The 57,671-nt window shown below is 65.1% G+C and carries 37 protein-coding genes and 1 pseudogene (1 of these 38 running past the window's edge); 28 read left to right on the forward strand and 10 right to left on the reverse strand.

Annotated elements, in window-relative coordinates; translation table 11 throughout:
* Window positions 1–256: 256 nt before the first annotated feature.
* The 7 genes from FFS49_RS31395 to FFS49_RS31425 all read left to right on the forward strand — a co-directional run bounded on the left by FFS49_RS31395 (window position 257) and on the right by FFS49_RS31425 (window position 22,742).
* Complete coding sequence (locus FFS49_RS31395; RefSeq protein ID WP_105817193.1) at window positions 257–2,413, forward strand: filamentous hemagglutinin N-terminal domain-containing protein; 2,157 nt, start codon at window positions 257–259, stop codon at window positions 2,411–2,413.
* Between the two features lie 8 nt (window positions 2,414–2,421).
* Window positions 2,422–4,239, forward strand: coding sequence for a ShlB/FhaC/HecB family hemolysin secretion/activation protein (locus tag FFS49_RS31400; protein WP_105817407.1), 1,818 nt, complete (start codon window positions 2,422–2,424; stop codon window positions 4,237–4,239).
* A gap of 15 nt (window positions 4,240–4,254) precedes the next feature.
* A complete protein-coding gene (locus tag FFS49_RS31405; protein ID WP_105817192.1) occupies window positions 4,255–5,175 on the forward strand; it encodes a peptidyl-prolyl cis-trans isomerase in 921 nt (306 codons plus the stop codon).
* A 147-nt stretch (window positions 5,176–5,322) separates the two neighbouring features.
* The gene (locus FFS49_RS31410) at window positions 5,323–20,760 is read left to right on the forward strand and encodes a filamentous hemagglutinin N-terminal domain-containing protein (protein ID WP_105817191.1); all 15,438 of its coding nucleotides are present in this window, start codon (window positions 5,323–5,325) and stop codon (window positions 20,758–20,760) included.
* Window positions 20,761–20,762: 2 nt separating this feature from the next.
* Complete coding sequence (locus tag FFS49_RS31415) at window positions 20,763–21,641, forward strand: hypothetical protein (protein ID WP_137910148.1); 879 nt, start codon at window positions 20,763–20,765, stop codon at window positions 21,639–21,641.
* The gene (locus FFS49_RS31420; protein ID WP_105817189.1) at window positions 21,638–22,144 is read left to right on the forward strand and encodes an endonuclease V; all 507 of its coding nucleotides are present in this window, start codon (window positions 21,638–21,640) and stop codon (window positions 22,142–22,144) included. Before FFS49_RS31415 ends, FFS49_RS31420 begins: the two co-directional genes overlap by 4 nt.
* 133 nt (window positions 22,145–22,277) lie before the next feature.
* Window positions 22,278–22,742, forward strand: a complete 465-nt coding sequence (locus tag FFS49_RS31425; protein WP_105817188.1) for a hypothetical protein — start codon at window positions 22,278–22,280, stop codon at window positions 22,740–22,742.
* Between the two features lie 194 nt (window positions 22,743–22,936).
* Here the strand turns inward: FFS49_RS31425 and FFS49_RS31430 are convergent.
* Window positions 22,937–23,197, reverse strand: a pseudogene (locus FFS49_RS31430) (argininosuccinate synthase); the annotation flags it as partial.
* A gap of 125 nt (window positions 23,198–23,322) precedes the next feature.
* Between FFS49_RS31430 and FFS49_RS31435 the strand changes: the two are divergent.
* From FFS49_RS31435 to FFS49_RS31445, 3 genes are all read left to right on the forward strand, one after another.
* Window positions 23,323–23,976, forward strand: coding sequence for an Imm5 family immunity protein (locus FFS49_RS31435; RefSeq protein WP_105817187.1), 654 nt, complete (start codon window positions 23,323–23,325; stop codon window positions 23,974–23,976).
* Window positions 23,977–24,974: 998 nt separating this feature from the next.
* Entirely contained in the window at window positions 24,975–25,886 is a 912-nt protein-coding gene (locus FFS49_RS31440) for a hypothetical protein (protein ID WP_105817406.1), read from the forward strand.
* An 89-nt stretch (window positions 25,887–25,975) separates the two neighbouring features.
* A complete protein-coding gene (locus FFS49_RS31445) occupies window positions 25,976–26,782 on the forward strand; it encodes a hypothetical protein (protein ID WP_105817186.1) in 807 nt (268 codons plus the stop codon).
* 128 nt (window positions 26,783–26,910) lie between these two features.
* Here the strand turns inward: FFS49_RS31445 and argG are convergent, their stop codons facing one another.
* The 3 genes from argG to FFS49_RS31460 all read right to left on the reverse strand — a co-directional run bounded on the left by argG (window position 26,911) and on the right by FFS49_RS31460 (window position 31,345).
* Window positions 26,911–28,248 (reverse strand): argininosuccinate synthase, encoded by a 1,338-nt coding sequence (gene argG / locus FFS49_RS31450; protein ID WP_105817185.1) that lies wholly within the window; start codon window positions 28,246–28,248, stop codon window positions 26,911–26,913.
* 330 nt (window positions 28,249–28,578) lie between these two features.
* Entirely contained in the window at window positions 28,579–29,649 is a 1,071-nt protein-coding gene (locus FFS49_RS31455) for an FUSC family protein (protein ID WP_105817184.1), read from the reverse strand.
* A 163-nt stretch (window positions 29,650–29,812) separates the two neighbouring features.
* Window positions 29,813–31,345, reverse strand: coding sequence for a sensor domain-containing diguanylate cyclase (locus FFS49_RS31460; protein WP_105817183.1), 1,533 nt, complete (start codon window positions 31,343–31,345; stop codon window positions 29,813–29,815).
* A gap of 605 nt (window positions 31,346–31,950) precedes the next feature.
* On the opposite strand from FFS49_RS31460, the gene FFS49_RS31465 reads away from it, so the two are divergent.
* The 9 genes from FFS49_RS31465 (at window position 31,951) to FFS49_RS31505 (ending at window position 42,547) form a co-directional block, all read left to right on the forward strand.
* Entirely contained in the window at window positions 31,951–33,486 is a 1,536-nt protein-coding gene (locus FFS49_RS31465) for an amino acid permease (protein ID WP_046549395.1), read from the forward strand.
* 264 nt (window positions 33,487–33,750) lie between these two features.
* Window positions 33,751–33,996, forward strand: a complete 246-nt coding sequence (locus FFS49_RS31470) for a DUF3717 domain-containing protein (RefSeq protein ID WP_039349254.1) — start codon at window positions 33,751–33,753, stop codon at window positions 33,994–33,996.
* Between the two features lie 250 nt (window positions 33,997–34,246).
* Window positions 34,247–35,164 carry a LysR family transcriptional regulator gene (locus FFS49_RS31475; RefSeq protein WP_105817182.1) on the forward strand — a complete coding sequence of 306 codons (918 nt, stop codon included), beginning with the start codon at window positions 34,247–34,249 and terminating at the stop codon, window positions 35,162–35,164.
* A 108-nt stretch (window positions 35,165–35,272) separates the two neighbouring features.
* Complete coding sequence (locus tag FFS49_RS31480; RefSeq protein WP_105817181.1) at window positions 35,273–36,118, forward strand: alpha/beta hydrolase; 846 nt, start codon at window positions 35,273–35,275, stop codon at window positions 36,116–36,118.
* Window positions 36,119–36,560: 442 nt separating this feature from the next.
* Window positions 36,561–39,455, forward strand: a complete 2,895-nt coding sequence (locus FFS49_RS31485) for a type VI secretion system Vgr family protein (protein ID WP_137910149.1) — start codon at window positions 36,561–36,563, stop codon at window positions 39,453–39,455.
* On the forward strand, window positions 39,455–40,015 hold the full coding sequence (locus tag FFS49_RS31490) for an NlpC/P60 family protein (protein WP_046549398.1): 561 nt from the start codon (window positions 39,455–39,457) through the stop codon (window positions 40,013–40,015). The genes FFS49_RS31485 and FFS49_RS31490 overlap by 1 nt, the downstream gene beginning before the upstream one ends.
* Window positions 40,012–40,914: a hypothetical protein gene (locus tag FFS49_RS31495; RefSeq protein ID WP_105817179.1), complete on the forward strand. Its 903-nt coding sequence runs from the start codon at window positions 40,012–40,014 to the stop codon at window positions 40,912–40,914. Before FFS49_RS31490 ends, FFS49_RS31495 begins: the two co-directional genes overlap by 4 nt.
* 72 nt (window positions 40,915–40,986) lie before the next feature.
* The gene (locus FFS49_RS31500; protein ID WP_124468644.1) at window positions 40,987–41,589 is read left to right on the forward strand and encodes a hypothetical protein; all 603 of its coding nucleotides are present in this window, start codon (window positions 40,987–40,989) and stop codon (window positions 41,587–41,589) included.
* The gene (locus FFS49_RS31505) at window positions 41,576–42,547 is read left to right on the forward strand and encodes a sialidase family protein (RefSeq protein WP_105817178.1); all 972 of its coding nucleotides are present in this window, start codon (window positions 41,576–41,578) and stop codon (window positions 42,545–42,547) included. The genes FFS49_RS31500 and FFS49_RS31505 overlap by 14 nt, the downstream gene beginning before the upstream one ends.
* Before the next feature lie 106 nt (window positions 42,548–42,653).
* Here the strand turns inward: FFS49_RS31505 and FFS49_RS31510 are convergent, their stop codons facing one another.
* Both FFS49_RS31510 and FFS49_RS31515 read right to left on the reverse strand, forming a co-directional pair.
* Complete coding sequence (locus FFS49_RS31510) at window positions 42,654–43,007, reverse strand: hypothetical protein (RefSeq protein WP_059665741.1); 354 nt, start codon at window positions 43,005–43,007, stop codon at window positions 42,654–42,656.
* Between the two features lie 308 nt (window positions 43,008–43,315).
* A complete protein-coding gene (locus tag FFS49_RS31515; protein WP_105817177.1) occupies window positions 43,316–43,936 on the reverse strand; it encodes a TetR/AcrR family transcriptional regulator in 621 nt (206 codons plus the stop codon).
* Between the two features lie 94 nt (window positions 43,937–44,030).
* Here FFS49_RS31515 and FFS49_RS31520 point away from each other — a divergent pair, with 94 nt between their 5' ends.
* Window positions 44,031–45,272 carry a glycosyltransferase gene (locus FFS49_RS31520; protein WP_105817176.1) on the forward strand — a complete coding sequence of 414 codons (1,242 nt, stop codon included), beginning with the start codon at window positions 44,031–44,033 and terminating at the stop codon, window positions 45,270–45,272.
* Between the two features lie 15 nt (window positions 45,273–45,287).
* Here FFS49_RS31520 and hutC read toward each other — a convergent pair whose 3' ends face one another.
* From hutC to FFS49_RS42730, 4 genes are all read right to left on the reverse strand, one after another.
* The gene (gene hutC, locus FFS49_RS31525) at window positions 45,288–45,983 is read right to left on the reverse strand and encodes a histidine utilization repressor (RefSeq protein WP_039349239.1); all 696 of its coding nucleotides are present in this window, start codon (window positions 45,981–45,983) and stop codon (window positions 45,288–45,290) included.
* A 182-nt stretch (window positions 45,984–46,165) separates the two neighbouring features.
* Entirely contained in the window at window positions 46,166–47,293 is a 1,128-nt protein-coding gene (locus FFS49_RS31530) for a porin (RefSeq protein WP_105817175.1), read from the reverse strand.
* A 179-nt stretch (window positions 47,294–47,472) separates the two neighbouring features.
* Window positions 47,473–47,787 carry a hypothetical protein gene (locus FFS49_RS31535; RefSeq protein ID WP_083417632.1) on the reverse strand — a complete coding sequence of 105 codons (315 nt, stop codon included), beginning with the start codon at window positions 47,785–47,787 and terminating at the stop codon, window positions 47,473–47,475.
* A gap of 154 nt (window positions 47,788–47,941) precedes the next feature.
* A complete protein-coding gene (locus FFS49_RS42730; protein WP_232357114.1) occupies window positions 47,942–48,364 on the reverse strand; it encodes a hypothetical protein in 423 nt (140 codons plus the stop codon).
* On the opposite strand from FFS49_RS42730, the gene kdpA reads away from it, so the two are divergent.
* The 8 genes from kdpA to FFS49_RS31580 all read left to right on the forward strand — a co-directional run.
* The gene (gene kdpA, locus FFS49_RS31545; protein ID WP_105817174.1) at window positions 48,344–50,047 is read left to right on the forward strand and encodes a potassium-transporting ATPase subunit KdpA; all 1,704 of its coding nucleotides are present in this window, start codon (window positions 48,344–48,346) and stop codon (window positions 50,045–50,047) included. The two genes, FFS49_RS42730 and kdpA, sit on opposite strands and share 21 nt — an antisense overlap.
* Before the next feature lie 10 nt (window positions 50,048–50,057).
* Window positions 50,058–50,759, forward strand: coding sequence for a potassium-transporting ATPase subunit KdpC (gene kdpC, locus FFS49_RS31550; RefSeq protein ID WP_171026865.1), 702 nt, complete (start codon window positions 50,058–50,060; stop codon window positions 50,757–50,759).
* Between the two features lie 80 nt (window positions 50,760–50,839).
* Window positions 50,840–52,864 (forward strand): potassium-transporting ATPase subunit KdpB, encoded by a 2,025-nt coding sequence (kdpB, locus tag FFS49_RS31555; protein ID WP_198108005.1) that lies wholly within the window; start codon window positions 50,840–50,842, stop codon window positions 52,862–52,864.
* A gap of 80 nt (window positions 52,865–52,944) precedes the next feature.
* Window positions 52,945–54,651: a DUF4118 domain-containing protein gene (locus FFS49_RS31560; RefSeq protein WP_105817173.1), complete on the forward strand. Its 1,707-nt coding sequence runs from the start codon at window positions 52,945–52,947 to the stop codon at window positions 54,649–54,651.
* Window positions 54,648–55,400 carry a response regulator gene (locus FFS49_RS31565; RefSeq protein WP_039344926.1) on the forward strand — a complete coding sequence of 251 codons (753 nt, stop codon included), beginning with the start codon at window positions 54,648–54,650 and terminating at the stop codon, window positions 55,398–55,400. The genes FFS49_RS31560 and FFS49_RS31565 overlap by 4 nt, the downstream gene beginning before the upstream one ends.
* 273 nt (window positions 55,401–55,673) lie before the next feature.
* Window positions 55,674–56,447, forward strand: coding sequence for an ABC transporter substrate-binding protein (locus FFS49_RS31570; RefSeq protein WP_039344924.1), 774 nt, complete (start codon window positions 55,674–55,676; stop codon window positions 56,445–56,447).
* Between the two features lie 174 nt (window positions 56,448–56,621).
* On the forward strand, window positions 56,622–57,311 hold the full coding sequence (locus tag FFS49_RS31575; protein WP_041493367.1) for an ABC transporter permease: 690 nt from the start codon (window positions 56,622–56,624) through the stop codon (window positions 57,309–57,311).
* On the forward strand, window positions 57,308–57,671 hold the 5' portion of the coding sequence (locus FFS49_RS31580) for an ABC transporter permease (RefSeq protein WP_046549412.1). Its footprint extends 350 nt past the window's final position; only the first 364 of its 714 coding nucleotides appear in the window; it begins with the start codon at window positions 57,308–57,310; the stop codon falls past the right edge of the window. The genes FFS49_RS31575 and FFS49_RS31580 overlap by 4 nt, the downstream gene beginning before the upstream one ends.

Consider the following 57,671-nt stretch of genomic DNA (forward strand, 5'->3'; position numbering starts at 1 on the left):
GGCTCGTGATTGACGAGGAGGGGGGCGGGAGGCGGCGCCGATCCGGCGCGACCGATTGAAATGTATTTGTAATATTTCGCTGGCGAACTGGAAATGAAAAATTATTAGGGAGATACCCTAAAGAAAGGTCGCGTGTGTGCCGTTAGTTCGCCTCGGTAACTCACAAAAGCATTACGGAAGCACTACATCCGTACAACTACACGACCAGATTAACCGAGGGGCGCGCGGCCGGCGAAGCCGTGCGTGTGATTCGAAGATGGAACGCATCGATTTGCATCGGTGCGCAGGCATCGGGGGCCTGCGCGTGATCTTCCTTTGCCTGGCGACGGCAGGGGGGCTGCCGCATTGCGCGGTCGCCGCCGGGATCGTGCCGGACGGCGGTACGCCGACGAGCGTGTCGGCGGGGCCGAACGGCCGGCAGCTCGTGAATCTTGCGCCGGCTGTCGCCGGCGTCTCCAGCAACACCTACTCGTCGTTCAACGTGACGACAGCCGGTGCGACGCTGAACAACGTCGGCATCAACGCGCGCACGATCGTCAACCAGGTGACGAGCACGAACCGCAGCCTGATCGAAGGCGAGATCGCCGTGGCCGGGCCGCGCGCGAACGTGGTGCTGGCGAACCCGAACGGCATCACGATCAACGGCGGATCGTTCGTCAATACGGGGCATGTCGCGCTTGCCACCGGCAACGTGAGCTTCAACGACCTGCAGATCGCACCGGGCGTGATCCAGCGCAACATCGTGCTCGATACGTCGACCGGCACGATCGTCGTCGGCCCGGGCGGTCTGGCCGGCGCACTGGTCGGCCTGGACATGATTGCGAAGACGATTCGCGTCGACGGACCGATCGACAACACGTTCTCGTCGGCGACCGCCGGCGTGCGCCTGCTGGCCGGCCGCAGCCGGGTCGAACTGAACACGGGACTGTCGCCGACCGACAACGCCAACGACTGGCTGGCGCGCGGCGCGACGACGAATCCCGATACGGCGTCGTCCTACGCGATCGATATCACCGCTGCCGGCAGCGTGACCAGCGGGCGCGTGCAGCTGATCGTGACCGACCGCGGGCCCGGCGTGCGCAGCGCCGGCCCGATGAATGCGTCGCTGGGCGATTTCACGCTGACGTCCAATGGGAACGTCGAGTTTTCGCACACGAAGCTTGGCGTCGCGAGGGATTTCGCGGTGACGGCGCAGGGCAGCGTGACGTTGACGGACACGGAGGTGAAGGTCAACGGCGGCCGCGCCGGCGTGTCGGCCGCGGACGCGATCACGCTCAACGGCAGCAGCCTGCTGGCGTCGGGCGGCATCAAGCTGAATGGCACGGGTATCGCACTGCAGCCCGACGATGCGATGGCCGGCTCGACGGTGGCGTCGTCCCAGAGCGGCGTGGTGCTGAAGAGCGGCGCGGACATCGTGAACGTCGGCTCGCTCGTGCAGGGGCAGGCCGCGATCGACGCGGATGCCGACTCGGCAGGCGCGGTGACGCTGAACGCAGCCGGCCGCATCCTGAACCAGTCGCAGCCGCAGACGCGGATCGGCATCCTGTTCGGCGTGCAGGGCGACGTATCGCTGACCGCGGGCGCGGACATCGTCAACCAGAACGCGCGGATCCTGTCGAACCGGAGCGTCTCGATCGCGGCCGGCGGCGATCTGGAGAACGTCGTCGATCACAGTACGGGCGTGCAGGACGGCGCGGTGATCGGGTTTGCGGAGCAAGGCGGCCGATTCCTGTTCTTCCGGCATCGCAGCGACGGCTTCACGGTCGACTACGGCGCGCTCGCGGACGCTTCCAAGCTTGCGTACATCACTGCCGACGCGGGAAATGTGTCCGTGCGTGCCGCGAACGTCAGGAACATCGGCGGATCGATTCTCTCGAACGGCGGCGCGATCGACATCACCGCGCGCGACAGCCTGCTGACACAGGCGATCTTCACCGGCCAGGCTTCGTTGCGGCGTTCGTGCTTCGTCTTCTGCCGCTCGAGTGCATCGTCGAGCGTGCAGGCTTTCGGCGGCGCCATCGAGGCCAACACGGACATCCTGTTGAAGGCCGGCACGCAGATTACCAATACGGGCGGTATCGTGCGCGCGCTCGGCGGGTTGACGCTCGATGCGCCCAGGACCCTCGCACAGGGCGTGACGGGCTATACGGTGATCAACCGCGATCACGATTTGAAGGCATGGTTCGGCAATCGCTGGGCGGCCATCTATCGGAGCGATACCGGCGGCCTGTTCAGCGGCGGAACCGGCAAGGTGCGCCTGACGGGCGAGGCGGATATCGACGGCGGCGCGTACGGTGCGCCCGAAGGCGTGCTGGCGGCCGGCGGCGTGGTGACGATTCGGCCGCCGCACCGGGATCTCGTGACGATCGGCAACCGCAATCATCTGGGCCTCGTGTCGTGGTTCGGTCTGTGACGGGCGGCATGTCGTCGGCAATGGTCCGGGTGCTCGCGCTGGTGATCGGCGCGACGCCGTTGTGCGTGCGCGCGCAGCTCGCCGGCGGATTGCCGCCTGGCGCACCGCCGGGTCTCGGCGCGATACCGCCGGGGCTCGCGGTGCCGCGCGCCGAGCAGGACCCTGCGCAGCGCCTGCTCCAGGAACAGCGCGACCGGCAGCGCCGCGACGAAATCGCGCAGCCGCCGGCGCAGATCGCATTGCCCGAACAGCCGGCCATGCCCGACTTGCCGCCGGGCGCCGATGTCGAAACGCTGCCGGACGTGGCGCCGATGTTCCTGATCGAGCGCGTCGAATTCACGGGCGACACGATTCTGGGGCAGCCCGCGCTCGACCGTATCGCGGCGCCGTTTGTCGGCAAGCAGCTCGGGCGCAACCGGATCAACCTGTTGCTGCGCCGGCTGACCGAAGCCTTCATCTCGCGCGGCTACATCACGACGCGCGCCTATCTGGGCCCGCAGAACCTCGCGTCCGGCACGCTGAAGATCAATCTCGTACCCGGCCGCGTGGCCGCGCTGACGCTGAACGGCAAGCCGCTGCGTCCGCGCGACCCGGACGAGAAATGGTACGAGGTGCGCGGCGGCGGCCTGCTGACCGAAGCCGGCACGGCGTGGGCGTTCGCGAGCGCGCCGGGCGATCCGCTGCGCCTGCCCGATCTCGAGCAGGGCGTCGACCAGATCAACCGGTTGCGGCGCAACCAGGCCGAGATCCGCATCCTGCCGGGCGAAGCGCCGGGGGATTCGGTCGTCGCGATTTCGAACCGCTCTGGCGACCGTCTTCATTACGACTTCGGCGTCGACAACTACGGCAGCTCGCAGACCGGCAAGACGCGCTATCGCGCGGGCGTCGAGGCCGACAACGTGATCGGGCTGCAGGAATCGCTGTCGTTCAACTACGTGGGAACGACCGAAACGAACGCGCTCGTGTTTTCCGCGGCGGTGCCGTACGGGTATCAGACCTTCAGCTACACGGTGTCGATGTCCGAGTACCAGCAGGCGATCGGCGACGTCGCGCTGCTCGAAGGCCGCACGTTCAGCCAGATGCTCGGCTGGAACGATGTGCTCGTGCGCTCGTCGAGCGGGCGCATGAGCGTCGACGTGACGCTCAACAAGCTGCGCACCGAGCGCGATGTGAACGGCCTGCCGCTGTCGCCGCAGAGCCTCACGGTGCTGCGTGTCGCGCTGAATGGGCTCGTGCGCTTCGCGGCGCGCGGCCAGGGCGCCGCGGCGACCTGGGACGTCGGCGTGTCGCAGGGGCTGCCGTGGCTCGCGGCCAACCATGATGCATCGGACATCGGCATCGACGACGCGCACAGCCAGTTCACCAAGCTCGACGCGACCGGCACGCTGCAGTTTGCGCTCGGCAGTCTCGCAGGAAGCGCGTGGGCCTATCGCGGCACGCTGCGGGCGCAATACAGCCGCGTGGCGCTGTTCGGCAACGAGCAGATCTTCCTGGGCGGCATGAGTTCGGTCCGCGGGTTCACCGAAGGCGGGATCGCGGGCGACAGCGGCATCTTCGTGCGCAACGAGGCCGCGTGGCAGAACGTGCCTGCCTGGCGCGACGCGCGAATCGAACCGTATGTGTTTCTCGATGGCGGCAAGGCCCACCTGAATGCGCAGGGCGGCTGGCCGACGCTCGTCGGCGCCGGCGTGGGCACGCGCGCGCAATGGCGCCTGCGGAGCGGAACGGTCTCGGCCGAAGTGCTGGTCGGGCAGGCGCTCGCGCAGCCGGCGGCGCTCGGCAGGAAGGCCACCGTGCTGCTGGCAACACTCAACTGGTCGGACTGAATGAAGGAGAACCTCATGAATCGTCTGTCGAACGGTCGCGCGATCGCGACGCAATGGAATCTGCGGGCGCGCCTGCGCCGGACCGGCGTTGCGCTCGCCGCCGCCATGCTTTGCGGTACGGTCGCGCCGCAAGCGCATGCACTGAACAAGGCGGCGAAGAAGCCGGCGGATACGGTCGCCGCGATGCCCGCCGATGCCGTCGCGAGCGTGAACGGCGTGCCCGTCACGCAAACGCAAGTCGACGAAGCGGTGCGCGCGTCGAAGGCGGCCGATACGCCGGCGCTGCGGGCGGCGATGAAGAATCAACTGATCGCGCGAGAACTGTTCCGGCAGGCGGCGCTGAAGCAGCACTACGACACCCGCCCGCAAGTCGTTGCCGCGGTCGAGCAGGCGAAGACGCTTGCGATGACGCAGGCGTACCTGCACGACCAGGTCAAGCCGGCACCGGTCCCGGAGACGGACATCCGGGCACGCTACGACGCGATCGTCGCGGGGCTCGGCGAGAACGAATACAAGCCGAGCGCGATTGCGGTCAACGACGCGGACACCGCGAAGCAGATCATCGCGCGCCTCAGGAAAGGCGAGGACTTCGGCACGCTGGCGCAGCAGTTCAGCAAGGGGCCGGCTGCCGCGCAAGGCGGTGCGCTGAACTGGATCTCGTTCAAGACGCCGATCGAGGCGGGCAATACGCAGAACTGGCCGCAGCCGCTCGCCGAGGCGCTCGTGAAGCTGCCGCAGGGCGGCCTGACGCGCGAGCCCGTCCAGGTCGGCGATGCGTACTGGATTCTGCGTGTCGACGACAAGCGCGTGACGCAGGTGCCGACGTTCGACCAGGCGAAGGACATGCTGCGGCAGCAGCTCGAGCAGGTCGCGATGGAGAAGGCCACGGCGCAGGTCGTCGTGGACCTGATCCGCAACGCGCGCATTCAGCAGTAAACGGCAAGCAGTTGTGCCGGGCCGACACCCGGCGATTACACACGCGATACCGGGCGGGGAAATCCCGGCATCGCGCGATGCCACGGTCGGCCGGCCGATGGCGCGAGACGCACGGCGCAAGCCCAATAAGAACGAAGCAAAAAATAGATGAATACGTCCAAGCGTAAGGTCCTGCAGCAGCTCGCCGCCGCCGGTGCGGCGCGAATCGGCGCGCGCGCGCGGTCCGCGGCAGATGCGCCGCGTTTCCTGGCGGTCGCACCGGTCGTTCACCCGTATCGCTGGTGGCAGCGGGCGACCTGCGCGATCGTCGCGCTGGCGATGTTCATCGGACCGATCACGGTGACGGTCGAGCAGGGGCGCGGCGCGGCCGGCGTGCTGGGTGCCGGCAATCGCCGTATGGATGACGAAACGTGGCAGCGCGTGCTCGACCTGGCATCGCTGCGCGTGCGGCTGTCGATGCGGATTGCCGCTGCCGCGCCGATCGTCGACCCGACTGCGCCCATCTCATTCCAGCCCGCGATCACGCAATCGACGGGCGCGGGCGGCGGCGTGCCGGTCGTCAATATCACCGCGCCCAACGCGGCCGGCATTTCGCTGAACCAGTATCAACAGTTCAATATCGACCCGGTCGGCCTGATCCTCAACAACAGCCTGATGTCGGGGACGTCGCTGACGGGCGGCAACGTGCAGGCGAATGCGAACCTGAACGGTCGCACGGCGAGCGTGATCGTCAACCAGGTGACGTCGACGGGCAATGCCTACGCGAGCATGCTGAACGGCCCGCTCGAAGTGTTCGGCGCGCCGGCGACTGTCGTCATCGCGAACCCGAACGGCATCACGACGCGCGGCACGGGATTCACCAATACCATCGGCGTCACGCTGTCGACCGGCGCGCCGCAGTTCCTGGGCAGCGTGGGCGGCACGGCGACCGACTTCGCGAACGCGAAGGCGATCGGCTACAACGTGACCGGCGGCCACCTGCAGATCGAGGGCAATGCCGGCGTCAACGGGCCGGGCGCGGGGATCGAGGGGACGGTCGGCACGATCGACCTGATCGGCGAGACGATCGGCATCAACGCGCCGCTGTATGCGGGCACGCGCATCAACGCGATTGCCGGGCGGCAGTTCGTGGCGCCGACGGCCGCGGATGCGTACGGCACCACGTACGGCACCGCGTCGAATGGCGCGGCGAATTCCGCCGCGGCGATCAACGCAGCGAACGGCGGCGCGAATCGCTCGCTCGCGATCGACGCGACCGCATTCGGTGCGATGACCGCCGGCCAGATCCAGGTGATCAGCACCGCGGCGGGGATGGGCGTGCGGGCCGACGCGCAACTGGCCGCGAACGCAGGCGACCTGACGATGTCGTCGAACGGCGACGTGTCGGTCGCTGGCTCGGCCGCGCAGCGGCAGGCCACCGTGCAAAGTTCGGGCAACGTATCGATGACGGGCGCGCATCTGGGTGTCGGCGGGTATGCGATCAGCGCGAGCGGAGATGTGACGTCGACCGGGGCGATCCAGTCGGGCGGGAAGCTCGCGATCACCGCCGGCGGCAACGTGAACGTCGCGAACGCGCAAGCCAACGGCGACGTGTCGATTGCAGGCGGCCCGAACGTGACGCTGGGCGATGTGCAGACGGGCGGTGCGCTGGCGGTTGCGGCGCAGGGCGGCACGGGCGGCGACGTCACGCTGAACGGCACGGCGCTGGCCGTGGCCGGCACGTCGCTGCGCGCGTCGCGCGACATCCGCGTCAACGGCCGGCTGGATAGCAGCACGATCGATGCAAGCGCGCAACGCAGCATCGCATTGGCCGGGCCCGTCAATGCATCCGGCGACCTGACGCTCACAGCGCGGGACGGCGACCTCGCCACGACCGCGCGCGTCGCCAGCGGCGGGAATCTGTCCGCCAGCGCAGGGCACGATGTCGCGGCGAGCGGTGCGCTGCTGGCGAATGGCGACGTGAGCGTGCGGGCCGGAAACAGCGCGAGTGTGGGGGATATCCATGCGGGCGGCGCGATCGAGCTGAGCGCGCAAGGCGCGGCCGGGGGCGGCGACCTGGCGTTCAACGGCAATACGCAGGCGACCGGCGCCACGCGCATCGCATCGGCGCGCGACATCACGGTGAACGGCACGTTGACGGGCGGTTCGACGCTGGCGCTCGACGCACGTCGCGACGTGACGGTCGATGCGGAAGGCACCGTGCAGTCGGCGGGCGACCTCGCGCTGACGGCGCGCACCGGCAGCGTGACATCGAACGGCACGTTGACGGGCGCATCGAACCTGTCGGTGCAGGGCGCGCAGGACGTCGCGCTGCTCGGCACGACCGGCGCCGCGGGCGACGCGGCGGTAAGCGCCGGCCGCGACGTGACGGTGGGCGGCACGTTGTCCGGGCGCGGCGGCGCGCGGATCGACGCAGGGCGCGACATCGTCCTGGGCGGCAGCACGGGTTTCGTGAAGGACGTGCAGGCGCAGGCGGGCCGCAACCTGTCGATGACGGGTTCACTTGCCGCGACGAACGTGACGTTGGGCAGCGGCCAGTCGATGACGCTGCACGACGTGCAGTCGTCCGCGGCGTTGCAGGCGAACGCGCAAAACGGCGCGCTGACGATCGACGGCACCGTGACGTCGTTGTCGACCACCCAACTCGGATCGGGCGGCGACACGGCGGTGACCGGCACGCTGCAAAGCAAGAGCCGCCTCGATGTCGTGAGTGGCGGCAACGTCGCGATCGCGGGGCAGGTCAATACGTTGTCGACCGGAACCTTCCGCGCAGGAAACCGGTTCAGCGTCGACGGCACGCTGCAGACCACCGGATCGCTCGATATCGCAAACGGCGGGGACGCCTCGATCGCCGGCACGGTGAACGCGCTGTCGGATGCCGTGCTCGCGTCGAGCGGCGGCGCCACGGTCAACGGCTTGCTGCAGAGCGCGGGCCCGTTGGCGCTGACGGGCGGCGCGAACACGTCGATCGGCGGGACGGTGCTGTCGACGGATGACGTGACCCTCACGAATGCCGCGGGCTCGCTGACGAGCACCGGCACGATCCAGGCGGGCCGCGATCTGTTGATCGACGCCGCACACGCAGTCGATCTCGGCAAACAGCAGACGATCGCGCAACGCGACCTGACGGTGCGCGCGGGCGGTGACCTGACCGCGAACGGCGCGGTGGTCAGCCAACGCAACGGCATGCTGAACGCCGGCGGCACGCTGGGCGGTGCGGCATCGATCGCGTTCGGTCAGGCGGCGACGCTGCAGTCGGGCGGCGACACGCGCCTGACGGGCTCGTTGCGCGGCGACACGGTGCAGACGCAGGCGGGCGGCTCGGCGTTGCTGCACGACGTGCAGGCCGTGTCGTCGATGTCGCTTGCCGCGACGCAGGATCTCGCGACGACGGGCAACCTGATCGGCAACGCAACGACGACATTGCAGGCCGGGCGCGATCTCGGCGTCAGCGGCGCGGTTCAGTCGTCGCAGACGCTGACGCTGGCAGCCGGTCGCGATGTCGCAACCACGGGCGCACTGCGGACCGACCAGGATCTGCACGTTCATGCGGGCAACAACGCGGCGATCGGCGACATGCAGGTCGGCACCGTGCTTGACGTGAAGTCGCAAGGCACGGCGGGCGGCGGCGACGTGACGCTCAACGGCAACGCGGTCGTCGCAGGCGTGACGAACGTGCAGGCGGCGCGCGACATCGTCGTGAACGGTTCGCTCACCGGCGCCACGCAGGTGGCGCTGTCGGCGCAGCGAGACATCGGCGTCAACGGCAGTGGCGCCGTCCGTGCGATCGGCGATCTTGCGCTCACCGCGACGACCGGCAGCATCGCGTCGGCCGGCACATTGAACGGCGCAGGCGCGCTGACCGCGAATGCGGCGCAGGACGTCGCGCTGACCGGCACGACCGTGTTCACCGGCGACACCACCGTGACGGCGGGGCATGACGTGACGGTCGGCGGAACTCTGGCAGGTCGTGGCGGTGCACGCGTCGACGCGGGGCGCGACATCGCGCTGGGTGGTAGTGCAGGATTCCTGAAGGATGTGCAGGCGCAGGCGGGACGCAACCTGTCGATGACGGGTTCGCTCGCCGGCACGAACGTGACGCTGGGCAGCGGCCAGTCGATGACGCTGCATGACGTGCAGTCGTCGAGTGCGTTGCAGGCCAATGCACAAAACGGGACGCTGACCGTCGACGGCACGGTCACGTCGTTGTCGACCGCGCAGCTCAAATCGGGCAGCGATACGACCGTGACCGGCACGCTGCAAAGCGCGGGCCATCTCGATCTGACGAGCGGCGGCAATCTCGGGATCGGCGGCACCGTCAGCGCGTTGTCCGATGCGGCCGTCACGTCGAGCGGCGCGGCGAGCGTGAACGGACTGTTGCAAAGCGCGGGCCCGTTGACGCTGACGAGCGGCGCGAACACGTCGATCGGCGGCGCGGTGCTGTCGACGGGTGACGTCACCCTCAAGAACGCGGCGGGCGCGCTGACGAGCACCGGCACGATCCAGGCGGGCCGCGATCTGCTGATCGACGCCGCGCACGCGGTCGATCTCGGCACGCAGCAAACCACGGCGCAACGCGACCTGACGGTACGCGCGGGCGGCGACCTCATCGCGAACGGCACGGTGATCGGCCAGCGCAACGGCGTGCTGAACGCCGGCGGCGCGATGGGCGGCGCGGCAGCGATCGCATTCGGGCAGGCGGCGACGCTTCAATCGGGCGGCGATACGCGCCTGACGGGTTCGCTGCGCGGCGACACGGTGCAGATACAGGCAGGCGGGGCGGCGTCGCTGCACGACGTGACGGCCGCAGCGACGATGTCGCTCACGGCCGCGCAGGATCTCGCGACGACGGGTACCGTGGTGGCCGGCTCGACGGCGGCGCTTCAGGCCGGCGGGAACCTGGGCATCGGCGGCGTGATGCAGGCGGTCGGCGATATCGCGCTGACCGCGACGAGCGGAAGCGTGTCGACCAGCGGACCGATCGCCGGCAACGGCGCGATCGACATGCAGGCGGGTACCGACATCCTGCTGAACGGAACGGTCGGTGCGGCGCGCGGCATGTCGCTGAATGCGGCTCGTGACGTTTCGACGACGCAGGCCTTGAACGTGCTGGCGAACGACCTGCGGATCACGGCCGGCAACAACGCCGGCGTGGCCGATGTGCAGGCGGGCGGGGCGTTGTCCGTCACCGCCCGGAACGGCGACGCGGCGTTCAACGGTACGGCTGCGGCGCTCGGCGAAACCACCGTGACCGCGGGGCGCGACGTGGTCGTGCGCGGCACGCTCGCCGGTGGCGGCGACGGCACGAGCGCGACGCATGCGCCGACGTCCGTGCAGGCCGGGCGCGACGTCCAGGTGACGGGCATGCTCGCGGGCGGCGCAACGCTCGGCGTCAACGCCGCGCGCGACGTGACGATCGGCAACGCCGGTCAGGTCCAGGCGGCCGGCGACATGACGCTCGCGGCCGGCGCAGGCAACGTGACGTCGCAGGGCACGCTCGCGGCCGAACGCAATGTCGTGCTGACGGCGGCCACGGACGTGTCGCTGACCGGCAAGACCAGCATCGGCGGCGATGCTGCGTTGACGGCCGGGCACGACCTGACGCTTGACGGATCGGTCGTGGGCAAGGGCGGCGCGACGCTGAACGCGGGCCACGATGTGGCGATCGGCGGTAGCACCGTCTTTGCGAACGACGTCACGGCCAAGGCCGACAACGACCTCGCGGTCACCGGCGCGCTGCAGGGGCAGGCGGTGTCGCTGAGCGCCGCGCGCTCGATCGCGCTGAAGGACGTGCAATCGAATGCGGCGCTGACCGTCAACGCGAAGGGCGGCGCACTGACGATCGACGGCACCGTCAACTCGCTCGCAGGCGGCACGCTGAACGCAGCCGGCGACCTGACGGTCAACGGCGCATTGCAGGCGGCCGGATCGCTGAATGCGGCGAGCGGCGGCACTCTCGCGATCAACGGGGCCGTCAATGCCCTTGCCGATGCGACCTTGCATTCGGGCGCGGACCTGAACGTGAACGGCACGCTCCACGCGGGCGGCCCGCTGGCGGCATCGAGCAATGGCGCGCTGTCGGTCGGCGGCAAGCTCGACGCGGCTACCGATGCGGCGTTGAGCGCGGCGCGCGGCCTCGTGGTCGACGGCACCGTCAACGCCGGCCGCCAGCTCGACATGACGAGCGGCGGCCCGGCGACGCTGCGCGGTGTGGTCAACGCGGCAGGGGCGGGCGTGCTGCGCTCGGACGGTGACATCACGGTCAACGGCACGCTGCAGGCGGCGGGGCCGCTCGACGTGATCGGCGGCGGCAACACGACGGTCGCCGGCGCGCTGGTGTCGTCGGGCGACATGACGCTGCGCAATGCCGCGGGCACGCTGACGAGCACCGGCACCCTGCAATCGGGCGGCAACCTGTCGGCCGACGCGGCCGGCACGATCGATCTCGGCCAGGGGCGCACGACGGCACTTGGCGATCTGACCGCGAACGCGGGCCGGGATCTGCGCGCGGACGGCACGGTGATCGCACAGGGCCGCGGTACGCTGACGGCCGGCGGCGCGATCGGCGGGGCGGGGGCGCTGGCGTTCGGCGGCGCGGCGACCCTGCAGTCGGGTGGCGACACGCTGCTCACCGGTTCGCTGCGCGGCGACAAGGTCGACGTGAACGCGGGCGGCCACGCGACGCTGCACGACGTGACGGCGGGCGCATCGATGACGCTCGCATCGGCCGGCAACCTGCGCACGACCGGCGCGGTGACCGGCAACGCGGACGTGCTGCTGCGCGCGGGCGGCGACATCGATCACGGCGGGGTGTTGCAGGCCATCGGCAACGCGACGTTCGACGCGCGCGGCGGGCATGTCGCGTCGACGGGCTCGATCGCGACGAACGGCGCGCTCGCGGTAAAGGCAGGCACGGATATCGCGCTCGGCGGCAAGACGGCCTCGGCGCTGGACATCGCCCTGACCGCCGGCCGCGACATCGCGCTCGGCGGCTCGCTGACGAGCGGCGGCGCGTTCGATGCGACGGCCGGCGGGAATGCGGGCATCGCCGGCACGGTGCTGGCGATCGGTGACACGCATGTCGGCGCGGCCAACGATATCGACGTGACCGGCAAGCTCGAGGGCCACGGGGCCGGCACGCTCGGCGCAGGCCGAGACCTGACCGGCGCGGGCACGATTGCGTTCGCGCAGGCCGCGACGCTCGATGCGGGCCGCGATGTCGTGCAGGGCGGGCTGGTGCAGGGGCACACGGTTGCAGTCACGGCGGCAGGCAACGCCAGCGTGACGAACGTGCAGGCGGACGACACGTTGTCGTTGCGCGCGAACGGCACGCGCACGGACACCGGGCCCGGCAACCTGACGATCAACGGCACGGCCGCCGCCGGCGGGCGCATCGACGCGGTCGCGGCGCAGGATGTGTCGGTGCCCGGCAAGCTGCAAGGAGCAACCTCGGTCGGCATCGACGCGGGGCGCAACGCCGTGATCGGCGGTGCGGTCCAGTCGGGCGGCGCGATGACGATCGCCGCACATGCCGGCGATCTGGCCGCAACCGGCGGGATAAACAGCGGCGCGACGCTCGACGTGACGACCGGACGCGATCTGTTGCTCGGCGCGACGACGAGCGCGGTCGGCGACATGGCGCTCACTGCCGGGCGCGATCTGAACGCCGGCAGCGGGCTGCTGATCGGCGACGCGAACGGCACGCTGCGCGCGGCGCGCGATATCGTCGGCGCTGGCAAGCAGTCGTTCCTGCAAGGCGCGTTCGACGCCGCCGCGCAGCGCAATGCGACGGTGGACGGTCTCGTCCAGGCGAAGGGCGTGCGTGTGCAGGGCGGCAACGACGCATCGGTCAACGATGTCGTCTCGGCGACCACCCTCGACCTGAAGGCGCTCGGCAACGCCGGCGGCGGCGATGCCGTGGTGCGCGGCACCGCGCAGGCGGCCGGCGCCGCGAGCGTGACCGCCGCGCACGACGTGCGGGTGACGGGCACGCTGGCGAACGGTGCGGCGCAAACCTTGAGTGCGGGCAACGATGTCGTCGTGAGCGGCACGTCGCAGTCTGCCGGCGACATGAAGGTGGCCGCATCGGGCGGCAACGTGCAATTGAACGGCATGACGACGTCCGGCGGCGCGCTCGATGTGCGCGCCGGCGTCGATGCGCAATTGAACGGCACGATCGCCGCGGCCGGCACGACGACGGTCCAGGCCGGCCGCGATATCGGCATCGGCGGCAGTCTGGCAGGCCAGGCGGGCGGTGCGCTGACGGCGGCACGGGACATCACCGGCGCGGGATCGGTGGCGTTCGGGCAGGCCGCGACGCTCGCCGCGTCGCACGACATCGCGTTGTCGGGGGCGCTGCAGGGCGCGAGCGTGTCGGTGACGGGCGGCAACAATGTCGGCCTCGCCGGCGTGCAGGCAGTGTCGGGCGACCTGTCGGTCGCCGCGAACGGCAATGCGGGCGGCGGCGACGTGACGCTCGGCGGCGCGGTGACCGCGCTGGGCGCGTTCTCGCTGCAGGCGGCGCGCGACGTCAACGTGAATCACGCGATCAATGCGGGCGCGGCGACGGACATCAAGGCCGCACGCAACGTCGCCCTCGCCGACGTGAACACGGCCGGCGACCTGAGCGTCACAGCGTCGAACGGTAGCGCCGGCGCGGCGAACGTGACCGCGCGCGGCAACCTGAACGTGACGGCCGGGCAGGCGATCACGCTGTCGGGTCAAACCGTGTCTGGCGGCAATGCGACGCTGGCGTCCGGCGGCGACATGACGCTGGTCGGCAGCATCGCCGCGCAGCAGGCCGGCACGCTGACGGCGGGCGGCTCGATCGACGCGGCGTCGATCGCGTTCGGCAAGCAGGCCACGGTCAGCGCGGCGAACGGCATCGCCGTGAAGGGTGGCGTCGCGACCGACGGCGACCTGGCGATGACGGCGGGCAACGACCTCGCGATCGGCAGTGCGCAGGCGGGCGGGGCGATCGACTTGCGCGCGCAGGGGCACAACGGTGCCGGCGACGTGGTCGTGAACGGCGGCATGACGTCCGGCAAGGCGACGACGATCGCCGCCGTGCGCGACGTGGTGATCGCCGGTGGCGTCGGCAGCGGCGCAAGCCTGACGGCCGGCGCGGGACGGAGCCTCGGCATCGCCGGCGCAATTCGTTCGAACGCCGATACGTCGCTAAGCGCGACGCACGGCAATCTCGTCGTGGGCGGCGACTTCGTTTCCGTCGGCAATTTCGGTGCGCGTGCCGGCGGCACGCTGGCGCTGCTGACGGGCGGGCTCGCCAACGGCGACACCACGTTGACTTCCGGCGGCGCGATGACGCTCGGCGGCGCACTGTTCGGCCTCGGCGGCGCGAATCTTGACGCGGGCGGCGCGATCACGGGCGGCAGCGCACTGACGTTCGGCAAGGATATCGGCGTCACGTCCGGCGCGGGCGTCACGCTGGGCGCGATCCAGGGGGCAGGGAAGTTCACGGCGACGTCGACCGGCGACCTGTCGCTCGGTGCGACAACCGCGGTCGGCGGTGTGTCCGCGACGTCGCAGGCGGGCAGCGTCGCCGTCAACGGCGCGCTGCAGTCCGGCGGGAACGTGCAGATCCAGGCGGCGAACAATGCGCAGGTGACGGGCGCGGTGTCGTCGATGGGCACGGTGAACGTCAACGGCGTCAACGGCAACGTGACGCTCGCGGGCGTGTCGTCGAACGGCGACACGACGCTGCATGCCGGGCAGAACCTCACGCTCGGCGGCTCGAGCGTCGTGGCCGGTCAACTGGGGGTGTCGGGCGGCAACGTGACGCTCAACGGGACGGTGACCGGTTCGAAGAACGTGACCGTTTCCGCGCAGGGGACGGTGGACGCAGGCAACGCGACGATCGTCGCGTCGCAGAACCTGCAGATGAACGGCGCGAACGTCACGCTCGGCGATGCGACGGTGGGCGGCGCGCTGACCGCACAGGCATCGAACCAGCTCACGCTGGCCGGCGGGCACGCGGTGAACGTGGTCGGCAATGCGGCGCTGACGTCGCAGAACGGGCTGTATAACGCAGCGCATGTGCTGGCCGGGTCGCTCAACGTGTCCGCGCCGAACCTGACGAACGCGGCGGGTGCGTCGCTTGCGTCGATCGGCGCGACGACGATCAACGCGTCGAACTTCACGAACGCGGGGCTGGTGAACGGCACGACGACCAACGTGACCGTGGGCGGCGGGCTGACGAACGTCGGCGGGTCGCTGATGGCGGTGGATGCGCTCGGCATCAACGCGGGTTCGCTGAACAACCAGAGCGGGATCATCTTTGCGGGGAATCCGAGCGTCGGAACGGGGGCGACCGGCGATGTGTCGCTGACGGTCAATGGCGGCAACGGTGCGTTCTACAACGCGGGCGGGCAGTTGCTCGCGCAACGGAACATGGGCATCAACGTCGCCAACATGACGTTCGATCCGCTGCAGGGGACGATCAGCCAGGGCGGGAATCTGTCGATCACCGCCGGCTACGTGAACATCGGCGGCACCTGGAACTACGGCGGGCAGAGCGTGGCGCTGACCGGCCTGAACGGCATCGCGAACTACGGCACGATGACCGGCACCGCGGCGCTGACGCTGTCGTCCGGCGGCGGGACATTCGAGAACCACGGGCAGGTCAGCGGTCGTGATGTGACCTTCAACGGCACGCTGAACAACGCGGCCGGCGCGGTGATGCATGCCGACAATGTGTTGACGCTGAACGGCAATACGACGAACCGCGGGACGGTCGAGGCGGGGAGCGTACTCAACGTCAGCGGCTGGGACTACGACAACCAGGGGGCGACGACGCAGTCGAGGGGGGATGCGAATTTCAATCTAGGCGGTTCGCTGTTCAATACGGGCGGTTCGATATTCGCCGGCCGGAACATCGGCGTCTCTGCTACGCAGGTGATCAACGACCAGACTGCTCCGCAGGGAGCAGTCACGACCACCACGCAAGTCAGCGACCCCGCGCTCCTGATGTCAGGGTCGGTCGGCACGGTGACGGTTGGCTACGAGAATGTCAAAAATGGAGACCATGGTTACGTTCAGGCTGCGTATAAAACGCTGCCTGCGACGCTCGGTGGCCTGTTGGCGCCGACTGGCTCGACCACGAACAGCAGTTTGATGACGGCTTCCGCTCCGGTCGCGACATCCGGCACCGTGACGTTCTATCAATACTACGTACAGACCGGCACCAATGACCATGGTGTTTCGCAGTCTTCAAACTACTGGTTCGTTGGAACCGGGCCTGGGGCCGGTGCACTCAAATCGGCGACATTCACATTGCCGACGGTCTATCAAACGACGACTACCCAGCAAGCCGGAACGTCGGGCGTGATTTCCGCCGGCGGTTCGATCTCGCTGACTGCCGGTAACTTGTCCAATAAGGGCGGCCAGATCGCAGCGCAAGGCGACATCGCACTCAACGTCCAGTCGCTGAGCAACGGCGCGGTTGCACCGACCATGACGGTCAACAACTCGACTTATGTCGATCAGGCCCAGTACGCGAACTTTCTGGCGCAGCTTGCGGCGCTCGGAACGATCGGGGTCCAGGGCACCGGCAACCCGACCGGCGCGTTCAATTGCGACGGCGGTAACTATTGCCAGGTGGGTTCGCCTTACCTGCCGACGACGTTCCAGATCAACAAGGGCACGGCCGCGCCTGCTGCTACCGGCACGGTGACCTTCACGACGCCGACGGGCATGATCGCGGCGGGCAGCAATCTGACGATCGGCGGCGGCAATCTGATCAACCAGGGTCTGCTGTATGCCGGCAACAACGTCGGCATTGCGTCCGGAACGCTGACTAACCAGGGCGGCAACCAACAGAACTACGCGAGCCAGGTCGGTTGCGCGTCGGGCGTGCCGAACTCCGCATGCGGCAACGCAGGCCAGCCGCGCGGCAACAATCCGACCACGACGACGTTCAGCTATGCGCAGAACAACGCGACGATCTACGCCGGTCACGATCTCGTCATCGCTGCCGGCCAGATCAACAACACGTACGGCAACCTGCTGGCGGGCCACGACATCGTCATCGGCGGCGTCGGCTCGACCGCGGGCTCGACCACGCCGGCGCAGAGCCTGAACAACACGTCGGGCAACATCGTCGCGGGCAACGACATCAAGCTGAACGTCTCGGGCGCGATCACCAACAACCTCCCGCCGCCGGTTCCGGTCCACGAGAATTACGGCAAACAGGAGAAGTATTCCGGCTGCATGACCGCCGGTGGTTACAAAGAGAGCTACTGCGAAGGGTACGTCGACCAGCAGTCGGGCAGTTCGTCGGTGATCAGCGCGGGCAACAACCTGCAGGTGAGCGCGGGCAGCCTGACGAACATCGGCAGCCTGATCGCGGCCGGCAACAACGCGACGATTTCCGTCGCGGGGCCGGTCGTCAACGAGGCGCAGGTGCTGAACGCGTACTGGCACTCGCACTGGGTGCAGGAAACCGGGATGTTCAGCAGCGACAAGCGCCACGACATCTGGGCATGCGGCACGCCGGAGCAGTGCAAGACGCTGTACGGGAGCGCTTATACGGGCACCGGCGGTACGATCGATCCGCCGATGCCGGTCGGCAACATCGCGGCGACGATCCAGGCGCCGAACCTGTCGATCTCGTCGGGCGGGCAGATCCAGAACGTCGGCAACGTGCTCGGCACGTCGGTGTCGTTGAGCGGGCAGAAGCTGATCAACGGCATCACGACGCCGAATACGTACACGCCGCAGGTCGGCGCGCCGCAGCGCGTGATCACGCTGAGCCCGGTGACGCTGCCGGGGTTGAACCTGTCGATTCCGCGCGCGGTCGGGATGGGTACGCTGCCGACACCGGTCGCCGGCAAGGCGTCGTATGTCAACGAGTCGCTCGGCGGGAGCGGGCTGCTGGGGGCGCAGGATCTGCTGAACAACCTGCCGCCGAATCTCCAGCCGTCGTCGACGTTGTTCTATTTCAATCCGCAGGAAGAGAACCTGCTGCTGCAGCAGGCCGCACTCCAGCAGACGGGCAAGTCGAGCTTCGTCGACGGTTTGTCGTACGACAGCAAGCACAACAAGTCGGTGACGGAGCAGGAAAAGGAGTACCTGTACGGAAACGCACTCGACTATTCGAAGTCGCATGGGCTGCAGCTTGGCGCGGCGCTGACGCAGGAGCAGATCAACACGCTCGACAAGCCGATGCTGTGGTACGTCGAGCAGACGGTGCCGGACCCGACGTGTCACGCGACGGGCACGGCATCGTGCCCGACGATCACCGCGTTGATGCCGCAGGTTTATCTGTCGCCGAACACGACGGCGATGTCGGCCGGCGGGAACATTGCCGGCACGGACGTCGCGCTGAAGTTCAACCAGGACGGCAACGGCAGCATCCTCAATACGGGGAGCATCACGGCGTCGGGGACGCTGAGCGTCGACACGCACACGCTGACGAACCAGGCGAATCAGGTCAACGTCGGCGAGATCTGGCAGAAGGTTGATGGCGGGTATCTGAACACGACGGGCACGGTGGTGCAGCCGGGCGGGTTCATGAGCGCGGCGAACATGGAGCTGAATGTTCAGGCGCTGAACCAGATCGGTGGGGCGCTGCAGAAGCTCACGGCCGACGGAACCATCGATCAGGCCGGGACCCAGCAAGCGCTTGCGGCGCTTCAACAGCAACTCGGCGGCAATTTCACGCAGACGGCAGTGAGCGACAACCTTCATCAGGATTTCGTGAAGGAAGGCGGCTCGTTCGGGATGACGCAGATCTTCTCGATGGTCGTTGCTGTTGCTGCCGCGATCATGATGCAGCCAGAGATATCTGCTGCGATCGCATCGATGTCGGGCGCTGCCGAAGCGGCAACCACGGCCGCGTTCATGGCGGCTCAGCAGGGGTTGACGGGTGCCGCCATCACTGCGGCGGCAAGTGCCGCAGGCGGTTCGCTGGCCGTTGGCGGGTTGGCCAACACGATGATTGCAGTCGGGTTGAGTTCGTTTGCATCGAGCGCGCTCGGCCAGGTCGTCGCCAGCGGAAAGGTCGATTTCGGCGCGAGTTTGAAGAATGGCCTGATCGGCGCGGTAACTGCCGGGCTGACGAACGGCATCACGTTTGACAGTGGTTCGTTCGGGTTCAGCGCGAATGCGGCGGTCGAAGGAAGTGCGCCGTCTCTTTCAGCGCTAGCCGGTGTGCAGACGACGGGTAATGCGTTGGTGCCGCAGGCTGGTGCGGCGGCTGGATCACTGCCGACCGCAGCGTTGGCGATGTCTGCCAATGCGGCGATTCAGGCCGGCACGCAGACGCTGATCGGCGGGGGGAGTTTCCTTGACAGTTTGCGAGACAGCTTCGTCAGGGATGCGGCGGCGGCTGGTGCATACGCGATCGGTAATGCAAAGGTTGCCGGCGACTTTGGTGACGGACTTTCAGAAACACTGGTTCATATGGCCTCGCATGCCGCGCTCGGCTGCGCTGCAGGCGCCGCGACCGGTGAGGGGTGTGGAGGAGGGGCAATTGGCGGGGCTGTTAGCGCGGTTGCTACGTCAACCCTGGTTGATCAGGCAGGCGGCGCCGCGACCTTGACAAGTGGCCAGCGTGCGGCGATCGCCGGCGTATCGACGTTGCTGGGCGGTTTGACAGCCGGGCTTGCCGGGGAGAATGCGCAGGGCGGGGCTGCGGCGGCGCAGAATGAAGCGCTGAACAACGGGTTGGCGGATCACGGTATGCCCGCGAATCCGCTGCGTAAGGCACTCGATATAGCGTGCGGCGGCGGTACCAAGCCATGCGACCCCAAGTTACTGCAAACGTTGATGCAGGCGCAGGGCGCTAATGCCGATCAAGCGTCGGCGATGATGAATGCCGCCGCCCCTTATGTCGGAGGTGCGCTCGGTGGTGTGCTGGGTGGTGTGCTGTTCGGTCCGGGAATCGCCGCTGGATGTGTAGCAAATGCCGTCCTTTGTGCAAACGAACTGACTATACTCGCGGCGGAGGTCTATGCCGGTCTGAATGGTATGCCTGTAGGGACGGGGGCCTCAGTCCTGACGGGTGTGTCGTCGCCAGCCGCAATGGGATCTGCTGTCAGTGTCGAGGCGCGAGCGCTAGGCGAGGCTCGGTTGCTCATCGCGGAGGGAAGCAAAAATCCTGCAGTCTCGGTAGGGGGGGCTGCCGCGCTTGGCATTCAAACTCCCCCGTTCAGCAACATTCTTGCAAAGGTGCCGACGTTTCCGGGAGTCAAGATGTCTGCAGATGGCGATACGTTTGTGATTGTCGATCAGGGTAAATTTATGGATGCGATTGCTGGCGAGTATGGCAGGTCCGGTCAGAAGCTTAATGGCCAGACAGTTCGGCAGATCGAGGGCTATATTGCGAGTCACGACTCGTTTCCGACCATGGCAGGGATACCTGGCTTGCACGCGGAGGTTCAGTCATTGAACTACATCTACAACGCAGTGCCGAATCCGGCCACGCTGAACCTGGCCGATATCAGTATTGCGACCATAAAGCTGGGGCGGAGCAGTGCGGCCGGAACTCAAGGAGGCGCGTTCACGGCATGTCAGAATTGTAGTGGGATCATTCCACCCAAGGTTAATGTCATTACCGGGAGGCAATAGAGTTGAACCGGGTAAATATCGAGTTGATGGAGCGGAAAGATGGGCGATATTTTCTTTCCGGAAAGAGGTTTTCTGGAATTGCCTTTGAAATTGGGCAAGATCAAAGGGTGCGCGCGATAGAACTGGTGGATGGTGTCGAAGTGGGGAGCTACCGTCCAATTTGCGCGAGCCCAGATGATGGATTCGATCAGGTTGATCTGACTGGAATGTTGTCTGACTATGAGGTACCGTTGTACCAGGGGCGACCATTCAGCGGAATCGGATATGAATTCGATGACGGTGCCTGTACGCGGGAAGTCTTTCTGCGGAACGGCATAGTGTATTCAGAGGCTTGGTGGACCGAGGCCGGAAGGATGGTTTATTTCGATGTTCCTAATGATGAATTTGGCGAGGTTTATGAGTGGTATTCATCTGGTGGGTTGAAGAGTGTAGATATAACGACCAATCTCGAGTTTTATGGGGGGGTGCGCTTTTCTGAGGGTGGGCGACTCGTGTTCTTGAGTGCGTGCAACGGTTTTCTTGAGGCTATTCCGCGAATAGCAAGGAAGGCTCGATTTTTTCCCGTTGCTACAGTTCGCGATGTCGAAAAGCTCGAGATATCAGATGATCTGACTCTCTTTGGAGGAGATGTTGGAGATGATTTCTTTGGATATTTGAGCGATTGCGGGATGTTGAGGGATGTTGCAGTGCTCAAATTGGTCAATGTGGGTGTGAAATTGTTGAGCTTGGCGGATCTTCCGAATTTGAGAGAATTGCACGTCGACGGATTCGAGTTAACGGGAATCAAGCATGGAAGTGGCGAGTACCTTGATATTGAGTCATTTGTCAAGGGAGGCAACTCCTCTGTTAAGGTTTTTGTGGGCGGGCGTCAGGTAACGTGATTTTAATCGTCGACGTGTCCTACTCCGATGACAGCGCGCTTGCCGCAGGAATGGTGATCGAATCCTGGGAAAGCAACGTAGTGGTCGAGAGACTGACGGTCAAAGTCGATAGTCGGGCGAGCTACATTCCCGGGAAATTCTATTTGCGTGAATTACCGTGCATCGTCGAGTTGCTGAAGCACGTCGAACATCCGCTTGAATGTATCGTCGTCGATGGCTATGTGACGCTTGGCGCCGACGAATGTCCAGGCCTCGGTATGCGGTTGTGGCAACACCTTGATGGCAAGGTTCCGGTAGTGGGCGTCGCAAAGACCAAATTCCTGGGAACGCCAAAAAACGCAGAAATTCTGCGCGGAGGCAGTTTGAAGCCGCTGTTTGTTACTGCTGCCGGTATCGATTTGGAGTTGGCAAAGAGCAATATTGTGAAAATGATCGGGAAATTCAGAATTCCGGATCTGATCAAAGCCACTGACAGACTCTCTCGAAATTTGGACGACTCGTGATGGCGAGGCTTGACAGTGCCGACCTGTTGCGCCGAGCACCGTCATGTATGGCGTCCTCGATGGTGGGCGCGAGCACGTAGGCAAGCGCAAGGTAGAACTACCTCATCCCAGATAAATTATAAAATGAAAAATAATGAATAATTCCAAACCATTCGACTTCGCGTCGTTTTTGTCTGTTAATCAGCATGGTAGCTTTTCCGGGCTTGACTATGTTCATGTTGTCTATAAGGATCGCGGCCTGGTTTATGATTTCCTTTTCCATTTTGGGAAATTATTTCTACCGAATTTCAAGGTCGTGGACGGGGCGATATTTGTCTCGGAATTGTTCCGTGACGAAGAGTACAAAAGGCTGCTGAGTGACGGAAAGGCTTCTCACGAAATTCAATTCTGGATAAATCTGCTTGAAATAACGGGGATGTTTGATGACATTGATACCGACCAGGCTGCCGAGCTCGCAAAATTGATCGCCGATGGCTGGAATGCGAAACTGCAGAGGGAGTTTGGCGATGTGTCAGTGCCGGCGCGGGTCTTATGTGACGATGAACTCGGGGAAGTATTTGTAACGATCGGATATCTAGACAAAAGGGCAGGCAAGTGATTGCCTGCACGTACGGCGGCCGAGAAATTCAGCGGCGAGTGTCTGCAAGAACTTGCAGGTTGAACGCCGGCGACCAACATCGACGTTGCTTGACGACGTGAAGGAAGCCAGCCGGGCGCTTCACTGAGGAACGGAGATGGTGCAACATAGCCGGGCGGCAGAACCCGGCGCTCGGTCGCAATCCACAGCGCGCGTTACTTCTCGTCGCCCTTGATCCGCGGCAGCGCCGACGCTTCACCTGGCGTCAGCAGCCCGACCTGCGAATACACGCGCGGCTTGTCGTGCATATCGGTGATGTCGAGGTTGCGCATCGTCAGCTGGCCGATCCGGTCGCGCGGCGAGAACGTCGACGTGACCTTCTCCATCGGCAGGCGTTCCGGCTGATACGTGAGGTTCGGCGACTTCGTGTTCGGAATCGAGGAGTTGTTGCAGCAGCGTCGTTGGGTCTTCACTTGCGACCGGAGGTGATGAGCCACAGGCCACTCCGAACCGTGCATTGATGTGAAATGGATATGTGAGTATTTTCCGTCGAACCGGCTAGGAAAATCATTCAAATTGTCCTTATTACGAATCCGCGTAGATGACGAATAATCCGAACGAATTGACAACTGCTCTGTCGTTATCGCTTGCAGCAATCACTCCGGACGGAGAGCTTCCGGCTAGCGCACGACGGGACCTGCTTCGATTGATCGAAGGGTTGTCGGCTGCCGAACATGCTGATGCAGGATACTTGCGGCGTGCGCGGCTTGCGATGTTGTGCGCCGAAGAGGCGATCGATCGGCTGAGTCCATACGTGAACGTGCTGACGGCGGCGCGGACGATTCTGACGAATGGCGCTGCTGCGCTGGTCGGAGAATATGAGCTCGCCGGTCTGGAAAGAGATAACGGCGAGTACCACACCAAGGTCATCGACCTGTTTGAATACGGCGAAGCGGCGTTTGTCCCGGTTTACGCCGGCATGACTGTTTTTGCGGCGATCAATACGATCTTGTATGACACGAATTTCGACCTGGTCGGCGAAAACGAAAAAAGCGTGCGTCCGGACGATTGGGATGTCGGTTATTACGGCTCGCTGGCGATTTCGGGCAGTGCGGTTTGGGAGGCCAAGGGAGGTGCTGCAAGCCGCCGGTCGTATTGGCAATGGTATCTGAAAGAAGCGGTGCCTCGAGCGTGGGACGTCTTCGCGCCGTTGCAGGTCAAGCCGGTGCAGGTGTCGCCGGAGCGAAGTGTCTGACCGCAAATGAAATCAGCCGTTCATGGGCATGCCCGGAATTGCGCAGCCAATGAGCGGAAGGAGCGACTTCTGTTCTTTGCGCACCTGAAGGCGACAGGCTGGCGACGTTTGTGAGGGCAGGTGCGCTGGATATGGTGAAAATGCCACGTCATACGGCGCGAGATTTGATTGCAAGCGAGGGATTTCTGGCAATCAGTCTGTAGAACGCCAATACGCTTGCGTATGGGCTATCTGGAATACACCGATGACTCGTGGGGGAAACCGCCCGATCTTCGTGAGCCGAGACAGCCTCCAGGTTGGCCCGTGCCGACCGGACGCGGTCGCGAGCGGACACCGATCGCTAGATTGCTTCGCACTGGATCGACCCGGAAGCGCATATGAAAGTGATTTGTAATAATACGAATGAATTTAGAAAGAAAATTCATCGATCTGTCACCCTAAAGAACCCGGGCCAGCTGCCGTTACTTCGCAATAGAACGTAATAAAAGCATTGCCGTAGCAACTACACGACCAACAACCGAGGATCGCGCGGGCTGAGCAGCCGCGCGGATGACAATCGAATGGCCCTTCGTTTTCCGATCTGGTGCGCAGGCATTGGCCGACTGCGCACTGTCTGCATGTGCTTGCCGCCGCAAGCCTCTCGCCGTGCGCTGCCGGCGATTTCAGCGCGTCGCATTGCCCGCGAATCATCAAGATCGCACGCACGATCGTCAATTGCGTAACGAATCCGAAAAGGCATCGTCGTCGAAGGCGTGACGTCGATTCCGCGACGGCATCCAGTCAGGATCGTCGGCTGTTGTCATGCCTGACGCATCGTCGAGGCGACCACGCACAAATCCTCAGTTGCACTGAAGTTTTGAAAATAAACGTTTTGGGGGGGCGTTAAAAAACAGAGAACCAAACGGCTTTGTGATGAATGCAATAAAAAATGATTCGAATTTTAATTAATAAAGATGCATCGTAAATCGGGGATTGAATTGAAGAAGAGCTCTCTTTATCTGCTCGCAGCAGCCGCGATCTCGGTATTCGTCGTCGCGGGTTGCGGCGGCGGCGACGGCTCGTCGAACGCAAGCAGCGGCACGCCCGCCAACACCGGCGGCGCCAATAACGCAGCCAGCGCACCGACCGTCGCGTCCACGCCGCTCGCGGCTGCCCCCGCAAGCGCACCCGTCGCATCGTCGCAGCCGGTGACGGTCGGCGAGGCACTGCCCAGCCTGACGACCCCGCAAGCCGGTTCGACGGCCGCAACGGCAACCGGCCCGGTCGGGATCTGGTCGGCATCCGGCAGCCTCGGCTACTCGACCATCGCCTTGGTCGACCCGCGCAACAACCTGAGCACGCTCAATCTGCTCGGATCGTTCGTGATGTCCGACGATTTCACGACCCTGACCGTCAACGGTTCGACGTGGTCGCTCGCGCCGGGTATCAACTTCGCAGGAACGAGCGGCATCGTCACGAAGATCGATTCGGGCTCGGGCGCATACAGCCCGCAGCAGACGTTGTCCGGCACGATCAGCCGCAACGGTACGGCGTCGAATTTCACGTGGACCTACAACGCCGCGAACGCACTTGCGGTCACGCAGGACAGCGTGGTGGGCACGTGGGCGACGACCAATGCGTCGTTCGCGATTGCATCGGGCGGTACGCTGACCGGCACGCTGAGCGGTTGCAACCTGAGCGGCACGCTGCTGCTTTCTACGCCCGGCTCGAACCAGAACATGTACGACATGACGGTGACGGCCTCCGCATCGACGGGCTGCAAGCTGCCGGCCGGGGTTCCGCTGTCGGGCAGCGCCGCGATCATGTTCGTGCCGATCACGGGAACCAATGGCTTCAAGCGCTCGATCCTCTACGTGCTGCGCGCGGCTGACTACAGCTTCGTCGCGTACGGTCAGGTGATCAAACAATAAACGCACGGCCGCACCGCCCGCGGCGCGTCGACGCGCCGCGGGCGGCGGCCCGGTGAACACGTTCCGTCAACAACGAAAGCCCTGATCCAATGAAGAACTCCTCCAAAGCCATCCTGGTCGGTTGCGGCCTGCTCGTGACGCTGCTGTCCGGCTGCACCACGTTGCCGAATACCGACATGAAACCCGAGGCGCGTCAGAAGCTGCATTCGATCGCGATGCTCGACGTCATCGAGCCGAAGCGTGTCGCGGTCCTCAATCTCGGCGGCGCGGCAGGCGGGTTCGGCCTGATCGGCGCGCTCGCGCAAGCGGCCGTCAACGCGAGCCATACGAGCACGTACACGGATCACGTGGCGGCCAGCAAGATCGTGTTCGCACCGGACATCGCGGACGGTGTCACGGGCCGCCTCACCGGCAACGGCTATCAGGTCGTGAAGCTGGACGGCCAGAAGGTGAAGCTTGCCGATGACGGAAAGTCGGACGACTACTCCGCGATCCAGACCGACGCGGATGCGATCATGAACGTGTGGTTCACGTCGTTCGGCTATATCTCGCCGCCCAACCAGCCCGACTACATCCCGTGGGTCGTCATCCGCGCGCGCATTGTCGACGCGAAGACGAAGCAGGACATCTATTACAAGACGTTCGCGTGCGGCTACGACATCAAGGCGAACAGTGTGCACATCGACAGCGATTTCGCTTACACGTACGGCAGCTTCAGCAATCTCGAGAAGAATTTCGACAAGTCGGTGGAGGGGATCAAGTCGTGCGAGAAGTCGGTCGCGGACATGATCGGTCAGGATCTGGCACGTACGCCGGCGCCGGCCAATGCTGCTGCTTCCACGACGATGATGACGCCCGCAGCCACTGCGACGGCCACGGCGTCGAAAAAACTTTGACGCGCCTGCAGGATCGTCGCGGTACGCGCCGCGAATCCGGCAGTGCTTGAGAGAAAAAGCGGGAAGGGGAGTACTGCACGCAGCCGGGCGGTTGTCACGCCGCCCGGCTGCTCGCGAAAGCGACTGGCTTACTTGTCGCTATCGCCCTTGATCTGCGGCAGCGCAGACGATTCACCCGGCGTCAGCAGCCCGACTTGCGAATACACGCGCAGCTTGTCGCGCGTATCGGTGATGTCGAGGTTGCGCATCGTCAGCTGGCCGATCCGGTCGCGCGGCGAGAACGTCGACGCCACCTTCTCCATCGACAGGCGTTCCGGCTGGTACGTGAGGTTCGGCGACTTCGTGCTCAGGATCGAGTAGTCGTTGCCGCGGCGCAGTTCGATCTTCACTTCGCCGGTGATCGCGCGTGCGACCCAGCGTTGCGCGGTTTCGCGCAGCATGATCGCCTGCGGGTCGAACCAGCGGCCCTGATACAGCAGGCGGCCGAGGCGGCGGCCGTTCTCGCGGTACTGCTCGATCGTGTCTTCGTTGTGGATGCCGGTGACGAGACGCTCGTACGCGATGTACAGCAGCGCGAGGCCCGGGGCTTCGTAGATGCCGCGGCTCTTCGCTTCGATGATGCGGTTTTCGATCTGGTCGCTCATGCCGAGGCCGTGGCGGCCGCCGATGCGGTTCGCTTCCAGCAGCAGCTCAACCTGATCCTTGAACTCGACACCGTTCAGCGCGACCGGCTGGCCGGCTTCGAAGCGCACCGTCACTTCTTCGGCGGCGATCTTCACGTCGTCGCGCCAGAACGCGACGCCCATGATCGGGTTCACGATCTTGATGCCGCTTTCGAGGCTTTCCAGATCCTTCGCTTCGTGCGTCGCGCCGAGCAGGTTCGAATCGGTCGAGTAGGCCTTCTCGGCCGACATCTTGTACGCGAAACCGGCCTGGTTCATGAATTCGGACATTTCGGCGCGGCCGCCGAGCTCGTCGATGAACGTCTGGTCGAGCCACGGCTTGTAGATCTTCAGATCCGGGTTCACGAGCAGGCCGTAGCGGTAGAAGCGCTCGATGTCGTTGCCCTTGTACGTGCTGCCGTCGCCCCAGATGTTGACGCCGTCTTCCTTCATCGCGGCGACGAGCATCGTGCCCGTCACGGCACGGCCGATCGGCGTGGTGTTGAAGTACGTGACGCCGGCCGTCGTGATGTGGAACGCGCCGCTTTGCAGCGCCGCGATGCCTTCGGCGACGAGCTGCGCGCGGCAGTCGATCAGGCGGGCGCCGGCTGCGCCGTATTCGATCGCGCGTTTCGGGATCGCGTCGTAATCGTCTTCGTCGGGCTGGCCGAGGTTCGCCGTGTATGCGTACGGGACGGCGCCCTTGAGTTTCATCCAGTGCAGTGCAGCGCTGGTGTCCAGGCCGCCGGAGAAGGCGATACCGACCTTCTGGCCGGTCGGGAGGCTTTCGAGAATCGTGCTCATAGGAATTACCGTGGATTGAAGCCGGTGGGATCGTATTTCGCGGAATATGCGAGTATCGGCTGTCCGGGAGGTTGGGGCAAGGGGTGAATTTTGCGCGGAACCGTCGTCGGGCCTGTTGCGGCGGGCCTGGCGGGCGGTTAACCGGGTGGAGAACGCCCCGCCTGCCGGCGCGAAATCGCAGTAAAAGAGGGCGCCGACATGCGCGGCCGCGAGCCATGTTTCCGGGGCCGGATCGACTGAGGGGCGGGGTGGCCCGCCGTCAGGACGCCGATGTGCCGCGCCGAAAGGCATATGAAAGCATCGTGCGCGAAACCCGGATTCCCGCGACCGTCAGATGTTCCACGACTGCGCGGTATCGAGCAGCTTCTCGCGCAACTGGTCGACTTCCCCGGCCAGCTTGGCCGTGATCGACACGTAGCCGGACAACTGCGGCGGCGGCGCGTCATGCGGCGGGTCGACCGGCTGGCGGCGCGGCGAGAGCCGGCTCGGCGTACCGAACTTGAGCGCGCGGCTCGCGCCGACCAGCGTGTCGCGGATGCGCCGGTTCACCGCCTTCATTTCGATCCGCATGTATTCGCGGGCGGCCAGGTCGTCGCGGGCCGGTACCGCGCTCGACAGGATCTCCAGATAACCGATGCACAGGCGCAGGCCGCGCTGGATCGCCTCGAGCTGCGTGACCGGGATATCGCATTCCTTCGACACCGACGGCATCAGCGAGCGCAGTTGCACGAGCAGCGCGCTCAGCGCGGCCATTTCCTTCAGGTGCGCGTCGTCGCTGACCTGGCGGTCGCCCGCGAGCCGCGCATGCACGGCCGCGCACGCGCGCAGCGCGTCGGCGAGCTTGTAGCGCCACGAATAGGTCGCGTAGAGCGGCAACGCGAACGAGAACGCCAGCGCGATCGCGATGCCGACCAGCACGTTCACCGCGCGCCACAGGCCGTCGACGATCTCGTTGTCGCCGTGCCCGGCGACGATCACCATCGTGATCGCCGACAACAGCGCGATGTAGCCGGCCTTGCCGATCGCGTGATACGCGCAGATACCGCACCCGACGGCCATCAGCAGGTAGATCGCGAACGGCGCGTGCAGGAACGAATAGAGCAGGATCAGCCCGAGCCCGGCGAGCGCGCCGATCGACGTGCCGAGCGCGCGCTCGGCCGCCTTCTTGCGGATGTTGCCGTGGTGCTGGAGCCCGCCGACGACGATCAGCACGGTGATCGTCGACCACTCGCCGTGCGGCACGTTCAGGCCGGTGGACAGCGCGATCGACACGAGAATCGCGAGCGAGACGCGCGCCGCATGGATCAGCTTCGCGTGCCGGTAGCGGCGATACGGGTCGAGCAGCGGGCGGAGCGCGTTGCGCAGGAGTGGCGGAAGCCGGGTAGGGAGTGGGGTGGTCATGGTGGAGCTGGAGTGGCCGGAACGCGCACGGCGGCCTGCGCGGGCCGGCGCCGCGCCGCGTGCGCAGCAGGTGTAACGCTAGCCGAACACGGGAGGGCTGTCCACGGCGCGGTCATCCGGCCCGGCCGGCCGCCACGAGGCTGCACGTCACGTCACGGCGACGTCATGCGCCGGCGGCGCTCGGGTGCGCCTCCAGCACGCGGTTGCGGCCGCCGGACTTCGCGCGGTACAGCGCCTCGTCGGCCCGCCGCAGCAGCGTCGCGGCGTTCACGCGGCCGTCGGTGGCGGTCGCCGCGCCGATGCTCGCCGTGACACGCCCGTACGGGCTTTGCACGTGCTCGATGTCGAGCGCCGCGATCGCGCGCCGGATGCCCTCGGCGACGGTCAACGCGCCTTGCGCATCGGTGTCGGGCAGCGTGACGACGAATTCCTCGCCGCCGTAGCGCGCGACGTGATCGCTGTCGCGGCGCAGGCACTGCGATGCGGTTTGCGCGACGCGCCGGAGCACGTCGTCGCCGGCCGGGTGGCCGTAGTAATCGTTGAACGCCTTGAAGTGATCCACGTCGACGAACAGCACCGACAGCGGGCGGCCGCTGCGCGACGCACGCTGCGTCTCCTTCGCGAGCACCGTGTCGAACGTGCCGCGGTTGTCGAGGCCCGTCAGCGCATCGGTGTGCGCGAGCCGGTACAGCTTCGATTCGGCGACCTGCCGGCGCTTCAGCTCGCGCGACAGCGCCAGCGACCCCCACGCGATGAACCCGGTGAACAGGCACATCAGCACGACGGTCCAGATCGCGCGGTGGTGCCACGGCGCGTAGATGTCGATCTCGGCGGGCGCGACGTCGACGATCAGCGGCAACGCGGCGAGATGCTTGTAAACATAGATGCGCCGGATGCCGTCGATCGCGCCGACCCCGGTCAGCACGCCGTCGCGGGCGCGCTGCGATTCGATGAACAGCGGCGAGTTGTGCAGGTCGAGGCCGACCACGTGCGGGTCGTACGGCAGGCGCGACACGAGCGCGCCGTTGTCCTCGACGATCGCCGCGCTGCCGTGCTTGCCGACCGCAAGGCCGTCGAGCAGCGCGCGGAAGTAGTCGATGCTGAGCGTGCCGACGACGATGCCGGCGAACGTGCCGTCGGGCCGGTTGATCCGGCGGCTGAGCGCGATCGTCAGTGCGCCGCCGCGCAGCCGCGCCGCATACGGCTTGCTGATGTAGAGGCCCTGCGCGAGCCCGTCGCGATGCACGGCGAAGTAGTCGCGGTCGCCGAAATTGCCTTGCCGCGCGGGCGATGCGCTCGAATCGATCACGATGTTGCCGTGCGCGTCCATCACGAAGATCGACCCGAGAAATTCGCCGGTGGCCGCGCGGTCGAACAGCAGCCGGTGGCGCTGGCGCGGCGGCAAGGCCATCAGTTCGGGGTCGGCAATGCCGTCGACGACGTTCTGCAGCGACAAATCGTAGAGCTCGATATTGCGCGCGATATCGCGTTCGATCAGCAGCATCAGGTTGCGCGCATTTTCTACCGCATGGTCATATGCATCGCGCCGCGCCTCGATTAAAAGCGACGTGGAAAGCCCCCAGCTGAACATCAGCAGTACGATCCCCGCAACGAGCACGCCGCGGGGCGACAGAATGCGTGCCACGATCGACGCGGTATAGCGGCGCAGCGTGGCGGGCAGCGTGAATGAATTCATCCTCGAGGGGCTGGCGGGCGGCGGATTTTCGCGTCGTCGGCGATTCCGTACGCTGATTATTTCGAATCGGGCCGCATTATCTCGCGAATTCCGGACATTCGCGTGTTGCATGCAAAACATGCATGCAGATACGGCGATTCCGATCTGTTACGCATCGTTACTGCTTTACTCCGGATGATTTGATTTGAATCAATCGCCGCGACCGGTTCTATTGTCTGAATAATATCGCGATTACCCGGCGATTAAGTCTGTCGGCGCGGTATCGGGCGGATGGCGACAGGAAAACGGCGAAACGACGGGTGGGCAGGAGAACCGGATGACTGCCCGCGTCGCGTGCTCTTTACGCGGGCACGCGGCCCCGGCTCGCTCCGGCGCGGCCAACTCCTTGATTCTGCTGAATCTCCGCGGCGGCAGCGCCGCGCGGCGCCAGGCGGCGCTACCTGAGCGGCCCCCGTGACGAATCAGGTAGAATCCGCGCTTCGCCGCAGGCGCCCGCCGCGCAACGCGTATCGGGGCCGCATCGAATGCATCGCAGGACGCGCACCGCGCTCCGATTTCGCATGCGCCGGCTACGGATGCCGGCCCGCTCAACGTTCGTCTCGTTTATGTCCGCACTTCCGAAATCCGACCCATCCGGTTCGCCAGCGAACCCACCCAAGCTTCATCGCGCGCTGAAGGCGCGCCACCTGACGATGATCGCCATCGGCGGCTCGATCGGCACGGGCCTGTTCGTCGCGTCCGGCGCGTCGATCTCGCAGGCCGGCCCCGGCGGCGCGATGGTCGCGTACATGGCGATCGGCCTGATGGTCTACTTCCTGATGACGAGCCTCGGCGAAATGGCCGCGTTCATGCCGGTGTCCGGCTCGTTCGCGACCTACGGCGCGAAATACGTGGACGAAGGCTTCGGCTTCGCGCTCGGCTGGAACTACTGGTACAACTGGGCCGTGACGATCGCGGTGGAGCTGGTCGCCGCGCAGCTCGTGATGCATTACTGGTTTCCGGACGTGCCGGGCGTGTGGTGGAGCGCGGCGTTCCTCGGCGTGATGTTCCTGCTCAACGCGCTGACCGTGCGCGGCTTCGGCGAAGCCGAATACTGGTTCGCGCTGATCAAGGTCGTCACCGTGGTTGCGTTCATCGGCGTGGGCCTGCTGATGATCTTCGGCATTCTGAAGGGCGCGCCGAGCAACGGCTGGGGCAACCTGACGATCGGCGACGCGCCGTTCGCGGGCGGCCTGCCGGCGTTGATGGGCGTCGCGATGATCGCCGGCTTCTCGTTCCAGGGCACCGAGCTGATCGGCGTCGCGGCCGGCGAATCGGAAAACCCGCGCACGACGATCCCGCGCGCGGTGCGCCAGGTGTTCTGGCGGATCCTGCTGTTCTACGTATTCGCGATCTTCGTGATCGGCGTGCTGATTCCCTATACCGACCCGAACCTGCTGAAAACGGACGTGACCGACATCGGCGTGAGCCCGTTCACGCTCGTGTTCCGCCACGCGGGCCTCGCGTTCGCGGCCGGCGTGATGAACGCGGTGATCCTGACGGCCGTGCTGTCGGCCGGCAACTCGGGCATGTACGCGTCCACGCGGATGCTCTACAACCTCGCGACCGAAGGCCGTGCGCCGAAGATCTTCGCGAAGCTGTCGCGCGGCGGCGTGCCGCGCAACGCGCTGTACGCGACGACGGCCGTCGGCGCCCTGTGCTTCTTCACGTCGCTGTACGGCGACAAGACCGTGTACCTGTGGCTGCTGAACACGTCCGGGATGACCGGTTTCATCGCGTGGCTCGGCATCGCGGTCAGCCACTACCGGTTCCGCAAGGGCTACGTGAAGCAGGGGTACGCGCTCGACCAGCTGCCGTACCAGTCGAAGTGGTTCCCGTTCGGCCCGCTGTTCGCGTTCGTGCTGTGCCTCGTGATCGCGCTCGGCCAGGACTATCAGGCGTTCCTCGCGAACCGGATCGACTGGGCGGGCGTGGCCGCGACCTATGTCGGCATTCCGCTGTTCCTGGTCGTGTGGCTCGGCTTCCGGTTCCTGAAGAAGAGCCGCTTCGTGCGCTACGAAGACATGGAGATCGCGCCGTGGATCGCCGCGAGCCGCGGCGCGCAGCGCCAGCCGGTGGCGAACCGCGAAACCGCGGGCTGACGCGGGCGCGGCGCGTGGCCGCGTGACGTACGACGAAACGGGAAGCCTCGCGCTTCCCGTTTTTTTTGCCCGGCTTTTGCCTGCACGGGGTCAAAGCCGGTTATATTGCCCGACCCTACCGGGCCACGGCCCGGCCGGCGCGAGGCGCGCAGCGCGGATCGGCATCCGGCGCGCGCGACATGCGGCGGCCGGCGCGATGCCCGGCGTTTTCATCGTTCCATCCGGGCCGATACGGCCCGCGGAGCGCGCAACCGAGAGGAATCCATGAGCGCATCACCCGCCGAGCGGAAGGCCGGACCCGTTTCCATCGTGCGACTCGAAGCCGCGATCAACGCGTGGCGCGAAGTGTACCCGCCGGCGCCGGACGGCGAGGACGGCTACGCGCTCGACGCCGGCAGCAATTGCCTCGCCGAGCTGTACGGCACGATGATCTGCTACCAATTGCCGGACGTGCCGCTCGACTCGCTGAGCGACGCGCAGCGCGACGCGCTGTACGCGACCGAGGGGTGATGCTCGGCCCACACGGTGCCGCGGCGCGGTATCGGTGAACGAACGGGAAGCGTTGCCGCTTCCCGTTTTGCTTTGCGCGGCGCCGACCGCCGCTGCGAGCGCAATGCGGTTCGCGCCGGGATCGGTGCCGGCTGAGGTATCGTGACGGGATCGGGAAGCAGGTGACCGACAGGGCCGGTGTGGACGACCGGCGCTCGCGCGGTGCGCGGTGCCGAATGAACATCCGTCGCCTGCCCGGGAGGATTCGAACATGGAGTTGAGACATCTCCGCTACTTCGTCGCGGTCGCCGAAGAGCGGAATTTCACGCGGGCGGCCGAACGGCTGCATATCGCGCAGCCGCCGCTGAGCCGGCAGATCCAGCAGCTCGAGGAAGCGCTCGGCGTGCCGCTGTTCGAGCGCAATGCGCGGCCGCTGAAGCTGACCGATGCCGGCCGCTTCTTCTATTCGCACGCGGTGCAGCTGCTCGCGCAGACGACCGAACTCGAATCGATGACGAAGCGGGTCGGCAAGATCGAGCGCAGCATGTCGGTCGGTTTCGTCGGCTCGACGCTGTACGGGATGCTGCCGAAGATCATCCGGCGCTTTCGCAGCGAGTATCCGGCGGTCGAGCTGAGCCTGCACGAGATGTCGACGATGGACCAGATCAAGGCGCTGAAGGAAGGGCGCATCGACGTCGGGTTCGGGCGCATCCGCCACGAGGATCCGAGCGTGCGGCGCGTCGTGCTGCGCGAGGAGCGGATGATCGTCGCGCTGCCGGTCGGCCATCTGCTCGACAGCGCGAAGCCCGTGCTGTCGCTGCACGATCTCGTGAACGACACGCTGATCATCTTTCCGAAGGCGCCGCGCCCGAGCTATGCGGACCAGGTGCTCGCGGCGTTTCACGATCGCGCGTTGCAGCCGCGCAAGATCTACGAGACGCGCGAACTGCAGATCGCGCTCGGCCTCGTCGCGATGGGCGAGGGCGTGTCGGTCGTGCCGCACAGCGTGTACGGGCTGAAGCGCGACGACATCAGCTACAAGCCGCTCGACGATCCGAACCTCGTGTCGCCGATCATCATGAGCATGCGGATGCTCGACGAATCGGAGGATATCCGCGCGATGCAGGCGCTGATCTACCGGCTGTACGACGAGGCGCAGATGGAGTATCTGCCGCCGCAGCCCGAATGAACGCGCGGGCGGTGGGGGGGGCTTGACGCTATGTGCGCGTGACGGCCACCATCGCAGGATCCGATCCGGCCGCCGAGGGGCGGCCGCTTTCATGCAGACGACACACACATGACCGATATCCCGATCGAGGAGACTACCGTCGAGACGCCGCAAGGGCGCCTCTTTGCGAAACGCTGGCGCGGTGGCTTGGCGCAACACGCGGCGGGGGCGTCGAAGGCGAATGTACCTGAGCCGGTCGCACCTGAGCCGGCCGCACCGATCGTGCTGCTGCACGATTCGCTCGGCTGCGTCGACCTGTGGCGCGACTTCCCCGCGCAACTCGCGCGCGCCACGCAGCGCGACGTGATCGCCTACGATCGCCTCGGCTTCGGCCGTTCCGATCGCCATCCGGGGGCACTCGGCACGACGTTCGTGCGCGACGAGGCCGATCATGCGTTCGCGGCACTGCTCGAACAACTCGATGTCGACGCGTTCGTCGCGCTCGGGCACAGCGTCGGCGGCGGGATGGCGGTCGGGTGTGCGGCCGCGCATCCGGCGCGTTGCCGTGCGCTCGTGACGATCGCCGCGCAGGCGTTCGTCGAGGATCGTACGCTGGCCGGCATCCGCGACGCAGGGCAGCAGTTCGACGAACCGGGCCAGCTCGACCGGCTCGCGCGCTATCACGGCGACAAGGCCGAATGGGTGCTGCGCGCGTGGGTCGACACGTGGCTGTCGCCGGCGTTTCGCGACTGGAATCTCGACGACGACTTGCCGCGCGTGCAATGCGCGACGCTCGCGATTCACGGCGAAGACGACGAATACGGGTCCGACGTGCATCCGAAGCGGATCGCCGCGCGCGTCGCGGGGCCGTCGTCGTATCTGCTGCTCGGCCAGTGCGGGCACATGCCGCACCGCGAGCGAACGGACGACGTGCTCGACACGGTGAAGGATTTCCTGACGCGGCATGGGGTGTGAGCGCAGGATGGCGTGCGATGAGCTGGTGATCCGCCGTCCTCGCCTGAAAACAGAGGAATCGTTCGCGCCTGCGCAGCGTATATTGGCCCGCGCGAGACCGACGAGGGGGACTGCATGAGACGACAACCATCGGGTTGAAACAAGAAATGGCGACCTCACGGACGCCGAGTTGAGTATGTGACCGCGCTGTGTCGGTATTTTTTCTGAATCGATATTGAGCGGATGGTGTTTTTACCTTGCTGTGAGCAGTTAGGGCTAAATCTCCAATGAAAATGGGCCGGAGATGTCGCTCGAACGTTTCTTTAAGAATCAACATGTAGTAAATTCCCAGTCTTTCCGGGGTGGTTCTGCGGCGGCACGTGACGTCGGGGAACCATTTGTTCGCAGCAAAGTGCGGGCATGGGCGCGGGCGTATCCAATAAGAATGTCGAACGAGTGACGCATGAACATGATCGAACTGGCACAGGCCATTCGCGGCGGCCTGATTCAGCAAGACCGGCTGCTGAAATCTGAAATTCCGAGTCTACCCAGCAATACGTTATTACCCCGCAGGGCGGTTACCCATGTCGAATTAGGCCGGGATTTCGCCGTCGAGCTTGACATGGTATCAACGGCTGGCGACATCGAACTGAAGACGCTTATCGCACAACAGATGACGTTGTGGATTCAGCAAGAGGACAAATCTTATCTGCCGATCAACGGCTATATCCACACGGGCCGCCGATTGGGCGCCGATGGCGGCTTGACTGCCTATCAGGTTAGTTTTGCGTCGTGGATGCATTTCCTGAAGTTCCGCAGCGATATGCGGCATTGGCAGGACAAACCGGTCGACGAGATCGTCACGGATGTGTTCAACGCGCATCCTCAGGCGCAAGGGCAATTCCAGTTCATGTTGTCCAAGCCGCTGCCATCGCGCTCATATTGCCGGCAAAGCGAAACGGACTGGAATTTCGTGCATCGGCTGCTGGAGTCCGAGGGGTTGTACGGCTTCTGGCGACAGGCGAACGACGGCAAGTCGCATACGTTCGTGATCGTCGACGATATCCACAATCTGGACAAGATGTCGCCGGAGACCGTGCGGTTCTACCGCTCAGGCGCGAATAGCGAAGCCAACGCGTTCACCCAGTGGTCCGGATCGCGCACGCTGCAAAGCGTGACCTACACGACCCGAACATTCGACTACAAGGCCCCCGCGTCGTCGTTCAGCCCGAAAGGCACGTCGTTGCCGTCGCGGCTGGATCAAGGGGACTTGCCCAGCCAGCTCGAGATCTATTCGTACACGGGCGCGTACACCTATTCGGATCAGGATCGTGGCGATCATTTGACCCAAATCCATCTTGAAGAATGGGAATCGCGCGCAAAGCGCTTCCATGGCGCGGGCGGTGTCCGTGGCATTGATGCCGGGCTTCGTTTCCGTCTGGAGAATCACCCCGAGCACGACAGCGATTCGGAGAGCCACCGGGAATTCGTTGCGATCAAGGTTTCCCGGTATATCGAGAATAATCTGCCGCTTTCCGGACAAGAAAAGAACTTTCCGCATAGCCTGAAGGGGCGGGTCGATGAAGCCATGGCCGGCTACTCGGGCGACGCGTCGCTCACGATTCGCCATTCCGACGGCAGCGAAGGTTTCTTCCTGGTACAGGTCGAAGCGCAGCGTGTCACGGTCCCGTACCGCAGTCCGTTTGAGCACACGAAGCCGGTGATGCATCTGGAGACGGCGATGGTGGTTGGACCAAAGGGCGAAGAGGTTTATACGGATGCGCTCAACCGGATCAAGATCCAGTTCATTTGGGATCGTCTCAACCCTGGCGACGAGAAGGCCTCTTGCTGGGTGCGCGTTGCGCAATCGGATACGGGCGGAGGTTACGGCGGTATTCACGTTCCGCGTGTCGGCGAAGAGGTCATCGTAGGGCATGTCGGGGGGGACTGTGATCGCCCAATTGTCTTGCATCGCGTATTCAATGGCGCCGTCCGGCCTCAGTGGCACAGCAACGGCATTCTGTCGGGTTACCGGACTAAGGAATACGCCGGGGCCGGCTTTAACGAACTAGCGTTGGACGACGCTACTGGACAAAACCGCGTTCGGCTGATGAGCAGCACCGGCAACAGCCTGTTGCATCTCGGGTACCTGGTTGAGCAGAGCGGCAATATGCGCGGCTCGTATCTCGGCAGCGGCTTTGACTTGAAGACGGACCATTACGGTGCTGTGCGAGCGAATCGTGGGCTTTACGTGAGCACGCACTCGAAGGAAATGAGCAGCCAGGCATTGGATGCAGGCGAATCGCGAGGACAACTCGTGAACGCCGAGAGTTTGATGGAGACTTTATCGGATGCCAGTGTCCAGGCTCGCGCGGAAGGCACGAAAGAGGGGTATGGTGCGCTCAAGGCCTTCAGTGCTGCGATGGAGCAGAATACCGCCGGCACTTCGGCGGGCGGTCGAACTGCGGGTGGCGGAATGGGCAATGCAAATGGATTCTCGAAGCCGATATTGCTGATGGCGAGCCCGGCGGGCATTGCGTTGTCCACTCAACAGTCAACGCAAGTTGCAGCAGATCAGCACGTTAACCTCGTCAGCGGCGAGAGTACGCACGTTGTGGCCGGCAAATCCCTGCTTGCGACCATCGGTGAAAAGCTCAGTATCTTTGTTCAGAACGCTGGCATGAAGCTGTTTGCGGCCCACGGGAAGGTGGAACTCCAGGCGCAGGGAAATGCCATGGCACTCGCTGCCCTCAAGGACGTCACGATCACAAGCAGCAATGGAAGAGTAGTGCTGTCAGCTGAAAAGGAGATCTGGGTCGGAGCGGGCGGCTCATACATCAAGATCAGCGGTAGCGGGATCGAAAACGGCACGCCCGGGCAGATCCTGGAGAAGTGTGCGTCGTGGGAAAAGACTGGCGCAGCAAGCGCAACGGTGCCCCTGCCCGTCATGCCGATAACAAAGCAGGAATCCGGCGACCAACACTTTGTGCTTCGATCGCATGACGGCAAGCCCGTCCCGAATCAGAAATACCGAATGTCGATCGGCGATGACGTAATCGAAGGCACGACCGATGCGAGCGGAAAAACGCAAGTCGTGGAAGGCTACGTCGGACAGCCCGTCCACTTTGAAATCGTGGATGACGTCTACGACGAGCATTTCGTCGTGCGAGATGCTTTTGGCGAGCCGATCGCGAACATGCCCTATCAGATACGTGCGGAGGACGGTCGCCTCATCGAGGGCATGACCGATGACGAAGGCAAAACTTCATTGTTTACCAGCGAGAAGATCGTAAAAGTGGATTTGCTCTACAGGCCCGGCAATCATGATGACTATCCCGCAGATACCGGAGTGAACTAATGGATCCAGTTACATTGAGCTCATCCGCGACGAGTGATACGACTATCACAGCGGGCAAGGATTGCACGGCTGGCAGATTCATCACCGAAGATGAAGGTTGGAAGGTCGTGAACGTGGCGGCCACATGGGAAGGTACGCCATATCGCATGGTTGGCGCTGCGTCGGAAAAGTCCGTTCTCGGAGACTGTTCGGGGTCGACGAACAAGATTTATGTGGAGGCCGGGTTTCCCTATCCATATCAGACGACTGCGTCATTTGCGGCTTTTGCGCGAACCACGAATCGCTTTCGTAAAATTGATCCGGCGAAACAGAAGTTGCAGGCGGGAGACGTGTTGCTCTGGGATGGCCATATGGCAATCTATGCGCCGTTTACGCCCGACAGCCCGAAATATGACGGAAACCTGTACAAGCGCGGGCAGAAAAAGTACAACAACATGTACACTGCGTTCAATGGCCGGACTCACCACCCATACGGGCCGTACAACATCGAGGTATTTCGGAGCGATCCGTACACGGTGTATCGATACTACATCCTACCGTCTGCCGACGATTGCAAATGATGAAGAGTGCGAAGCGATTTTTGATCGGGGCGGTTATGACGATGGCGGCCACATGCACACAGGCCTTCGAGTTCGAAGATGCGGTGCCGCTGACGATCGGCGGGATACAGGGCAACGCCCGGCCATCTGACGTCGAGGTGTCGCTGGATGGGAAAACAGTCACCGTTTCCGCGCGATTGAGTAATGAAACGCATGCTTTGGTGAAGAGGGGGTATTACGCATACACACCACTGTTTCACCGTCTTGGCGCTGGCGAGGAGAATTATGACAAAAGCTTTTCCGATTTGAAGGTGACCTTCGACGGAAAAGCGATTCCGCTCGTCACCGGGCGGCGCGCGTTTTTTCTCGGCAAGGACGTGACCGGTGAGGTAAGGGCGGCAGGCCTGGATCCGCTTCCGAGTGAAGAGAGCGATCTCGCGAAAGTTGCTCGAATCAAACCTCAGTTGGGAATGAAACTGAGCGATGGCCGCGATTGGGAAGGTTTCGTGTCGTACTCCTGGGTCGTTCCGGTGCCGGCTGATTCGACGGGCGTATTGACCATCCGCTATCAGGCGCTGCCGCAGTTCAGTCTCGATGAGGTGACGAGCGCGCGTTTTTCCCGTCTCGTCGAGCAGCACTGCGGCGACGTCGCGCAAGTGACACAAAGGCTGCAAGCGATGGATGCGGGATCCGGACAGATTCTGGTTCAGCGATACGTGGTGCCCGTTTCCTTCATGAACAGGGCACCGGTCAAAGTGAGCCTGTCGCAGCCAAGCCCCGACTGGATGGGCGGACGACCGTTGTTGTCGCTCACGTGCGGCTTGACCCCGCGCGACGGTGCGTCGCTTCCTGCAACAGGCCGGATCGACGATTCGGATGCGAATTTATCGATTCTGGTTATTTCGAGTCCGGCCCGCTAACTATCGCTGCAAATCAAAAAATCGTACGACGAACGGCTTACAGTTCTGCAAGTGCATCAGGAGAAACAGGCAATGGCCCAGGCACAAGGAAAGGTCACCCCTAAAAATGATTCGGCAGGCGTTGAGGTCAATATTTGTCAACCCCAATGGATCGATGAGCAAGAAACGTTCAAGATCGCCAACAGTCCTCCGCGTACGGCAAATCTGACGTTCTCTGGGGCAGATCTTAATTACCTGGCCCGTGTGTTGTATGCGGAGTCGAGCGGAGCAGGGATACTGCCCGATGAAAGCGATCGCCGGATCGAGAAAGAGGCTCTGTTGAACGTCTTCTATTTCAGATTGAATCGAAAGGGATATCCAAGAAACGATTACATTGCCAAGACGTTTTCCATGGTTTGCAATGCTGCTGGTCAATTTGACTCGTTGCAGCCGAAGCCGAGGCCGAAATTCATTAATTCTGGAAATCCGAAGTATAAGGCGTTGGGAAAGAGCGAGTGTTCTGACTTGCAGGAATCGATCGACGCAGTGAAGGCTTTCATTGCAGGTGGGCCGAACTCGAAATATATATACGATAACTTCAGATCCCGCTCGTCGCGTCATAGTGGCACGATTATCGGCAACTCAAAGTTTTGGCTTTCGGAATTGGGTAAGGAAGAATCCGATGCAGTGCGCTAAATGGATCAAGACTACGCTCGCTGCAGCCTTGTTTGCATTCGGGGGCGCGGCAAGCGTCGCTGATGCGGCGAATTCAGGCGCAGACAATCCGGTACACAAGCTGGAGATCGGTCGGCTGACGATTTTCCAGAAGTACTCGGAGTACCTGCGGTTCGTCTTGGCTGATGACAGGCAAATCGCCGTGACCGATACGGCGGGTTTCTATTGGCCATTGGTGAGCGCCGACACGCAGGGGCGCTTCTACATCGGCAACAGGGTCGTCGATAGCGCCAATGGTCGTGTGGTAAAAACCGACGCAGATCGACGAGCCATCGTCCTCGGCGCTCATTACACCGTGTCTGCTGACGATGTTCGTCATTCGGTGAAGGTCCGGCGTGGTGGGCACGAGTGCGAAGTCGATGTCAGGAAACTGGGCCTTGATCCGGCAGACGGAAGTGCCAGCGAGTTTCTGCGCGGTGTCGTCCGCTTCGTTGATGCGGACGGGCCGCTGGTCGGCCTGGTAACGTTGGGCGGCAATCAGGCCGGCGATACCCGTTATCTGGCCGTCAGTATTTCGCCCGAGACATGCGCCGTAAAATCGACCGATCTCGGCAACCCGGATTATCTGTTTGAACTCGGCTGGACACCGAACGGACATTGGTGGATAACGGGCACGACCGAGGGAACGTTGATCCGCTCCGATGATGGCATCACGTGGGCCACGACCCAATTGCCCGATACGATTTCCCAGGTTGTCAGTGCGTACGTTGCCGATCCGAACCATGTCTGGCTCGCAGCCAATTATGCGCATATGGCGGACAAGGACAATCCCGAGATCGTGTATTCGGAGGATGGTGGCAAGACATGGACGCCGCTCACGTGGCAGAGCGGCTTGATGTCCCGTATCCCGCCATACTGGCTGGAAGGGCAAATGCGTTCTAGAAGCAAGCCTGTCATGAACGAGTCCAAGACTCGCTGACACAAGTCATCGAGCGACGATGCGGGCGGACGGTCGACGTGCTCGCCGCGGTCTGCGAGCTCCTGCACCGCTCGGGCGCCTGAGCCCCCGAGCGGGCAACGGGCATTCAGAACGCGAGCTGGATCGCGAGATCGATCGCCAGCAGCGCGATCGAGAGACCGATGCCGAGAATCACGTTCGGCAGCCGGTGCTCGAAGTCGCGATTGTCGCGGCGCATCGCGGCGCCGAGCAGGAAGATCGCCTCGACGACGATCTGCAGCCCGACGAACAGCAGCATCAGCAGATACTCGTAACCCATCTGCTTGAACGCGGCGAATTGCATCCCGTGATCGCGGATCCATTGGCCGACGCGCAGCAGTTCGTACACGAACAGCAACGCGGGAAACAGGTAGCTGATGAAATAGGTCGGCGCGGTGGCGTGCCGTAGCTCGAGGTGGAAATGCTGATGCGTGGTGGCCATCACGAATCCCTCCTTGCAACGCATGATTGCGGTCGCGACGGCGGCGCGACAACGTGCAAACGAAGGGATTACCCGAAGCGTCGTGCGCGGCCGTACGACATCAGCATACTGCTGCGCGGGAAATTTGGCATGCGATGCGTGCGTTCGTCGTAAAAATGCATCTGCGCCGCGCGATGCCTTTATCGCACCGTATTCGCCGGATGCGCGGCGCCGGCCGCCTCAGTGGCGCTCGCGCCTTGCGGCCGTGCCCGGGCGCTTGCACCCGGCGAGCGCCCGACCGGCCACCGGCCATCGCTTGCCGGCGCCGCTCAGCCTTTCGCTTGAGCGCCTTCGACGAACAGCTTCGCCACCGCCTGGAACTCCCGTTTCAGCGATAACCCCGACACGGTCAGCCAGCGCAGCATCGCCGCGAGATACAGGTGATGGAACCACGTCGCGAGCTGGTCGGCCCGCAGCGTGGCGTTCAGTTCGCCGGATTGCTGCCCGGCCGCGATCAGTTGCTGCCACACGAGCGCGATATCGCTGCCATTCTCTCCGCCGCTTGCCGATTCGACCGCGCCGATGCTCAGGAAGCGATGGCGCAGATACGCGAGCAGGTAAGCGGGATGCTGCTCGCACCACGCAGCCGACGCATCGAGCACGCAGCCGATGCGCGACGCGAAGGTCTTGCGCCGCGCGACGTCATGCTGCAGATGCGCGAGATCGCGTGCGAGCTCACCCTCCAGCCAGTGCGCGAGCACGGCTTCCTTCGTTGCAAAGTGGTTGTACAGCGTGCGCTTCGCGACATCGGCTTGCGCGGCGATCTGTTCCATCGTGACGGCTTCATAGCCGTGCGCGTCGAACAGGCGTGCACCGGTGGCGGCGAGATGCGCGAGCATCTGGATGCGTTTGCGTGCGCGGCGGCCCGGATCGTCGGTCGGCATCGTCATGGCGGGGGGTTGACTGAAAGTGTACGAGTTGCATTAGTATACGACGTGCATTTTTTTGGATCCACCCATTGCCGTTGGGCACGAGGAGCCACGCATGAAACTCGTCATCGCCACCTACGGCACCGAAGGCGACACGCGCCCGCTCGCTGCGCTTGGCCGTGCGCTGATCGACGCCGGCCACGAGGTCCGGCTGCTGGCCGATGCGGCGACGCTCGGGTCGGCCGCGATGCTTGGCGTACCGTCGGCGTCGTTGTCCGGCGATATCCGGCGGGCAATTGCGCCGGACGGCGCATTGGCCGATGCGGTGCGCGGGCGCGGCGGCTTCAACGACACGTCGAAGGCGCTCGCGGCGATTGCCAATGCGAACACGGCAGCATGGATGCGCGAAATCGCGGATGCGTCGGAAGGCTGCGACGCGATCCTCGTGTCGGGGCTCGCGTCGTTCGTCGGTTTGTCGGTCGCCGAGTATCGCGGCGTGCCGGCGATCGGCGCCGGCATGATCCCGATCACGCCCACTGCTGAATTCGCGTCGCCGTTCCTGCCGCCGGGGAAGGTGCCGCGCTGGCTGAACCGTGCGAGCCACCGGTTCGTGAACGCGCTGTTGTGGCAGGCGTTCAAGAAGGCGACGAATGCGGCGCGCTCGAGCGTGTGCGGGTTGTCGCCGCGCAAGCATGTGTGGACCGATCATCCGATGCTGTACGGCGTGTCGCCGGCGCTGCTGTCCGACCCGGGCGACTGGCCGTCGAATGTGCAGGCATGCGGCCAGTGGCGGATCGATGCGAGCGCCTGGGCGCCACCGTCCGAACTCCAGGTATTTCTCGAAGCGGGCGATCGCCCCGTCTACATCGGCTTCGGCAGCATGGCCGGTTTCGACCGTGCCGCGATGGTCGCCGCGCTCACTCAAGCGCTCGCCGGCCGGCGCGCGTTGTTCTATCCGGGCTGGAGCGGTATCGATGCGTCGATGTTGCCGAAGAACGTTCACGTGATCGGCGATACGCCGCATGACCGGCTGTTCCCGCGCGTATCGATGGCGATCCATCACGGCGGATCGGGCACCACGCATTCGGCGGCTCGCGCCGGCATTCCGTCGGTCGGCGTGCCGTTTGCGGGCGATCAGTTCTTCTGGGCGGACCGGCTGCAACGGCTCGGCGTCGCGGATGCGCCGGTAGCGGGGCGACGCGTGGACGCCGCTGCACTTGCACGGGCCATCGCCTTTGCCGAACGGGCCGAAACGCAGGCGCGCGCGATCGAACTCGGCGCGCGCATCGCGCAAGAGGAAGGGTTGAAGCGGGCCGTCAGCGCGATCGAGCGATGGGGGCGACCGGGCGCGCGGTAAGCCCGCGCATCCACGTCAGAAATGCCCGGTGAACCGGTAGCGGCTGCCCGGGTGCCACAGGTTGGCGACCGACGCGACCATCCCCTGCGACCACGTGCGCCGATGCAGCAGCAGGCACGGCTCGCGGTCGTCCATCGTCAGGTGGCGGCGCGTTTCGGTGTCGGGCATCGCGGCCTCGATCCGGTATTCGACGCGCTGCAGCGGCGCGACGCGCGTCAGGTACTGGTTCGGCGTCGTGGTCGTGAAGTCCTGTAACGCATACTCGGGCGCGCAGGCCGGATTGACCCAGCGTTCCTCGAGCTGCACGGGCGTGTCGTTCTCGAAGTGCAGCACGCGCGAATGGAAGATCGGGCTGCCCGTGTCGATCTGCAGCTCGTCGGCGAGCTTCGCATCGGCGACGGCCGCGCCCACCTGCAGCACCTGTGCGCGGTAGCCGTGGCCGCGCGCGGCGACTTCGTCCGAGATGCTGCGGATCGCGACGAGCGTCGATTCGTACTTCGGTGACGCGACGTACGTGCCGGAGCCGCGCGTGCGCGTGAGCACCTGTTCGGCCGTCAGCTCGCGCAGCGCGCGGTTGACGGTCATCCGCGCGACGTTGAATTCGCGCGCGAGCTCGTTCTCCGACGGCACCTGGTCGCCTTCCGCCCATTCGCCGGCATGAATGCGCGCGAGGATGAAGTCCTTGATTTCCTGATAGATCGGTGTGGTCATGGGATCACGATTCCAGAGTCGGCAGCGGCCCGCCGCCGAATGCCGATCCGGCGCGCGCCCGGCGCCGAGTGTACCGGTTTCGCAGGCGCGCGGGCCCGGATTCCCCGAATGATCCCTGTTCGGCCGGCGCGCGTCCATGCGGGATTGCACAGAGCGGCCGGCCGTGGGCGGCTGGCGATCGGTCAGAACCGATGCCGGATGCCGACCGTTGCGACCACCTGCGTGTTGGTCGACGAGGCCGCGAGCCCCGTGACGTTCGCAAAGCCGAGCGTCGCACCCGCCGGCACGCCGAACTGGTGCTGGTAGACGGTTTCCGCGTACACGTCGGTGCGCTTGCTCAGCGCGTAGTCGGCCATCAGCGTCACCTGATGCCATTTCGGCCGATGGCTGCCGGTTGCATCGTCGTAGCGGCCGTCGGTGAACGTATAGGCGCCTGCGAACGAGACGGCCGGCGTCAGCGCATAGCGCGCATTGACCTCGAAGTTGTCGAAGCGCAGCGCATTCAGCGCGCCGGGCAGCGACGACGCGGCCGTTTCGTCGAACATCGAATGTGTCCACAGCGCGCCGACCGTCAGCCGGTCGAACGCGTAGCTGCCGCCCGCGCCCATCACCCGCTGGCGCACGGCCGGGAAGTTCGGGCCGTCGTTGGTCGACAGCGCACCGCCGGCCGTCAGCCCGCCGCGGTTGAGCTGCAGGTACGCGGCGCCGAGGCTGACCGGCCCGTTCGCGTACGACACGCCCGCGCTGTACGCGCGGTTGTTCGCGAAGCCGCCGGCCGCGTTGCTGAACCCGTACAGGCCGCCGAACTGCCAGCCGGCAAGCGTCGGGCTCGTGTATTTCACCGCGTTGTCGATGTAGAACGAATCGTCGAGGTTGTCGTTGTCGAACGGATGCGACGCGAGGTTGTTGCCGTCGCCGTTGTTCGCCATCGCGAGCGGGCCGAGATAATCGACCACGGCATCGTACTGGCGGCCGAGCGTCAGCGCGCCGTACCGGTCGCTCTGCAGGCCGACGTACGCGCGGCGGCCGAACATCGTGTTCTTGTAGGACTGCGTGCCGTTGTTCAGGTTGAAGCCGTTCTCGAGGCGGAACAGCGCATGCAGGCCGCCGCCGAGATCCTCGTTGCCGCTCAGGCCGAAGACCGTATTCGACAGCAGGCCGCTGCCTTGCTGCCATGCGCTTTTACCCGACTGGTTGTTCGTATAGGCGATACCCGCATCGAGCATCCCGTAGAGCGTGACGCTGCTTTGCGCATGCGCGGCGGCGCTGAGGAATGCGAGGGAGAGGGTACCGGCGACTGCTTTTTTCATCGTGAGTGCTTCCTGGAAAGGCCCGTGGCGACGGGAACGACGATCCGGCGCGCGCACCGGTGGCGTACGGGCGCGGCTCGTGACGAACCGCACGCGTTCGCACCGCAGACGCGCGTTCGAATCGATGAAAGGGGAGCGGGCGCGTGACACGTGTCACGCGCGGCCGCATCGGATGCCGGCTAGTGCTGCAGCAGGCGGATCGCGCCGAATTCGGCGGCCGGCAACAGGCGGAGGATCGACAGGATCGCGGGCGATGCCTGCGACCGTGCGACTTCGAGCTCGATACACGCGCGCCCGGTGCGGTTGTCGATCGCGGCCGTGTAGAAGTTGAGCGCGGCCCCGACCGCCTGGTGCAGCAGGCGCCGCACGACGGCGAGGTTGTCCGATTCGACGCGGATCGACAGCAGCACGAGCTCGTCGGCAGGGTGCCGGCGCCGTGCACGAACGGGCGGGAGATCGCGTGAAGCGGCGGATTCGGTTCTGGTCGGTTTCATGCTGGCATCCCCGGGTCGCATCGTGCTCCGCACTGCGGAGATCTCGTCTTGGACATGCCGCCCATTCTAGGAATTGCAGTGAAGATACGGTGTATAGACTCGTATTGGCCCTGAAAAGAACGCATAAAAATGCCATCGCCACCGGCTTTCGTCTTTACAGCTTTTTTATTCCGCGTAAGGAAATTGAACACCGCTTTGATACGCGGATTTCTACACTGTCGCATCCCATTCGCCAACTGAGCATGGGGGCGTCACACGGGCCCGCGCCGACACCGCAAGGCCCGATGCGCCGACGATCGCGCGGCGTTGCCGCGCATACAGAGAAAAGGGGAAAGCCATGTTGTGGATCACCGGCGCGTTGTCGCTCGCGCTCTTTATCTATCTGTTTCATGCGTTGATCAAACCCGAGCGGTATTGATCGGCGCGATTCAACAGGAATTCGAAAATATCGGTGGATGTCATGAGCGATCTGCTTTTCATTCTGTTCACGCTCGCGTTCTTTGCCTTGACGGCGGGTTTCATCACCGGCCTTGACCGGATCTGAGCGAGCGTCGACATGTTCAACAATCTCATTCAATTCGCGATCGTTCTCGCGATCATGCTGGCGCTGGTGCCTGTCGTCGGGAAATGGCTCGCGCACGCCTTTACGAGCCCGCGCCACGCGTGGGTCGAACGCCGTACCTATGCGCTGCTCGGCGTGAACCCCGACGAAGCGATGTCGTGGCAGCGCTACGGGATGGTGCTGCTGCTCAGCAATGCCGGGATGATGCTGCTCGGCTACCTGCTGCTGCGCATCCAGGACACGCTGCCGTTCGATGCGCTGCGGCGCGCGTCGCAAAGCCCCGACCTCGCGTTCAACACCGCCGCGTCGTTCATCACGAACACGAACTGGCAGGCGTATGCGGGCGAAAGCAGCCTGTCGAACTTCTCGCAGATGGCCGTCATCACGTTCCTGATGGTGGCCAGCGCGGCGACCGGCGTCGCGGCCGCGGGCGGCTTCATCCGCGGGCTGAGCCGCAAGAGCGCGGCGGACATCGGCAACTACTGGGTCGACTTCACGCGCGTGACCTATCGCGTGCTGCTGCCGCTCAGCTTCGTGATGGCGCTCGTGTACGTGTGGCAGGGCATGCCGCAGACGCTCGCGTCCGACGCATGGGCGACCACGCTCGAAGGCGCGCGCCAGCAGATCGTGATGGGGCCCGTGGCCAGCCTCGAATCGATCAAGCACATCGGCACGAACGGCGGCGGCTTCTTCAGCATGAACGCCGCGCATCCGTTCGAAAACCCGACGCCGCTCACCAACACGCTGCACATGCTGTCGATGCTGCTGATTCCGTCCGCGCTCACCTATGCGCTCGGCACGATGATCGGCCGGCGCCGCCAGGGCTGGGTGATCCTCGCCGCGTTCGTCGTGATGTTCGTCGGCTTCCTGGCCGTGATCCATTCGGCCGAGCAGCACGGCAATCCGCTCGTGGCCGGGCTCGGCGTCGACCAGCAACCGAGCGCCACGCAGCCGGGCGGCAACATGGAAGGCAAGGAGATGCGCTTCGGCATCGCGCAGACGAGCCTGTTCGCCACCGTCACGACGGCCGCGACCACCGGGTCGGTCGACGCGATGCATGACTCGCTGACACCGCTCGGCGGGCTCGTGCCGATCGCGCAGATGATGCTGAACAACGTGTTCGGCGGCGACGGCGTCGGGCTGATCAACCTGTTCACGTTCGCGATCCTCACGGTGTTCCTGGTCGGGATGATGATCGGGCGCACGCCGGAATTCCTCGGCAAGAAGATCGAGGCGCGCGAGATGAAGCTCGTGATGCTCGCGGTGCTCGCGCATCCGTTCAGCATCCTCGGCTTCACCGCGGTCGCGTCGATGCTGCATTCGACGATGGACAGCCTCGCGAACCTTGGCCCGCACGGCTTCAGCGAAGTGCTGTACGCGTACACGTCGGGCACGGCCAACAACGGCTCCGCGTTCGCGGGCCTGAACGCGAACACGCCGTTCTTCAACACGACGATCGGCTTCGCGATGCTGATCGGCCGCTACCTGACGCTGCTGCCGATGCTCGCGGTCGCGGGCAGCCTCGCCGCGAAGAAGCGCGTGCCGGAAAGCGCGGGCACGCTGTCGACGTCGACGGCCCTGTTCGCCGGCCTGCTGGTCTTCGTGATCCTGGTCGTCGGTGGCCTCACGTTCCTGCCGGCGCTCGCGCTCGGCCCGGTCGTCGAGCACCTGATGATGTCGGGCGGCCAACTGTTCTGAGGAAAACAACATGATGCAAGGCAATCGCCAGGCAGCGGCCGCCGCCGCGCCGGCACCCGGTTCTTCGTTCGGCGCGGCGACGCGCGGCCTCGTGCGGCCCGTGATCGCGTCGTCGGTGCTGTTCATGCTCGTCACGGGTGTCGCGTATCCGCTGCTCACCACGGGCGTCGCGAACGTGCTGTTCCCGTCGCAGGCGCGCGGCAGTCTCGTGCAGCGCAACGGCACGACGGTCGGCTCGGCCGTGATCGGGCAGAACTTCACGCGTGCCGGCTACTTCCACGGGCGGCCGAGCGCGACGGTCGGCACCGATCCGGCCGATCCGTCGAAGACGGTCGACCAGCCGTATAACGCAGCCGGCAGCGGCGCGAGCAACCAGGGCGCCACCAGCAAGAAGCTGCTTGCCGACATCGCACAGCGGGTGCGCGCCTACCGGCAAGAGAACGCGCTCGCCGCCGGCACGCCGGTGCCGGCGGATGCGGTAACCGCATCGGCGTCGGGGCTCGATCCCGAGATCTCGGTCGCGAACGCGCGGCTGCAGGCGGCGCGGGTTGCGCACGCGCGCGGCGTCGATGCCGCGCAGGTTGCGGCGCTCGTCGACCGGATCGCCCTGCCGCGCCAGCTCGGCGTGCTCGGCGAACCGCGCGTGCGCGTGCTCGACCTGAACCTCGCGCTGGACCGCGCATTCGGTCACGCGGCCGGCGCGAAGCAATAGCAGGAACCACGGAGTCACTCATGTCCCATATCGAAACCCCGATCAATCCAGTGGCGATGCCGGCCGGCGGCGTGCCGCCGATGCGCTGGACGGCCGTGCTGCGCGAGGCATTCCGCAAGCTCGCGCCGCGCGTGCAGTTGAAGAACCCCGTGATGTTCGTCGTGTATCTCGGCAGCATCGTCACGACCGTGCTGTGGCTGCAGGCGCTGACCGGCACCGGCGACGCGCCGGCCGGCTTCATCTTCGCGGTCGCGTGCTGGCTGTGGTTCACCGTGCTGTTCGCGAATGCCGCCGAAGCGCTCGCCGAAGGGCGCGGCAAGGCGCAGGCCGACGCGCTGCGTGCGGCGCGCAAGCGCGTGTATGCGAAGGTGCTCGACGAGCCGAAGCAATTCGGCAGCACCAGCCATCGCGTGCCGAGCGACGAGCTTGCGGCCGGCAGCATCGTGCTAGTCGAAGCCGGCGACACGATTCCGGCCGACGGCGAAGTGATCGACGGCGTCGCGTCGGTCGACGAATCGGCGATCACCGGCGAATCCGCGCCGGTGATCCGCGAGTCGGGCGGCGATTTCTCGTCGGTGACGGGCGGCACGCGCGTGCTGTCCGACTGGATCATCGTGAAGATCACCGCGCAACCGGGCGAGGCATTTCTCGACCGGATGATCGCGATGGTCGAAGGCGCGAAACGCGGCAAGACGCCGAACGAGGTCGCACTGACGATCCTGCTCGTCGCGCTGACGATCATCTTCCTGCTCGTGTGCGTGACGCTGCTGCCGTTCTCGCAGTTCAGCGTGTTGCTGAACGCATCGGGCACGGCGGTGAGCCTGACCGTGCTGATCGCGTTGCTCGTGTGCCTGATCCCGACGACGATCGGTGCGCTGCTGTCGGCGATCGGCATCGCGGGGATGAGCCGCATGATGCGCGCGAACGTGCTCGCGACGTCAGGCCGCGCGATCGAGGCGGCCGGCGACGTCGATGTGCTGCTGCTCGACAAGACCGGCACGATCACGCTCGGCAACCGCGAAGCCGTGCAGTTCCGCCCCGCGCCGGGCGTGGACGAGCGCGCGCTGGCCGAGGCCGCGCAACTGTCGTCGCTCGCCGACGAGACACCGGAAGGGCGCTCGATCGTCGCGCTCGCGAAGCAGCGCTTCTCGCTGGACGTGGTCGCCACCGCCGGCAGCATCACCGTGCCGTTCAGCGCACGCACGCGGATGAGCGGCCTCGACATCGGCGAGCGGCAGGTGCGCAAGGGCGCGGCCTCCGCAATCCGCGCGCACGTCGATGCGCTCGGCGGTATGTTTCCTCAAGCGGTCGAGACGGCCGTCAACGACATCGCGCGACGCGGCGGCACGCCGCTCGTCGTGGCCGACGGCTCGCGCGTGCTCGGTGCGATCGAGCTGAAGGACATCGTCAAGCACGGGATCGCCGCGCGTTTCGCCGAGCTGCGCAAGGTCGGCGTGAAGACCGTGATGATCACCGGCGACAACCGGCTCACCGCGGCCGCGATCGCGGCGGAAGCCGGCGTCGACGACTACCTCGCCGAAGCGACACCCGAGGACAAGCTGCGGCTGATCCGCGAGCACCAGGCGAAGGGCCATCTCGTCGCGATGACCGGCGACGGCACCAACGACGCGCCCGCGCTCGCGCAGGCCGACGTGGCCGTCGCGATGCACAGCGGCACGCAGGCGGCGAAGGAGGCGGCCAACATGGTCGACCTCGACAGCAACCCGACCAAGCTGATGCAGGTGGTCGAGGTCGGCAAGCAGATGATCATGACGCGCGGCGCGCTGACCACCTTCAGCGTGGCCAACGATCTCGCGAAGTATTTCGCGATCATCCCGGCCGCGTTCGTCGCGACCTATCCGGCGCTCGGCGCGCTGAACGTGATGGGGCTGCACAGCCCGACGTCGGCGATCCTGTCGGCGGTGATCTTCAACGCGCTGATCATCGTTGCGTTGATCCCGCTCGCGCTGAAGGGCGTGAAGTATCGCGCGGAGCCGGCCGAGAAGCTGCTGGGGCGCAACCTGCTGATCTACGGCGTGGGCGGCATCATCGCGCCGTTCATCGGCATCAAGCTGATCGACATGCTGTTGACGCCGTTTATCTGACCGAACGCGCCGTCGCGGCCCCGCTCATGCCTTCATGGCGTGCGCGGGGCCGTTCGGCGTTTCAATTGCCGGAAGCGATCATGGATGTGAATGTGAACGTGAGCGAAGCGAATCGACGGACAACGGGGCAGCGTGACACCGCTGCCCGCCTCAGCGGTGACGGCGTGGGTCGCGACCGCTGGCGCGGCATGCTGCGCGCATGCGCGGCACTGGCCGACCGCATCGCGGGCGCCGGGCCCGACACGCAGCCGGCGCTGGCCGTGCGCGAAGCGCGACCGCGCACGCACGTATGGATGTCGCAGTACGCGGTGCCGCTGCTGCTCGCCACGCTCGTGTGCGCGCTGGCGACACTCGCGGCGAGCGCGCTGCTGCGCGTGTTCGACCTGTCGAACGTCGTGATGCTGTTCCTGATGACCGTCGTGCTGATCGCGCTGCGGCTCGGCCGGCTCGCCGGCGCGTGGGCCGCGTTCGTGTGCGTCGGCTGCTTCGACTTCTTCTTCGTCGAGCCGAGGCTGTCGTTCGCGGTGTCCGATACGCAGTACGTGTTCACGTTCGCGTTGATGCTCGCTGTCGCGCTCGCGATCGGCCAGCTTGCGGCGAGATTGCGTGCGGAGGCGCGGGCCGCAAGTGCGAACGAGAAGCGCTCGGCGGCGCTGGCACGGGTCGCGCATGACCTGTCGGCGGCGATCGAGACCGAGCAGATCGCATCGATCTGCACCGGCACGATCGCGCCGCTGCTCGGCGTGCGCGTCGCGCTCGTGCTGCCGGATGCAAATGACCATCTGATGCCGGCGCAGCACGCCCGGTTTGTCGAAGCATCGATCGCCCGCTGGGTCTACGAGCATGCGCGTGGCGCCGGGTGCGGGCTGCCGCCGTTCGAGCGCGCGGCCGCGCAGTACCTGCCGCTGAAGGCGCCGATGCGCGTGCGCGGCGTGCTCGTGCTGTTCGGCGACGCGCAGCCGGTGCCCACCGACCCCGACGATCGCCGCCTGATCGACGCATTGTGCTCGTCGATCGCGATGGCGCTCGAACGCGTGCACTACGTCGGTGTCGCGCAGCATACGCTGGTCCGCATCGAAGGCGAGCGGCTGCGCAACGCGCTGCTCGCCGCGGTGTCGCACGACCTGAAGACGCCGCTGACCGCGATCCGCGGGCTCGCCGAGACACTCGAGCGGCCCGAGCGGCTGGCCGACGGGCAGCCGGCCGCACTCGCGCACGGCATCCGCAACCAGGCCGAGGCGCTGCACGGGCTCGTCGTGAACCTGCTCGACCTCGCGCGCATGCAGAGCGAGGGCGTGCGGCTGAATCGCGAATGGCACATGCTCGACGAGATCGTCGGCAGCGCGCTCGCGCATTCGGCCGGCGTGCTGGCCGGCCGCGACGTGAGCGCCGACTTGCCGGCCGACCTGCCGCTGATCGACGTCGACGCGCTGCTGATCGAGCGCGTGCTGATGAACCTGCTCGACAACGCGGCGAAGTATGCGGGCACGGACGCGGCCGTGGCGGTGCGTGCGCGCGTGTTCGGCGAAACGCTGTACGTATTCGTCGAGGACGACGGGCCCGGCTTCATTGCGCGCAACACCGAGCCGCTGTTCGAGCCGTTCGAGCGAGAGCGCAAGGAATCGTCGATCAGCGGCGTCGGGCTCGGGCTCGCGCTGTGCCGCAGCATCGTCAACGCGCACGGCGGCTCGATCCGCGCGGTGCCGCTCGATCCGCACGGCGCGCGGTTCGAGATTCGCCTGCCACTGGGCGCGCCGCCCGATATCGAACACGAGAGCCGGACATGATCAGATCGCGCGTACTTATCGTCGAGGACGAGTCGGACATCCGCCGCTTCGTGCGGATGGCGCTGGAACAGGAAGGGCTCGACACCTGCGAGGCGTCGACGGCCCGCGAGGCGCGGATGTATGCGTCGAGCAGCAAGCCCGATCTCGTGATCGTCGATCTCGGGCTGCCGGACGACGACGGCAAGACCTTCATCCGCGAGTTGCGCGAATGGTCGACGGTGCCGGTGATCGTGCTGTCGGCGCGGCAGCAGGAAGTGGAGAAGGTCGCGGCGCTCGATGCGGGCGCGGACGACTACCTGCCGAAGCCGTTCGGCGTGCCCGAACTGCTCGCACGGGCACGCGCGCAGTTGCGGCGCGCGGCGTTCGTGTCGGCCGACGGGCAATCGTCGTCGATCGTGCGGTTCGGCGACGTGACCGTCGATCTCGGTCGCCACGAGGTTGCGCGCGGCGGCGAGCCGGTCCATCTGACGCGCCTCGAATTCCGGCTGCTCGCCGCGCTGATCCGCGCGCGCGGCGGCGTGATTGCCGCGCGGCAATTGCTGGCGGAAGTCTGGGGCATCCACGATGCAGACCGCGCGCACTACGTGCGCGTGTACATGACGAACCTGCGGCAGAAGCTCGAACCGGTGCCGGCGCGGCCGCGGCACCTGCTGACGGAGCTGCAGTTCGGCTACCGGCTGGTCGGCCTGGAAACGGTCGGCATGGCGGACGGGCCGCGCGGCGCGGTATCGGCAGGTCTAGACAACTGAAATCGCGCGTCCGGCCGTGCGCCGGCGCGCGAAGAAAGCTGTTGTTTAGCTCGATGTAATTCGCAATTAATTGAAATATAAGGAAATTTGCGACCCACGATCCTATTGAACCGACAATTAGAGATAAACACGGATTGCTGGCGCACCTTCTGAAAAGGCAAAGTTGTATGTACAACTTGGGGTGTCGCCGGAAGGGGCGGACTCCGGGTTGGAAGGGTTCACGGCGGCGCCGCCCGACGGGACCCAGCCCAGTTCGCCTCTGACAGGAACGCCATGAAGAAACTCGCGCTCAGTATTGCCCTTGCCTGCATCGCGGTCGGTGCCCACGCCAAGGATTGGTCGACGATCCGGTTCGGCGTCGACGCCAGCTATCCGCCGTTCGAATCGAAGGACGCAAGCGGCAAGGTCGTCGGCTTCGACGTCGATCTCGGCAACGAGATCTGCGCCCGCCTGAAGGCGAAATGCGTGTGGATCGAGAACGACTTCGACGGGATGATTCCCGCGCTGAAGGCGAAGAAGTTCGACGGCGTGCTGTCGTCGATGTCGATGACGCCGGCGCGTGCCGAGCAGATCGCGTTCTCCGACAAGCTGTTCAACACGCCGACGCGCCTCGTCGCGAAGAAGGGCACGAACCTGCAGCCGACGGCCGAATCGCTGAAGGGCAAGTCGGTCGGTGTCGAGCAGGGCACCATCCAGGAAACCTACGCGAAGGCCTACTGGGCGCCGAAGGGCGTGCAGGTCGTGCCTTACCAGAACCAGGACGGCGTGTACCAGGACCTGATGTCGGGCCGCCTCGACGCGGCGCTGCAGGACGCGGTGCAGGCCGACATCGGCTTCCTGAAGACGCCGCGCGGCGCGAACTTCGAATTCGCCGGCAAGGACATCGACGATCCGAAGACGCTCGGCAACGGCGCCGGCATCGGGCTGCGCAAGGACGACGCCGACCTGAAGGCGAAGATCGACCACGCGATCGCCGACATCATCAAGGACGGCACGTACAAGAAGCTCGAGAAGAAGTACTTCGCGTTCGACGTCTACGGCGGTTGATTCTCCCTGCGGCGCGCATCGGTTGCGGTGCGCGCCGCGCCTGTCGTGGGTGCAACCCGCTTCGCGCGATGCGTCCGACTTGATGAGCAGGCTGCATCAGGTAGTGCGCAGATATCGTTTGATGCGCGGGTAATGGCTATTGACAATCCAGCCACATCGTTCTGGATCCCTCATATGATCTTCCAAGGATTTGGCCCGCTGTTGTGGGCCGGCACGGTGGAAACCGTGAAGCTCGCGGTGCTGTCGCTCGCGGCGTCGCTCGTGCTGGGCCTCATCGGCGCAAGCGCGAAACTGTCGACGAACCGCATGCTCAAGTCGATCGGCACCTTCTACACGACGCTGATCCGCGCGGTGCCGGACCTCGTGCTGATGCTGCTGCTGTTTTACGGGATCCAGATCCTGCTGAACAACGTCACCGACATGCTCGGCTGGGACCAGATCGACATCGACCCGTTCGTGGCCGGCGTCATCACGCTCGGCTTCATCTACGGCGCGTACTTCACCGAGACGTTCCGCGGCGCGTTCCTCGCGGTGCCGCGCGGCCAGCTCGAAGCGGGCTTCGCGTACGGGATGAGCGGCTGGCGCGTGTTCCGCCGCATCCTGTTCCCGCAGATGATGCGCTTCGCGCTGCCCGGCATCGGCAACAACTGGCAGGTGCTCGTGAAGGCCACCGCGCTCGTGTCGATCATCGGCCTTGCCGACGTGGTGAAAGCGTCGCAGGACGCGGGCAAGAGCACCCTCGATTTCTTCTTCTTCACGCTGGCTGCAGGCGCGATCTACCTCGCGATCACGACGGTGTCCAACGTCGTGCTGCATCACCTGGAGAAGCGTTATTCCGTCGGCGTCCGGAGGCTCGCACTGTGATCGAACTCGTCAGCCAGTACTGGCAAAGCTATCTCTACACCGACGGCTACCGCTTCAGCGGCCTCGCGATCACGCTGTGGCTGCTGGTGGTGTCGATCGCGTTCGGCTTCGCGCTCGCCGTGCCGCTCGCGATCGCGCGCGCTTCGTCGAACCGCTGGATCTCCGGCCCGGTGTGGCTCTATACGTACGTGTTTCGCGGCACGCCGCTCTACGTGCAGCTGTTGATGTGCTACACCGGCATCTACAGCCTGCAGGTCGTGCACAACCACGTGCTGCTCGACACGTTCTTCCGCAACGCGATGAACTGTACGCTGCTCGCGTTCGTGCTGAACGAATGCGCGTATGCCACCGAGATCTTCG

The sequence above is a fragment of the Burkholderia sp. 4NA327C6 genome, assembly GCF_005502655.1.
Lineage (GTDB): Bacteria > Pseudomonadota > Gammaproteobacteria > Burkholderiales > Burkholderiaceae > Burkholderia > Burkholderia contaminans.

Excerpts from the sequence above, each read along its gene's own strand:
- FFS49_RS31395 (WP_105817193.1), top strand. The coding sequence starts at position 257 with ATGGAACGCATCGATTTGCATCGGTGCGCAGGCATCGGGGGCCTGCGC.
- FFS49_RS31400 (WP_105817407.1), top strand. The coding sequence starts at position 2,422 with ATGTCGTCGGCAATGGTCCGGGTGCTCGCGCTGGTGATCGGCGCGACG.
- FFS49_RS31405 (WP_105817192.1), top strand. The coding sequence starts at position 4,255 with ATGAATCGTCTGTCGAACGGTCGCGCGATCGCGACGCAATGGAATCTG.
- FFS49_RS31410 (WP_105817191.1), top strand. The coding sequence starts at position 5,323 with ATGAATACGTCCAAGCGTAAGGTCCTGCAGCAGCTCGCCGCCGCCGGT.
- FFS49_RS31425 (WP_105817188.1), top strand. The coding sequence starts at position 22,278 with ATGAATAATTCCAAACCATTCGACTTCGCGTCGTTTTTGTCTGTTAAT.
- FFS49_RS31435 (WP_105817187.1), top strand. The coding sequence starts at position 23,323 with ATGACGAATAATCCGAACGAATTGACAACTGCTCTGTCGTTATCGCTT.
- FFS49_RS31445 (WP_105817186.1), top strand. The coding sequence starts at position 25,976 with ATGAAGAACTCCTCCAAAGCCATCCTGGTCGGTTGCGGCCTGCTCGTG.
- argG (WP_105817185.1), bottom strand. The coding sequence starts at position 28,248 with ATGAGCACGATTCTCGAAAGCCTCCCGACCGGCCAGAAGGTCGGTATC.
- FFS49_RS31455 (WP_105817184.1), bottom strand. The coding sequence starts at position 29,649 with ATGACCACCCCACTCCCTACCCGGCTTCCGCCACTCCTGCGCAACGCG.
- FFS49_RS31460 (WP_105817183.1), bottom strand. The coding sequence starts at position 31,345 with ATGAATTCATTCACGCTGCCCGCCACGCTGCGCCGCTATACCGCGTCG.
- FFS49_RS31465 (WP_046549395.1), top strand. The coding sequence starts at position 31,951 with ATGTCCGCACTTCCGAAATCCGACCCATCCGGTTCGCCAGCGAACCCA.
- FFS49_RS31470 (WP_039349254.1), top strand. The coding sequence starts at position 33,751 with ATGAGCGCATCACCCGCCGAGCGGAAGGCCGGACCCGTTTCCATCGTG.
- FFS49_RS31475 (WP_105817182.1), top strand. The coding sequence starts at position 34,247 with ATGGAGTTGAGACATCTCCGCTACTTCGTCGCGGTCGCCGAAGAGCGG.
- FFS49_RS31480 (WP_105817181.1), top strand. The coding sequence starts at position 35,273 with ATGACCGATATCCCGATCGAGGAGACTACCGTCGAGACGCCGCAAGGG.
- FFS49_RS31485 (WP_137910149.1), top strand. The coding sequence starts at position 36,561 with ATGAACATGATCGAACTGGCACAGGCCATTCGCGGCGGCCTGATTCAG.
- FFS49_RS31490 (WP_046549398.1), top strand. The coding sequence starts at position 39,455 with ATGGATCCAGTTACATTGAGCTCATCCGCGACGAGTGATACGACTATC.
- FFS49_RS31495 (WP_105817179.1), top strand. The coding sequence starts at position 40,012 with ATGATGAAGAGTGCGAAGCGATTTTTGATCGGGGCGGTTATGACGATG.
- FFS49_RS31500 (WP_124468644.1), top strand. The coding sequence starts at position 40,987 with ATGGCCCAGGCACAAGGAAAGGTCACCCCTAAAAATGATTCGGCAGGC.
- FFS49_RS31505 (WP_105817178.1), top strand. The coding sequence starts at position 41,576 with ATGCAGTGCGCTAAATGGATCAAGACTACGCTCGCTGCAGCCTTGTTT.
- FFS49_RS31510 (WP_059665741.1), bottom strand. The coding sequence starts at position 43,007 with ATGGCCACCACGCATCAGCATTTCCACCTCGAGCTACGGCACGCCACC.
- FFS49_RS31515 (WP_105817177.1), bottom strand. The coding sequence starts at position 43,936 with ATGACGATGCCGACCGACGATCCGGGCCGCCGCGCACGCAAACGCATC.
- FFS49_RS31520 (WP_105817176.1), top strand. The coding sequence starts at position 44,031 with ATGAAACTCGTCATCGCCACCTACGGCACCGAAGGCGACACGCGCCCG.
- hutC (WP_039349239.1), bottom strand. The coding sequence starts at position 45,983 with ATGACCACACCGATCTATCAGGAAATCAAGGACTTCATCCTCGCGCGC.
- FFS49_RS31530 (WP_105817175.1), bottom strand. The coding sequence starts at position 47,293 with ATGAAAAAAGCAGTCGCCGGTACCCTCTCCCTCGCATTCCTCAGCGCC.
- FFS49_RS31535 (WP_083417632.1), bottom strand. The coding sequence starts at position 47,787 with ATGAAACCGACCAGAACCGAATCCGCCGCTTCACGCGATCTCCCGCCC.
- kdpA (WP_105817174.1), top strand. The coding sequence starts at position 48,344 with ATGTTCAACAATCTCATTCAATTCGCGATCGTTCTCGCGATCATGCTG.
- kdpC (WP_171026865.1), top strand. The coding sequence starts at position 50,058 with ATGATGCAAGGCAATCGCCAGGCAGCGGCCGCCGCCGCGCCGGCACCC.
- kdpB (WP_198108005.1), top strand. The coding sequence starts at position 50,840 with ATGCGCTGGACGGCCGTGCTGCGCGAGGCATTCCGCAAGCTCGCGCCG.
- FFS49_RS31560 (WP_105817173.1), top strand. The coding sequence starts at position 52,945 with ATGGATGTGAATGTGAACGTGAGCGAAGCGAATCGACGGACAACGGGG.
- FFS49_RS31565 (WP_039344926.1), top strand. The coding sequence starts at position 54,648 with ATGATCAGATCGCGCGTACTTATCGTCGAGGACGAGTCGGACATCCGC.
- FFS49_RS31570 (WP_039344924.1), top strand. The coding sequence starts at position 55,674 with ATGAAGAAACTCGCGCTCAGTATTGCCCTTGCCTGCATCGCGGTCGGT.
- FFS49_RS31575 (WP_041493367.1), top strand. The coding sequence starts at position 56,622 with ATGATCTTCCAAGGATTTGGCCCGCTGTTGTGGGCCGGCACGGTGGAA.